The sequence below is a fragment of the Roseospira visakhapatnamensis genome (assembly GCF_014197915.1).
Lineage (GTDB): Bacteria > Pseudomonadota > Alphaproteobacteria > Rhodospirillales > Rhodospirillaceae > Rhodospira > Rhodospira visakhapatnamensis.
Map to the genome: position 1 here is coordinate 1 of NZ_JACIGK010000023.1, position 57671 is coordinate 57671.

Below are 57671 nucleotides of genomic sequence, written 5' to 3' on the forward strand. Positions count from 1 at the left end.
GATCGTCCGAGATGAAGTTCGCCATCGCCCGATCCTGATGACTTGAGCCATAGACCGATTCTACCCGAGCCCGCCCAAATCCGACAGACTGCTAGTCCACCCAGCTGATGCGCAGCATGTTGGTGGTGCCCGGGCGGCCGAAGGGCACGCCGGCGATGATCACCAGCCGCTGGCCGGCCTCGGCGAAGCCCCCGGCGCGGGCCAGGGCGCCGGCCTTGGCCACCATGTCGATGTCGTCGGTCAGCTCGGCGCAGGCGGCGCCATGCACCCCCCACACCAGGGCCATGCGCCGCGCCACCTGGGCGCTCGGCGTGAAGCACAGGATGGGCACGCCCGGCCGCTCCCGCGCCGACCGCAGGGTGGTGAAGCCCGACGACGTGAAGGTCACGATGGCCGCCGCGCCCAGGGTGCGCGCCACCTGGCGGGCGGCGGCGCAGATGGCGTCGGCGGCGCTGTTCTCCGGGTCACCGCGTCCGGCCTCGACGATGGCGCGATAGTGCTCGTCCGCCTGCACCCTGTGCAAGATGCGGTCCATGATGCTGACCGCCGCCACCGGGTGCTCCCCCACCGAGGTCTCGGCCGACAGCATCACCGCGTCGGCGCCGTCGTAGATGGCCGTGGCCACGTCCGACGCCTCGGCCCGCGTGGGCGCCGGCGCCTGGATCATGCTTTCCAGCATCTGGGTCGCCACCACCACCGGCTTGCCGGCGCTGCGGCACGCGCGGATGATGCGCTTCTGAACGATGGGCACGGTCTCCGGCGGCACCTCCACCCCCAGGTCGCCGCGCGCGACCATGATCGCGTCGGACAGGTCGATGATCTCGCCCAGGTGGTCCAATGCGCTGGGTTTCTCAAGCTTGCTGACGATGGCCGCGCGGCCCCGCACCACCTTGCGGATGTCGGCCACGTCCTCGGGCCGCTGCACGAACGACAGCGCCACCCAGTCCACGCCGATGGACAGCGCGAAGTCGAGGTCGCGGCGGTCCTTCTCGGTCAGGGCGGAGATCGGCAGCACCACGTTGGGCACGTTCAGGCCCTTGTGGTCCGACAGCACGCCCCCGGCCAGAACCTGGGTCACCGCCACGCCGTCCTGGACCTCATGCACGCGCAGCCGCAGCTTGCCGTCGTCGAGCATGAGGTCGGTGCCGGAGTCCAGCACCTGGAAGATCTCGGGATGGGGCAGGCACACGCGGCTCTCGTCCCCCAGTTCCGGCGACAGGTCGAGGCGAAAGGCGTCCCCCGCGCGCAACGTCACGCGCCCCCCCATGAAGGCGCCCACGCGAAGCTTCGGCCCTTGCAGGTCGGCCAGCGCCGCCAGGGGCCGCCGCACCCGTTCCTCGACCTCGCGCACGACCCGCAGGTGGTGTTCGTGCTCCGCGTGGGTGCCGTGGCTGAAGTTCAGGCGGAACACGTCGGCGCCGGCCCTGGCCAGGGCCTCTATGGTGCCCTCGGCGGTGGTGGCCGGTCCCAGGGTGGCGACGATCTTGGCGCAGCGGGTGTGTGTCATGTCAGCCCTACCTTAGACAGAGCGCGGGCGCGAAAGAAAGCGCCGCTGCGTGACGATTTCAAGAGCGGACCCGGGCGACCCTCGGCCGGCACCGGAGGGTCAGGATGGCGGCGCCGGAGCGGGGGCAGCGCCCCCGCCGACGGCGGGGGGGGCGTCCCCCTCGATCAGGTGCGGCCGTCCCAGGTAGTCGGCGGCGCGCATTTCCATGAGGCGGGAGACGGTGCGATCGAACTCGAACCGGCCGTCCCCGGCCTGGTACAGCGCCTCGGCCGGTCCGGCGGCGGAACACACCAGCGCCGTGCGATGCTCGTACAGGGCATCCACCAGCACCACGAAGCGGCGCGCCCGGTCGCGGTCGGCCGGCGTCAGCAACGGGATGTCGGACAGCAGCACCGTGTCGTACAGGCTGGCGATCTCCAGGTAGTCGGCGGCGCCGAGCGGCCGTCCGCACAGGCCGTCGAACGAAAACCACGCCACTCCGTTGCCGGCGCGCGGCACCGGGATGCGGCGGCCGTGCACCTCCACGGTCTCCGGCGCCTCCGGGGTGCCGTCCAGCAGCGCCCGGAAGATCGCCTCCAGCGCCGCCCGGCTGTCTGGTCCCAGCGGGTGGTGGTAGACGCGATGTCCCTCCAGCCGGTCGAGGCGATAGTCCCGCTCGGCGTCCAGTTCCAGGACCTCCAGCCGCGCCTCCAGCATGCGGATGAAGGGCACGAACTTCTCGCGTTGCAGGCCGTCCTTGTACAAGTCCGCCGGAATCCGGTTGGAGGTGGTGACCACCACCACGCCCGCGTCCATCAGCCGCTCGAACAGGCGGGCGACGATCATGGCGTCGGCGATGTCCTTGACCTCCATCTCGTCCAGGCACAACAACGTGACCTCGGCGGCGATGCCGTCGGCCAGCCGCACCAGCGGATCGCGCCCCTCGCGGCCGTCCTGGCGCCAGCGGTGCAGGGTCTCGTGCACCTCGCGCATCAGAACGTGGAAGTGCTGCCGCCGCTTGCGGGCGATGGGCACGGTGTCCACCAGCAGGTCCATGAGCATGGACTTGCCGCGCCCGACGGCCCCATGGATGTACAGGCCATGCGGCGCCTCCACCGACCGGCCGCGCGCGGGGGTCCCCGCTCCGCCCAGGCCCAGCCGCGCCAGCAGGCCCGCGCCGCCGCCCGCCGCCCGTCCCGCGCCGCGCCCGCCGCGCGTCTGGTCATGCGCCGGCAGGGCCTCGGCCAGCGCCTCCAGGCGGCGGACCACATGCTCCTGCGCCGTGTCCGCGCGCAGGGTGCCGTCGGCCAGGAGGGCGCGGTACCGCGCCAGCGGGCCGTGGTCCGCCGTCATGGGCCTGTCCTTCCTGGGTTCGGCAGCAGAGGGCATCCCTCGCAAGATAATCAAACTCGGCTTACTTGCAAGAATCGCGCCGTTTTCGCGAAGAAGTCAGGCGCCAGTCAACTCGGCCCGGTCAACTCACCCTGACCAGGGCGTGACTCTTGCGCCCGGCCGACAGCTTGATCTCGCCGTCCTTCAGGTCGGCATCGGTCACCATGCGGGTGATGTCGTCCAGGACCGTATCGTTCAGGCGCGCGCCGCCCCCCTTGATGAGGCGCTTGGCCTCACCGTTGGACACCGTCAGGCCCGCGCGGGTGAACAAGGCCGGCGCCGGGATGCCCGCCGCCAGATCGTCGGCGGAAACGGTCACGGTGGGCAGGTCCTCGCCGACCCCGCCCTGTTCGAACACCGCGCGCGCGGTCCCGGCGGCGGCCAGCGCGGCGGCCTCGCCATGGGCCAGCGTGGTCGCCTCGTGGGCCAGCACCTTCTTCGCCTCGTTGATCTCGGCGCCCTCCAGGGCCTCCAGGCGCGCGATCTCGTCCAGCGGCAGTTCGGTGAACAGGCGCAGGAAGCGGCCCACGTCCGCGTCCTCGGTGTTGCGCCAGAACTGCCAGAAGTCGTAGGGCGACAACTGTTCGGCGTTCAGCCACACCGCGCCCTGGGCGCTCTTGCCCATCTTGGCGCCCGAGGCGGAGGTGATCAGCGGCACGGTCAGCCCGAACAGCGACAGGCCGTCGCAGCGCCGCCCCAGCTCCACGCCGTTGACGATGTTCCCCCACTGGTCGGCGCCGCCCATCTGCAAGCGGATGCCGTCGCGTCGCGCCAATTCCAGGAAGTCATACGCCTGGAGGATCATGTAGTTGAACTCCAGGAACGACATGTGCGTCTCGCGCTCCAGCCGCATGCGCACCGAATCGAAGGTCAGCATGCGGTTGACCGAGAAGTGACGGCCATAGTCGCGCAGGAACGGAATGTAGGACAGCGTGCTCAGCCAGTCGGCGTTGTTGACCATGCGCGCATCCGTCGGCCCGTCGCCGAAGGTCAGGTACTTGGCGAACACGCTCTGGATGCCGGCCATGTTGGCGGTGATCTCGGCGTCCGTCATCAGCCGCCGGGCATCGTCGCGCCCGGTCGGATCGCCGATGCGCGTGGTGCCGCCGCCCATCAGGACGATCGGCCGATGCCCCGTCTTCTGCAACCAGCGCAGCAGCATGATCGACACCAGGCTGCCCACGTGCAGGCTGGGCGCCGTGCAATCGTAACCAATATAGGCGGAGACCACCTCCTCGCGCAGCAGCGCGTCCAGCGCCGTGGTGTCGGTGCAGGCGTCCACGAAGCCACGGTCGTGGATGATGCGCAGGAAATCGGAGGAAACGGTGGTCATGGCGGATCTCGATCGGAGGAAGGGGCGACGGCGCGGCGGACATCCAGAGTCATCGCGCGCCTTGTCGCGGGCGGGGACGTTTAGCACACTCCCTTCTTTCGGAAAAGCAAGGGCCGTGATCATGATCCCGTTTCCCAAGGGCCTGTCCCGCACCCCCGCCCGGCGTCCGCCGGCCCGCCGCCCCGTGGGCCGCGCGGCGGATGCGCCCCGGGATGCCCCCCCAGCCACAGCCGCGAGCGCCACGCCCGACCGGGATCCGGCGGCCACCTGGCTGGTGGTGGGGCTGATGAGCGGCACCTCCATGGACGGCATCGACGCCGCGCTGATCGAGACCGACGGCGAGATGATCGCCGGACGCGGCCCGGCGATCACCCTGCCTTACGACGACACCCTGCGGGCGCGGCTGCGCGCCATGCTGGGCCGAACCGACCTGGGGGACGACGAGGGCCGGCGGCTCGGCCGCGACCTGGCGCTGCGCCACGCCCAGGCGGTGCGAACGCTGCTGACCGGCGCGGCGGTGACGCCCGATCTGGTCGGCTTCCATGGCCATACCCTGTGGCATGATCCCCCGGCGCGGCTGACCGTGCAGGCCGGCGACGCCGCCCTTCTGGCCCGCGAGCTGGGGATCCCGGTGGTGGCCGACCTGCGTCAGGCGGACGTGGCGGCCGGCGGCGAGGGCGCGCCGCTGGCCCCGGTCTATCACGCCGCCCTGGCGGCCGGCCTGGAGCGGCCGCTGGCGGTCCTGAACGTGGGCGGCGTGGCCAATGTCACCTGGATCGGCGCGGACGGCCCCGACGACCTGCTGGCCTTCGACACCGGCCCGGGCAACGGCCCGCTGGACGACTGGGTTGCCCGGCACACCGGCGAGAGCCGGGACACCGACGGGCGCCTGGCCCTGTCGGGCAGGGTGGACGAGGCGCGCCTGATCCGCCTGATGGATCATCCCTACTTCGGCCGGGCGGCGCCCAAGTCGCTGGACCGGGGCGACTTCGACGCGCATATCGCCGGCATCGTCGCGGGCCTGTCGGTGGCCGACGGCGCCGCCACCCTGACGGCCATGGCCGCCGCCGCCGTGGTGCAGGGCGCCGCCCTGTTGCCGCGCCCGCCGCTGCGCTGGCTGGTCACGGGGGGTGGGCGCCACAACCCGGCGCTGATGGACACGCTGGCACGCTGGCTCGACGCCCCGGTCGCGCCCGTGGAGGCCGTGGGATGGGACGGCGACGCGCTGGAGGCCCAGGCCTTCGCCTTCATGGCCGCGCGCTGCCGTCGCCGCCTGCCCATCACCTTCCCGGGCACCACGGGGGCGCCGTGGCCCCTGGTGGGGGGACAGGTCTACCAGCCTTAGCGCCGACCAGGGTCCACGCCTACCACGCGGCCTCGAACACGCAGGCGGGCGCGCCCTGGGCCTGACAGGCGGTCTCGCGCACCGCGGCCCGTCGCGTCACCAGCACCTGGAACAGCCGTTCGAAGGTGGCGGCGTAGTACCCGCAGACGGGCGCCGGGGCCGGCCGGTCGGCGGGGTCCACGGCCTGCTGAATGGGGCCGTTCTCGATCACCAGGCGGGTGGGGCGCCCGGCCGTGCCCTCGAACCGGCCGCCGCCGGCGAAGGTCCAGGAGTTCTTGCCCATGGCGGTGATCAGGACACGCGCCGCCGGCACCGGGGGCAGCACCTTCAGGATGGCCTGGGCCGGCTTGGGAATGCGAACCGCCAGCAGGTAGTCGGCGGTGGCGATGCCGGCATGCCGGTTGATCGCCGCCCGGTGCTCGGCCGGCAGCCGGGCCAGCAGCGCGCGGTGCAGGGCGGTGACCTCCCCGGCGGGCACCATGGCCCCCGGGGGCGTGTCCCGGTAGCGGGCCAGGCCGGCCTGCTCGAACACCGCCCGGGTCTCGTCGGCGCCCAGCACGGCGGTCAGCGCCTCGTTGACGCGGATGATGGCGTTGGGACCGATGCGGGCGGTCTCGACGCCGGCCCCGGTCGCGGCCACTGCCCCGGCGGTGTCGGCCGTGTCGGCATGACCGGCGCAGTCGTCGCAGGAACGGCCATCGCCGGGCCGCGCGGACTCAGTGCACATCGCTGTCTCTCGGACTCATCGTTCGGGTGTGGCGTGGACCGGGACTGTAGGGTGGGACCCGGCGAAAGGGAACCATCGTTCACGCCCCGCCGGCGCCCCCGCGCGCCCGCGCCCGGGGGTCACGCGGGCGCGGCCACCGCCCCGCAGGATTCGAACGCCTGCCGCAGCCGGACGCCGTCCAGCCCCCGGCCGACGGCGACTACGCGCGGTTCGCGTGGGGGCTCGGAGGTCCCCGCCTCACCGGCGTTCAGCGGACCGATGGACGGTCGCCCGCCGGTGACCTCGAAGCGGATCCAGCCCGATCCGACGCGGGCGATGCCGCGCAGCCGATCCACCTCGCCATAGGTGCCCTGGGCCACGGCCTCCAGCACCTGGCGCAGCCCTTGCGCGTCCACCTTGCCGGTGATGTCGGCGCTCCAGGCGCGCAGGTCCAGGACGATCACCTCGCCCGGGCCGGGCGCGGCGCCGGACGCCGCCTCGGCGGAGTCCCCCGAGGCGGCGGGCAGGGTCGACCCAGGCGCCGGGTCATGATGGTAGTGGTGATGGTGATAGTGGTGATGGTGATGCACCGCCGCCCCGGCGCCGCCCGGCATCGGCGCGGGGCTCGCCGCCTGGACCGCCGCTGGCGACCCGATCACGTCGCCGGGCGCGGCGCCGCGATCCACCGCCGCCCGCGCGGCCCGCTCCTCGGGCGTCTCGCGGGGCACGCCATGGTCCGCCGGCACGATGCGCGCCGCCGGATTGAGCGCCCGCAACGTGCTGGTCACCATGGTCAGGTCGGGGTCGCTCACCAGGTCGGCCTTGTTGACGACGATCATGGTGTGCAGCGGAAGGCCGCCCTCGCCGCCGGCATGACCCCCGCCGCCGGCCTGCACCTGGGCCTTCAGGAAGGCGGGCAGGCGCGCGAGGTCGGTCATGAAGGCGCTGGCGTCGATCACCACCATCAGCCGCACCGCCTTGATGGACGGGCGGATGTCGGCGCGGTTCAGGACCCGGATCAACACGTCCACGTCGGCGATGCCGCTGGGTTCGATCAGCACCCGGTCGGGCGTCCAGGCGGCGATCGACTCCTTGAGTTGGTGCGCCAGGTCGTCGCGCAGCGCGTGGGCCGTGCGGTTGGCCCCCAGGCGGACGATTGGCGCGCCGTCGGCGTCCTCGTCGCGCTCGCCCACCACGGCCAGCGGATCAAGCTGATGGACCAGAGCCACCACCAGCGCCTCCGGGTTGGCCCGCGCCAGCCGCTGGCGCAACACGGTGGTCTTCCCGGCCCCCAGGAAGCCGGCGACGATCTCCACGTCGACCGCCGGCGCGTGCGGGGTGCGCGACCGCAGGCTCCAGTTCCACAGCGCGGCGGCCGGCAACGGCAGCACCAGGAACCAGTGTTCCAGGATGGCCAGCGTCATCATGGTGCCGACGAAGGTGTAGCCGACGGCGTCGAACGCCGAGACCCCCGGCGCCACGGCCGCCTGGACGATGAACACCGCCACCACGGTGGACACCGTCACGGAGACCGGGAACAGCAGGTTGATGGGCCGGGAGTTGTTCAGGAAGCTTTTGAGGAACGCCATGTGGTCGGGCAGGAATTCCTCGTTCAGGTTGCGCACACCCAGGAACACGTTCAGACGCGCGCTTTCGTGCATCCACCACAGCACCAGGAAGGTCCACAGCCCCACCTGGTTGGGCTGGCCCCAGGTGAGCACCACGATCACCGTCAGCGTCACGATGATGGACAGCTCGTGGTAAAGGTTGGCCTCCAGGGCGTGGACGAAATGCTTCCAGCCGTGACAACCCTCCGGGCAGGGGCGTTTGCGCGGCCCGGTCACATAGCCCATGTAGAAGCTGATTTCCTGCCACCCCCAGGCGAGCAGGGCATACGTGAACGCCGCGTAGGCGCCGGAGGAGGTGGTGTCGCCGGCATTGGACCACAGACCGTAGAGCGACAACCCGAGAACGCCCGTGGCGACCAGCATGCTCCACTTGAAGGTGCGGGTGGGCAGGCCGTCCAGCAGCAGGATCACGCCGGTCGCGAACCACCACAGGAACGCGGCGTGCAGAATGGCCGCAATGTAGGACGTCAGCAAACCGGCCTCCGTTCCGGCCCGGGCGTCGTGTCCGGGTTCCTCATACCAGCGGCGGACGAGCGTGACTCATCCGCCGAGCGGCACCGGCCCGCTCCCGAACCACCCTCCGCGCCGGCCCGGTCGATGGGGACCGGCGCGCTGGCGCTCATGGCTCGGCGGCGGGCGCCGGCGACGCCGCCCCTGGGGCCGATCCCGAGTCGTCCTCGGCGCCCGCCATCGTCAGCAGGTCATAGACGCGGGCCGTGTTGTCCACGCCGTAGGCCTGAAGGGGAATGCTGGTGTCGGTGGTCGGGTCGTCCAGGGTCAGGCGGCCATCGCTCCACAGCGTGACGTGGTAGGGGGCGCCCTCGCCGACCTGATCCACGCGGCGCTGGCGGTCCAGGCTGCGCACCATGCCTTGCAGGAAGCTGCTCAGGGTGCCGTCGACCACCGTCAGGGCGCGCCCCTCGGGCATCACGCGGACCTCAAGGCCGTCCTCGCTGCCCACCGGCACGAAGTCGAACGCCTGCGTGGACACCACCGTGACGCCGGTCTCCCCCTCCCCGGGGTCCAGCCAATAACGCCACGCCGCCGCCAGCCCGATGGTCAGGGCGACCATGGCGAACGCGGCATACAGCAGCGGGGCCGGCGGCGACATCGCCTTGTGGCGGGCGCGCCGGATGTCCTTCTCCGTCATGGGACGCGGGTCCTCGGACGACGGATTGGAACGTCGGGTGTCGCGACGGGCGGCACCACTCATGACGGTCTCCCTGTCAACTGGAGCCAGGATGCCCGGCGCAAGGGCGCCCACGCGGCGCGCCGCTCCGGGACCCCTGGCTCGGTCTCACATGGACCCGGCGGGTTGGGCAACGGACCCCCCGTCGTCCTTGGCGGTCTTGGCGGTCTTGCCGGCGGTCGTCACGGACACCCGCACCGGATCCCCGGTGCCCGACTCGCCCGTCTCCGGCTCGGCCGCCTGCCGGGCGGCATGCGCGTCCAGGGCGCCGGCCAGAACGTCGGCCGCGGCGCGGGCATCGGGCAGGCCGCGCAACGTCGGCTGCGCGCGCGTCCAGTGCCAGGGCCGCACATGCGGCCACATCAGCGGGAAGGCCACGCTGTGCCCGCGCATCAGCGACAGGGACACGTTGCCGGTGCCGTTGCGGAACATCTTCAGCCCGGCGTCGCTGATCACCTTGAACGGGAAGTTGACGGTCATCGGCAGGGCGAGGCCGTAGCGGATGGCCACGCGCTCGCTGGTGATGGTGTACACGGTCGACCGCTCGATCCACCAGGCCACCAAGCCCAGCATGACCAGCAGGACGAGGCCGACCCCCAGGGTCCCGACCACCGTGACCGCGACGTCGCCGCTGGCGGCGCCATCGGCGGACGCGCTGGCGCCGCTCCAGGCCGCCAGCAGCACGAAGTAGGCGGCGATGAGCGGGAACTGAAACAACCGCCTGGCCAGGACCCGCCACGACGGCGTGCCCTGCCACAGGATCCGCTCACCGTCCGGCGGCACCTCGGGCAGGCCCGGAATCGGCTCGACGGCGAAATCATCATGCACGGTACGGACCTCCGGGGCTGGACCCGCGAGAACGGCGGCCCCGCGCGACTCGGCCGCGCGGCGATCCCGGCCGCTCCCCGGGTCCCTGCGGACCCCTCATCCGGCGCCCTCGCGCCCTCCCCCTCTGGTGATCCCTCACGGGAGCCCCCGGGACAGGCGCGACACGGCCGGCAATACGGCGAAGACGACAAACCGGTCGACGCTGGCGCGATCATCGCCAGGCGTCCACCGGCACGGCGGCCCCGAGAGACGGTCGGGGGGCTGGCTGTGGCCCCCCGCGCGACCCCGACACACGGCCGGGGTCGCCCGCTCCCGAGGGATGGTGGTCCCCCGTCGCCTAGGCGAGCAGGAAACCGCCACCGAAGTAGGCGCTGATCTTGTCCTCTTCCAGCTTGGTGACCTGATTGGGCTGGGCCGTGGCCGGCACCTGGGCAAACCGACCGGCGGGAATGGCACTCACGGACACGGTCCGCGTCCCCTTGTCGATATGCGCGAAGTTGACCGGCAACAGCACCATCTTGCCCGCCGGGGCGGCCGGGGCCGCGCCCTTGGCGGGCGCCTTGCCGCCCTTGGTCGCCAGCGACGGCGCCGGGGCGGCGCTGCCCAACTGGACCTCGAAGTAGCGCACGAAGGTCTCGGCGGTATCCACCCAGATGTCGGTGATCGTGCCGGCGGCCTGGCCATCGCTTCCGATCACGGTCATGCCGCGCGGATCCGGACCGCTGCTTTCGACGGAGAAGTCCTTGGCCGCGCGCATGGGCACGATCTTCGGCGTGTTCTCCAGGGTCAGTTCCGGCTTGTCCTCACGCTCGGCGTAGGACGCCGGACCGATGCAGTCGGCCAGCGGGTTGGTGCCGGTCGGCTCGAACGGCGAGCCGGGCCACGGGGCGACGCGCTTGGCCTTCAGCGGACGGGTGTCGCGCTTGTAGTCGGGCGCAACGGATGTGCCACCGTGGAACAGGTTGAAGGTCTTGGCCGGCGGCATCCAGAACCAGCCGGTCTTCTCGATCTTGCCGGACACATCGTATTCGAGCGGATAACCCTCGCGACGATCCTCGCGACGAAGATAGAAAATCAGCGCCGCAAAGAAGAACCAGAAGACGTACAACGTCACCTGGGCGAAATCCATATATGCTGTGAACGCGCCAATAGGCATAGCGTATCCTCCACGAGCTAGAAGCCCTACCCAGGGAACTCGGCCATCCCGAATCTTTTCTTTGCTCGGGTGTACCGGTCCCTTGTCGAGCGAACGAGCGGACCAACCGCGACCAAGGTCAACAACAGCAGTCCGATCTCGATATGGTACACAACTCCATACCCCACGCTGGGACCCTGCGCCTGCAGGGTCTCGCCGAGCACCCCTCGCTCGGACAACGCGGAGACACCATCCCGGATCGCCCCGCCCAGGGCGATGGCGATGCCGGTTGCCGTGGCCTGCACGCCGCCCCAGGCCCCCAGGGCCAGACCGCCATGGTCCGAGTCAGCCATGTCCATGGCGGCGGTCAGGGTTCCGACGACGAACAGACCTCCTCCGAGGCCGATGAAGACCGCCCCCACGCGGAACAGCAGGGGCGACGTCAACGGCGCCGCGAAGATCACACACGAAAACGCGACCAGGCCGACCACCACACCAACGGCCGCAAGCCTGTAGGGGCTGTGGCCGCGCGACAGCCACCGCGCGGCCATGGCGAACCCCACCAGGGTACCACCCGCGAGCAAGGCCGTCAGCACCGTGGTCGCGGAGACCGACAACCCCAGCACCTCGCCGCCATAGGGCTCCAGCAGGATGTCCTGCATGGTGAAGGCGGCCGTGCCCAGGCCCACCACCACCAGCAGCCGGCCATACCGGCCGCCCGCGGTGAAGGCGGCCCAGGCCTCGCCGAAGCGCGGCCGCGGCCGGGCGGGGTCGGTCAGGGTCCGGTTGCGGGGCTCCTGTTTCCACAGGGCCACCAGGTTCAACGCCATCGTCACGGCCGCCGCGCCCTGGATCACCTGGATCAGGCGCTTCTGGCCGAAGTCCTCCAGCACCACACCGAAGGTCAGCGCGCTCCCCACCATGCCCAGCAGCAGCATGACGTACAGCAGCGCCACCACCCGGGGCCGGGCCTCCGGCGGCGCGAGATCATTGGCCAGCGCCAGACCGGCCGTCTGAGTGGTGTGCAGGCCGGCGCCCACCAGCAGGAAGGCCACGGCGGCGCCCAGTTGCCCGACGGCGCCGCCATCCCTGGCCAACACCAGCAGGGCGAAGGGCATGACCGCCAGCCCCGCGAACTGCAACAGGGTGCCGAACCAGATGTAGGGCACGCGCCGCCAGCCCAGCAGCGACTTGTGGGTATCGGAACGGTAACCGATCAGCACCCGGAAGGGCGCGAACACCAGCGGCAGCGAGACCATGACGGCCACCAGCCAGGCGGGCACCCCCATCTCGACGATCATCACCCGGTTCAAGGTGCCGGTGAGCAGCACCGTGGCCATGCCGACCGACACCTGAAACAAGGACAGCCGCAGCAGGCGCCCCAGCGGCAACTGATCCGTCGCCGCGTCGGCGAACGGCAGATACCGGGGGGCGGCCTCCATCAGGACCTTGATCAGGGGTGGAGTCGGGGCGGTCATGGAGTGGTGGTCGTCCTTTCGTCGGGTCACCGGCCTGTCGTCCGACCGGCCGGTCGTCGGGTCCCCTGGGTCAGGGAACCCTGGTCAGTTCCAGGGCCTGCGAGATGTAGAAGCCGCTGGTCACGCGCTCGGTGCGGCCCGGGCGCCAGCCCGCCATGGCCGGCTCCCGGGCCAGATGCTTGAGAAACCGGCCCGAGGCCACCGGCTGGATGGCCGGCGACCGGTCGCCGCGCGGGAACAGCTTGCCGACGGCATGCATGGTGGCCAGCGCCGGCGTGCGCGGGGCGTAGGTGAACACCATCGACCGGGTCGTGCGCTGGCCCAGGGTGGACAACACGCGGACGATGTCGGCGCGGTCGTAGTGGATGAAGGAGTCCATCGCCACCACGTGATCGAAGGTGCCCAGCGCGGGGTCGAGCATGTCGCCGACCCGGAAGTCGACACGGCCCGGTCCCAGGTCCTCGGGCAGGCGCTCCCGCGCCAGCCCCACCAGGGTCGGCGACAGGTCGATGGCGATCACATGGGCGCCGCGCCGCGCCGCCTCGGTGGCGAAGGCCCCGGTGCCGCAGCCGGCGTCCAGGATGGTCCGTCCGCCCAGGTCCTCGGGCAGCCAGCTCAACAGGATGCCGCGCATGCGGTCTCGGCCGGCGCGCACGGTGCGGCGGATGCGGCCCACCGGCGCGTCCGAGGTCAGGCGCTTCCAGGCGTCGGCGGCGGTGCGGTCGAAGTAGGTCTCGACCTCGCCCCGGCGCTCCTCGTAGGTCCCCGTGGGCATCAGTCGTACCCCAGCAAATCAAACAAATCCCGGTCCTTCATGGGCTTGGCATCCAGCGGCTCGGTGCCGGCGAACAGCCGCGCGGCCAGTTGCAGATACTCCCGCTGGACCGCCTCCACCTCCGGCGTCGCCTCCAGCTCGAACAGGGTGGCTTTCTTCAGGCGGCTGCGGCGAATCACGTCCAAGAGCGGAATGCGGGCCAGCGTCTCGGTGCCCGCCCGGGCGTTGAACCTGTCGATCTGGTCGGTGTCCTCGCTGCGGTTGGCGATCACCCCGCCGACGCGCACCGGGTAGTTCTTCGCCTTGGCCTGGATGGCGGCGATGATGCGGTTCATGGCGAAGATCGAGTCGAAGTCGTTGGCGGTGACGATCACCGCCCGCTCGGCGTGCTGCAGGGGCGCGGCGAAGCCGCCGCACACCACATCGCCGAGGACGTCGAAGATGACCACGTCGGTGTCGTCGAGCAGATGGTGTTCCTTGAGCAGCTTGACCGTCTGCCCCACCACGTAGCCGCCGCAACCGGTGCCGGCCGGCGGCCCGCCGGCCTCCACGCACATCACGCCGTTGTACCCCTCGAAGACGAAGTCCTCGATGCGCAGTTCCTCGGAGTGGAAATTGACCGACTCCAGCACGTCGATGACCGTCGGGATCAGCGACTTGGTGAGCGTGAAGGTCGAGTCGTGCTTGGGGTCGCAGCCGATCTGCAACACCCGCTTGCCCAGCTTGGAAAACGCCACGGAGAGGTTGGACGAGGTCGTGCTCTTGCCGATGCCTCCCTTGCCGTAGACGGCGAAGACCTTGGCCGTGCCGGCGGTCAGCGCGGCGTCCATATGGACCTGCGTGCTGCCCTCGCCATCGCCGTCCCTCGGGCGTCCGGGCGGATTCACTGTATCGAGCAAGGACTGTCTCCCTTTCCTCTGCCGGCGAGGGCGTGGCTCAGGCCGCCACACCCTCGGACACACCCTCCAGCCGGTCCTCCAGCTCCTCACCCGCCGTCCGCAGGGTTTCGAGCACCGCCTCGTCAGGCGTCCAGTAGCTGCGTTCATAGGCTTCCAGCAGGCGGTTCGCCACTCGCGCGGAGGCCGTCGGATTGAGGGCCGCGAGCCGCTCGCGCATCTCCTCGTCCAGCATGAAGGTCTCGGTCAACTGCTCGTACACCCAGGGCGCCACCTGGCCGGTGGTGGCCGACCAGCCCAGGGTGTTGGTGATGGCCGATTCGATCTGGCGCACGCCCTCGTAGCCATGCTCCAGCATACCCTCATACCACTTCGGGTTCAGCATGCGTGTGCGGGTTTCCAGCGCCACCTGTTCGGCCAGGGTGCGGACCTTGCCCTCGCCCATGGTCTGGTCGCCGATGTAGACCGGCACGCCCTCGCCCCCCTTGGCCCGGGTCACCGCCCGGCTGATGCCGCCCAGGGTGTCGAAGTAGTGGTCCACGGTGGTGACCCCCAGTTCCATGGACTCCAGGTTCTGGTAGGCCATGTCCACGCCGGACAGGATCTCGCCCAGCAATTCGGCCTTGGGGGCCGGCTTGCCCTCGCGGCCATAGGCGAAGCACTTGCGCCGGGTGTAGGTCTCGGCCAGTTCGTCTTCCTCGGCCCAGCCGCCGCTGTCCACCAGCATGTTGACGTTGGAGCCATAGGCCCCGTCGGCATTGGAGAACACCCGCAGCGACGCTTCCTCCAGGTCGCAGCCGTGCGCCGCCTGATAGGCCAGGGCGTGCTTGCGGATGAAGTTCTTCTCGTCCGGCTCGTCGGCGGCGCTGGCCGCCAGAAAGGCGGCCTCGGCCAGCAGCCGGGTCTGCAAGGGCAGCAGGTCGCGGAAGATGCCCGACAGCGTCATGATGACGTCCACGCGCGGCCGGCCCAGGTCGGCCAGCGGGATCAGCTCGGCGCCGGCCAGCCGGCCGTAGCTGTCGAAGCGGGGTCGCGCGCCCATCAGCGCCAGGGCCTGACCGATGGGGCCACCCTCGCTTTTCAGGTTGTCGGTGCCCCACAGCACCATGGCCACGGTCTCCGGCAGCCCGTTCCCCTCGGCCAGATGCCGGTCGAGCACCCGCTGGGCCTGCATCGCCCCGTCCTTGACGGCGAAGGCGCTGGGCAGGCGGAACGGGTCGAAGCCATGCAGGTTGCGGCCGGTGGGCAGGACGGCCGGGGTGCGCAGCAGGTCGCCGCCCGGGGCCGGATGGGTGAAGCCGCCATCCAGCGCGTGCAGGATGGCCGGGATCTCGGCGTCTTGCCGCAGCAGGCCGTCGATGCGCGCCAGATCCTCGAACAGCGCCGGATCGATGTTGGCGGCCGCCGCCGCCTCCTCGGTGGGGAAGGCGCGCCGGGCGATCGTCAGGGCGGTCTCGGCGTTGCCGTCGGCCAGAAGGGACTCGATCGCCGCGAGATCGGGCGTGGCCCCGCGCGACGCCTCGGCCAGGGCCACCAGCAGGTCGCGCCGGGCCTCCGGCGAGACCGTCCCGCCGACCACATGCAGGCCGTGGGGGATCAGGGTGTACTCCATCTCCTGCAAGGCGTTGCGCAGGGTCTCCATGCGCGCGGCCAGGGCCGTCTCGTCCAGGGTCTGGCCCCAGTCCTCGGGCGCCTCTCCCTCGGCGGGTCCCTCGGCCAACTCCAGTTCGATGGCCTGGGTCTGGATCAGCGGCACCATGCGGGCGCGCTCGGCCGCGTCATCGGGCGGCAGCGAGCGCCACCGCTCCAGCGACGCCTTCAGGTCCGACAGGCCCTTGTACAGGCCCGCCTGGGCCACCGGCGGCGTCATGTAGCTGACCAGGGTGGCCGCCGAGCGGCGCTTGGCGATGCTGCCCTCGGACGGGTTGTTGGCGGCGTACAGATAGACGTTGGGCAGGTCGCCGATCAGCCGGTCCGGCCAGCAGGCGCCGGACAGGCCGGTCTGCTTGCCGGGCATGAACTCCAGCGCGCCGTGCATGCCGAAGTGCAACACCGCGTGGGCGCCAAAGGTCTCCGACAGGTAGCGGTAGAAGGCGGCGAAGGCGTGCGTGGGGGCGAAGCCCTTCTCGAACAGCAGCCGCATGGGGTCGCCCTCGTAGCCGAAGCCCGGCTGAACGGTGACCGCGACGTTGCCCAGGCGCAGGCCCAGCACATGGATGGACTGGCCGTCGCTCTGCTGACGACCGGGCGCCGGCCCCCACTGGGCCTCGATCTCGCTCAGCCACTTCTGGCCCTGCACGTGGGCGTCGACGCCGATGCGGTCCAGCACGTTGGCCTGGGCGCCGTACTGGCCGGCATTGCCCTTCAGCAGGCGATCGCGCAGGTCATCCACCGACTCCGGCACCTCGACGGTATAGCCGGCGGCGTCCATGGCCTTGAGGGTGTTGAACAGGGATTCGAACACCGACAGATAGGCGGCGGTGCCCACCGCCCCCGCGTTGGGCGGGAAGTTGAACAACACGACGGCCACCTTGCGCTCGGCACGCGGGGTGCGGCGCAGGATGATCAACCGTTCCACCCGGTCGGCCAGGGCGTTGACGCGCTCCATCTCCGGGACCATGTCGCGGGCGGACTCGCCCTCGCCGCCATCGACGCGGCCGCCGAACAGCAACGGACCGGTGGCGCCATCCAGTTCGGGGATGGCGATCATCATGGTGGACTCCACCGGCAGCAGACCCCGGTCGGAGTCGCGCCAGCTCTCCAGAGACTGGAACTCGACGGCATGCGCGGCGACGTAGGGCATGTCCAGCTTGGCCAGAATCTCCTCGGCCGCGCGGGCGTCGTTGTAGGCCGGCCCGCCCACCAGTGAGAAGCCGGCCAGCGACACCATGGCGTCGATCTGCGGCCGCTCGCCCTTCAGGAAATACTGTTCGATGGCCGGGCGGGCATCCAGACCGCTGGAGAAGGTGGGAATGACGCGCAGGCCGCGCGCCTCCAGGGCGTCGATGACGGCGTCGTAGTGCGCGCTGTTGCCGGCCAGCACGTAGGAGCGCATGACCAGCAGGCCCACCGTGCCACGGATGGTCCCGTCGGGCATGGGCACCTGGGTCAGGTCCTCGCCGATGCGACCGGGCAGGCGCGGGTGATAGAGGCCCACCTCGGGATACTCGGCCGGCGCCTCCGGCTTGATCTGGCCGCGCAGCACCTTGCGCGGCCCCTCGGCGTAGCGGTCCACCAGGAAGCGGACCATGTTGGCGACGTTCTCCTCGGAGCCCGCCAGCCAGTACTGCAAGGTCAGGAAGTAGGCGCGCAGGTCCTGGGCCTTGCCGGGAATGAAGCGCAGGATCTGCGGGATGCGCCGCAGCATGGCCATCTGCCCGGCGCCGGACTCGGCGGCCTTGTCGTCCTTCTTCTTCATGCTGCCGCGCAGCTTCTTGAGCAACGCCATGACGCCGCCCTGCTTGGCGTCCATGCGCAGCGGACCCAACTTGGTCAGCTTGACGATCTCGCCGGAGCACATGGCGCCGATCATGGCGTCGCAGTGCTCGCGCCGCGCCTCCAGCGCCGGCAGCACGGCCTGAATGTGGTCTTCCATGAACAGCATGGTGACGACGATGATGTCGCCGCGCTCGATATCGTGCAGGCAGCGGCCCAGGGCCTCCACGTCGTCGCCCCATTCCGAGGCGGCGTGCAGACCGAGATGCAGCCCCGGGAGATCCTGGCGCAACTCGCGCATGGCCCGGTCGGTGGCCCCCGACAGGTGGCCATCCAGGGTCACGATCACGACCCGGACGGGCGTGTTCTCACCGGCTGAAGTGTGCTTTGGCATCATACAACGTCTCGATGGTGATCGTGGCGAGGCCCCGTTCGGTGGCGTACCGCTCTGTATTGCGGCGCGCCTTGCCCCGAACGAAAAACGGAATCTTGTTGAGTTCGCGCTCCGCGGCGGCGGCCCACACCGGATCCCCGGCGGGACCGTCGGACGCCCCCGGGGCGGTCGAGGACGGGGAGGCGGACCCAGGGTCGGCGGGAGAGAGGTCGGCGGGCGAGGGCGGCGGCGCCGAGGGCGGGTCGGCGGTGATCTCGGACACGGTCACGGGGGCGGGCCGGGGCGTGGCCCCGGTGGCGACACCCCCCAGATGGGAGGGGCCGGCGTCGGCATGGAACTCGAAGTCCTCGCGGAACATGCCGAGAAGGTGCTCCTCCAGGCCCATCATCAGCGGATGGACCCAGGTATCGAACAGCACGTTGGCGCCCTCCGGCCCCATCTGCGGCGCGTATCGGGCGGGGAAGTCCTGCACGTGCACGGGCGCGGAGATGACGGCGCAGGGGATGCCCAGGCGCTTGGCCACATGGCGTTCCATCTGCGTGCCCAGAACCAGGTCGGGGTGGGCCTCGGCGATGGCCGCCTCCACCTCCAGGTAGTCGTCGGTGATCAGCGGCTCGACGCCGTGGGTGGCGGCGGTGGCGCGCAGGTCGCGGGCGAACTCGCGGGCGTAGGTGCCCAGGCCGACCACCTGGAAGCCCATTTCCTCGGCCGCCACCCGGGCGGCGGCGACGGCGTGGGTGACGTCGCCGAACACGAACACCCGCTTGCCGGTCAGGTACGTGCTGTCCACCGAGCGCGAGTACCAGGGCAGGCGCGTGACCAGCCCGTCCAGCACCGGCCCGGGGTCCACGCCGGCCAGATCGGCGACCTGACGCACGAAGTCGCGGGTGGCGCCGACGCCGATGGGCACCACCGTGGTGCGCGGCTGGCGGAAAGTGCGTTCCAGCCAGCGGGCGGCGGTGTCGGCGGTCTCCGGATAGAGAACCACATTGAAGTCGGCCTCGCCCAGGCGGGCCAGGTCGGCGGGGCTGGCGCCCATGGGGGCGGTCACGTTGACGTGCACGCCCAACTGGGTCAGCAGCCGGGTGATCTCCAGCACGTCGTCGCGATGGCGGAAACCCAGCGCCACCGGCCCCAGGATGTTGCAGGAGGGCGGCGCGCCCTCCGGCCGGGCCGGACGCGCGGTTCCCGGCGCCGGCGCGCGCGGCGCCGCCATGGCCCGGGTCAGGGCGTAGAAGGTCTCGGCGGCCCCCCAGGTTTCCTTGCGCTGGTAGGACGGCAGATCCAGCGGCACCACCGGCACCGGCAGGTCCATGGTGCGCGCCAGCCCGCCGGGGTCGTCCTGCAACAACTCCGCGGTACAGGAGGCCCCCACCAGCAGCGCCTGGGGCTTGAAGCGCTCGTAGGTCTCGCGCACAGATTGCTTGAACAGCGCGGCGGTATCGGTGCCCAGGTCGCGCGCCTGGAAGGTGGTGTAGCTGACCGCCGGGCGGTGATCCCGGCGCTCGATCATGGTGAACAGCAGGTCGGCGTAGGTGTCGCCCTGCGGCGCATGCAGGACGTAGTGAACCCCCTCCATGGCCGTGGCCACGCGGATGGCGCCCACATGCGGGGGACCTTCATATGTCCAGACGGTCAACCGCATGGGTCAGACTTCCCCCCCCTAGACCTTCAACAGGGCGGCCCGCCGCAGCGGCCGCGCGAACAGGTCCGCCAGGTCGCCCGCCTGGTCGTACCCCTGGATGGGCGTGAACACCAATTCGATCGCCCATTTGGTGGTGATGCCCTGGGCCTCCAGCGGATTGGCCAGCCCCAGGCCGCAGACCACCAGATCGGGGCGGGTCTCGCGCACCCGGTCCAGCTGCGGCTCCAGGTCCTGGCCCTCCACCAGCCGGGTTCCCTCGGGCAGCAGCGCCAGGTCGGCGGCCAGCAGGCCCCGGTGCAGGTAGGGCGTGGCCACCTCCACCAACCGCATGCCCAGTTCACGGGCCAGGACCCGGGCCAGCGGCGGTTCCAGTTGAGAATCGGGAAGGAAGGTGAGGCGCTTGCCGCCCAGGACCGGCTTGTGGTGCTCCAGGGCGGCGCGGGCGCGGGCGCGCCCCGGAGCGGTCACCCGCTCGAAGTGGGCCGGGTCCACGCCGAAGGCATCGGCGGCGGCCTTGAGCCAGAGGGTGGTGCCTTCCTCGCCCAGCGGGAACGGCGCCTCCAGGCGGGCGCACCCCCGCCCTTCCAGCAGGCGCGCGGTCTCGCCCAGGAAAGGCTGGGCCAGCAGCAGGCGCGTGTTCGGCCCCACCGGCGGCATGGCCTCGGCATGGCGCGCCGGCAGGAAGCGCACCGGGCCGATCCCCAGGGACTCGAACAGGCGGACGAACTGGTCCTCGACCACGTCGGCCAGGGTGCCCACCACCAGCAGGGACGGCGCGGCCTCGGCCGGAGCCGCCGGCAGATCCGGCACCAGCGCCGCCAGACAGGCGTCCTCGCCCTGGGTGAAGGTGGTGTCCAGGCCGCTTCCCGAATAGCTCAGCACCCGGGTGTGACCGCCGTGCGCGGCGGACAGGCGCTGGGCGGCCCGCTCCAGGTCCAGCTTGATGACCTCGGACGGACAGGAGCCGACCAGGAACAGCAGGCGGATGTCGGGGCGGCGCTCCAGCAGGCGGGCCACCTCGCGGTCCAGTTCCTCGTTGGCGTCGGCCAGACCGGCCAGGTCCCGCTCTTCCAGGATGGCGGTGCCGAAGCGCGGCTCGGCGAAGATCATCACCCCGGCGGCCGACTGCATCAGATGGGCGCAGGTGCGCGAGCCGACGACAAGGAAGAAGGCATCCTGGATCTTGCGATGCAGCCAGATGATGCCGGTCAGCCCGCAGAACACCGAGCGCTGGCCGCGTTCCCGCACCACCGAGGCCGCGTCGACCCCGGCCCCGACCAGCATGTCCCCGGCATCGGGGCCGGCGCATGCCGGCGGAACGAGGGCGGCGGCGGACTCGACCATCTCAGCGGTCCACGGCGTGCGTCTGGTCTCCCCGGGCGGCGGCGTCGCTCGCGGACTGCAGGCGCGCCGCGCGCAGCTTCAGCAGAAACTGCCCGGCATTGATGACGTAGGTGACGTAGGCGGCCAGCGCCAGGACCATCAGGCCGCGATCCCCCAGCAGATCCAGGAACAGCGCCACCAGATAGGCGGTGTGCAGCGCCAGCACCAACATGCTGAAGACGTCTTCCCAATAGAAGGTGGGGGCGAACAGGTAGCGCCCGAAGACGTCCTTCTCCCAGATCGCGCCGGTGACCATGATGGTGTACAGCACCACCGTCTTGATCACCACCGAGGCGGTGGCGACCGCGTACCCCTCGCCGGTGAGCAGGTAGTCCAGCACCAGGTACAGGCTCACCAGGAACACGGCGAACTGCAGCGGCGCCAGGATGCCCTGCACCAGGGTCCAGGGCGACTCGTCACGGCGGCGGCGCTCCTCCGGGGTATACAGCGGACGCGGCGCCTGACGCAGCACGCCACCGGCGCGCGGCGCGGCCAGGCCAGCGTGCGCCGACCACGGACAACGGTCCACGGTGGCGATCATGCGATCAATGTTGAACGAGAACATCGGTCTGCCAACCCTCCATTCCTGGCCTCGCCAGAACCACGAACGACCAATGCAAAGGCCCGATCCGCGCGACGACGCGCCTTGGAAACTCCGGTCTGGTCCTATGTGTCCTGAACCCGAAGTTCGTTACGTCACTTGACTGGCGCTAGACGAACTTCGGATTCAGGACACTATTAACTATATGATTCTAGTGTGGTGGATTTGAAGTTCCTTCCAGCGCTTCCCGACGAGGTCATAGGAACTTCAAATCCACCACACTAGGGTGCGGCCCCCAGGTCGGGCGGTCCCGACCGATCCATGCCCCTCGCGGCGGTGTCCCCGGAGGATGGTCCAAAGAGACTACAAGGACCGGACACCCCGACCCGGGTTTCCGCTCCCTTCCGGCGGCGGTCCCCGCCCGGGTCCGCCGTCTTCTGGACACATGACATGAACTCGCGAAAAGGTCCGGCCGCGCCTCTCTCTTCCTTGCTGACTCTATGAGCCGACGCCCAACGTGTCAACCTGGCACGACGTCAATCGCTATTGACAAATCGCGTCTGGTCGGGTGAGGTTAATCCGTCCGATGGACCCGAGTTCGGTTGCGTCCACCCCGGATTCTTGGTGAACTGACACGGTTGGGGTTCTGGTCGAGTCACGCGCAAGTCGTGACCGAAAGAAGGCCAGGGCCGTCCTTTCGCATATGGACCCTAAGGGTCTCTTGAATAAAAAAAAGCGAGAGGATATCCCCAGACCATAAAAAGTGGTCTGTTCATCATGGAGGGAGGGGAAGCGCCATGGCTGGTCAGAGGCGCCCGGACGCGGACACCGGGTTCTGGCGACGGTCCGACGGATTGTCGACGGGAAGCTGGCAAGTCGGGAGCCCCTGGGTTCATCCACGTCGCCCCCCGGGCGGTGAGGCGGACCAGGACGGGGGTCAGGCCCGAGGACATCGCGGTTGGGGACCGCGGGAGGACGCGGAGCCGGCGCTCCCATCCCCCGATCCGTCCCGGCGTGAAACGGCGTTCGAGGCTCGGGAGGATGCTGCCTTGACCAGCGTGATCGAGGGGGAGGTCATACCAAGGCTGCTCAAGGCCTATCGCCATGTGGAGCCGCCCCCGCACGTGTCCGCGCGGGTCGGGTCCCAGGCTGACGGTCCCTGCGACCAGGACGTGGACACGTTCGCCCGCCTGTTGGTGTCGGATGGCTGCGGCGCCGCCATGGCCCTGGTGAACCGATTCCGTCGGGATGGCGTAGACGATGATGCCATCTACGCTCACCTGCTTGATCCGGGCGCCCGTCGCCTGGATGATCAAATGAATGGTCTGGGCGACGCCTTCACAGACGTGTCTCTCGCGACGGAGCGCCTGCACCGCATTCTGCACGAACTCGACCGGGAACTGTTGTGCGACACCGAACTGCGCGGCCTTGAGCGCCGCGTTCTGGTGGCCAACGCGCCGGGCGAGGATACCACCTGCGCCGACCTGATGGTCGCCGCCTTCTTCCATCGCGCCGGCTGGGACGTTGTCGAGGCCCCGCCGGTCGAAACCTATGACGCGTTAATGCACCTTGTGCGCGAGGACTGGCTGGCCGTCGCGCATCTGTCCGTGTCTCGACCGTGTCGCGTGCCTGGCCTGGCGCGTGGTCTTGAGGGCCTGCGGCGGGCATCGGACAATCAGAATTTGGGGATCATTCTCGGGGGCGCGGTGGTTCGGGGGGAACCATCTCTTGCCGCGCGGGTGGGCGCCGACGGTTCGGCGCTGACCGGCCCCGAGGCCGTGGAGCGGGCCGAGGACCTGCTGGGCGCCGCGACGGGCACCTGCTGAACATGCGGGGCGCTCGGCAGGCCCGCATGGGCGAGGGGAGACGTGAAGCACTTCAGCGCGCCAAGAACATCGTTGGGGGATCTCGACGCTGAAGCGGCTGCCCGTGTCATCGCGGCCTTCGCGGATGTGGCGCTCATCCTGGATCAGGATGGCGTTGTCTGTGACGTGTCCGTCAGTAAGGTTGATCTGACTCTGAACGGAAGCGCCGGATGGTTGGGGCGGCCCTGGGCCGACACCGTGGCCGCCGACAGTCGACCCATGGTCGAAACCATGATGCGCGACGCCCTGGCCCACACTCCCACCGGATGGCGGCGCGTGCACTATCGGCTCGCCGACGGTAGCGACGTTCCCATCCTCTATTCCGCCCTTCGCGTCGGCCAGCCAGGCACGGCCGGGCGCGTGGTGGCCGTGGGCCGCGATCTGCGGGCCCAGCAACGGCTGATCAGCGCCCAGCAGGCCGCGGAGCGGGACTATGCCCGGCTGCGCCACCTGGAAACCCGCTATCGGTTGCTGTTCAAGCTGTCGTTCGAGGGCGTGGTGGTCCTGGACTCGGCCTCCCGCCGCATCGTCGAGGCCAATCCCGCCGCCCTGACCCTGTTCGGCGAGGACTCCCGGACCCTGGTGGGCGGCGTGTTCCCGCGCGGCGTCGACTCGGAGGACGCCGACGCCATCGAACGCCTGCTGGCCAGCGTGCGCGCGGTGGGCCGGGGCGACGACGTGGTGGTGCGCCTGGGTCCGGCCACCGACCGCCGCGACGTGGTGGTCTCGGCCGCCCTGTTCCGGTTCGAGAAGGCCGTCCACTTCCTGGTGCGGCTGATGCCGCGCACCAACGGCGCGTCCGAGGGCACCCTGATCAGCCGCCCGCGCGCGCGCCTGCTGGAGGTCGTCGACAACGCCCCGGACGGTATCGTGCTGACCGACATGGATGGCCTGATCCTGACCGCCAACACCGCCTTCCTGGACTTCGTGCAGGTGGCCACCGAGGCCCAGGTGCGCGGCCGGCCGCTGGGCCGCTTCATCGGCCGGGGCGGCGCGGACATGACGCCGCTGATCGGCAACCTGCGGGACCTGGAGACGGTGCGCGGCTTCGCCACCACCATCCACGGCGACGTCGGCACCAGCACCGAGGTCAGCATCTCCGGCGTGGCCATCCCCCATGGGGAGCCCCCCTGCCTGGGCTTCCTGATCCGCGACGTGGGGGGCCGTCTCCACGGCGAGACGCGCGATTCCTCCCTGGGTCCCGGAGTCCCGCGCTCGGTGGAGCAACTCACCGAACTGGTCGGCCGGGTTCCGCTCAAGGACATCATCCGCGACACCAACGACGTCATCGAGAGGCTGTGCATCCAGGCGGCCCTGGAACTGACGGGCGACAACCGCGCCTCGGCCGCCGAGATGCTCGGCCTCAGCCGCCAGAGCCTGTACGTCAAGCTGCGCCGCTACAACCTCGGCGACCTGACACCGGTCGAGAACAATGCGTGACCTCCGCGCGTGCTCCGGGCCACCCGGTGGCCGGGTCACGGGTCATGTGTCATGGGGCATCGACGCCGGAGGTCATGACCGGCCCGCCACGCGGGTCGAGGCGATCGATGGAAAGGCCGCGGCTCGCGCCGCCCGCTCGGCAGGGCGCCCCGAAACGCGTAATACCAACGGTCATGGAGAATGACCGTTGCCGTCCGTGGCCGGCCCGCTCCCCCACCCGGATCGCCCCATGAGGTCGGCGCCCCGCCGAGTGTCAGTTTCAATTGACGTACCCCAACCTCGACTTTAGTTTCCGCCCATGCAACGCATCCAGCCTGCCGCCCTTCTCCAGGTGATGCACCCCATCACCTGGTTCGCCCCCATGTGGGCCTTCGCCTGTGGCATCGTCTCGACGGGCGAGTCCGTGTTGTCCCACGGGCTGGTTCTCGTCGGCGGCATCGTTCTCGCCGGTCCGCTGGTGTGCGGCACCAGCCAGGTGGTCAACGACTGGTTCGACCGCCACGTGGACGCCATCAACGAGCCGGACCGCCCCATTCCCTCGGGCCGCATCCCCGGCCGCTGGGGGCTGTACATCGCTCTGATCATGACCGTGGCGTCGCTGGTGCTGGCCTGGGTGCTGGGCATCTGGGTGTTCTGGGCCGCCGTCGTCGGCCTGGCGCTGGCCTGGGCCTACAGCATGCCGCCCTTCCGGCTGAAGCTGAACGGCTGGTGGGGCAACGGCGCCGTCGGCCTCAGCTACGAGACCCTGCCCTGGTTCACCGCCGCCGCCCTGATGACCGGCGACCTGCCGAGCCTCCCCATCATCGCCCTGGCCCTGCTGTACGGCATCGGCGCGCACGGCATCATGACCCTCAACGACTTCAAGGCCATCGAGGGCGACAGCCAGATGGGCGTGCGCACCCTGCCGGTCCAGCTGGGCGCGCCGCGCGCCGCCCGCCTGGCCTGCTGGGTGATGGCCGTGCCGCAGGCGGGGGCGGCCCTGCTGCTGCTGGCCTGGGGCTTTCCCTGGCATGCGCTGATCGTCGCCGGCCTGCTGGTGGCCCAGTTGGGCCTGATGGCCCGTTTCCTGCGCGACCCGCGACAGTATGCCCCGTGGTACAATGCCACCGGCACCACCTTGTCGGTGCTGGGCATGATGGTGGGCGCCAGCGCCCTTGGATACGGGGCGTGACCCGCCACGGCAACCGGACGGACCGGCCATGACCTCCACCGCCTCCTCCCTTGGCTGGATCGCCGTCGCCCGGCTGGGCCTGGTGCAGGCGTCGCTGGGCGCCATGATCGTGCTGACCACCTCCACCTTCAACCGCGTCATGGCGGTGGAACTGGCGATGGCGGCCTCGGTGCCCGGCGCCCTGGTGGCGCTGCGCGAGGTGTTGCAGTTCCTGCGCCCGCGCTGGGGGCACGGGTCGGACGTGGGGGGCCGGCGAACCCCCTGGATCATCGGCGGCATGGGGGTGCTGGCGCTCGGCGTGTTCGGCGCCGGCCTGTCCACCGCCTGGATGAGCACCAACATGACCGCCGGCCTGACCGCCGCCGCGCTCTCCTATGTGGTGATCGGCATCGGCGTGGGCGCGGGGGGAACCAACCTGCTCGCCCTGCTGGCCAAGCAGGTGGCCCCGGCCCGCCGCGCGCCGGCGGCGACCATCGTCTGGCTGATGATGTTCGTCGGCTTCATCGTGTCGACGATCACCGCCGGCGCGGTCCTGGACGTGCCCGAGGCCGTGGCCGGGGCGACCACCGCGGCCGGCGACAGCTACTCGCCCGAGCGCCTGGTGTGGGTGACGGGCGGTGTCTGCCTCGTCGCCTTCCTGGTGTCGGTGCTGGCCGTCTGGGGTGTGGAGACCAGCCCCGGCCCAGCCGCCGCCACGGCCCGGCAGGCCACCCCTAAGCCCAGCTTCCTGGAGACCCTGCGCGACGTCTGGCGCGAGGACAACGCGCGGCGCTTCGCCCTGTTCGTCTTCCTGTCCATGTTCGCCTACACCATGCAGGACCTGATCCTGGAGCCCTTCGCCGGCGTCGCCTTCGGCTTCACGGTGGGTGAGTCCACGCGCCTGACGGCCACGCAGCAGATGGGCGCGGTGGCCGGCATGGTGTTGGTCGGCATCCTGGCCAGCCGCTCCTGGCTGGGCGGCGGGCATCCGTCGGCCCTCAAGCTGTGGACCATCGGCGGCTGCGTCGCCTCGGCCCTGACGCTGGGCGGACTGGCCGTGGGCAGCCAGATCCCCGGAACGTGGTCGCTCACCGTCAACGTGGCGCTCATGGGCCTGGCCACGGGCGGCTTCACGGTAGCGGCCGTCAGTTCCATGATGGGCCTCGCCGGCGCCGGTACGCGCAACCGCGAAGGCATCCGCATGGGCGTGTGGGGCCTGGCCCAGGCGATGGCCTTCGCCACCGGCGGCTTCGTCGGCACCGTGGCGGTGGATGCCTCGCGGCTGGTGCTGACCGACCCGGCGAGCGCCTATGGCGCGGTCTTCGCCGTGGAAGGCGTGCTGTTCCTGGTCGCGGCCGTGCTGGCCGCGCGGGTGGGCGCGCCCCGGGAGGCCGAGGCGCCGGCGGGCGCGCCCGTGCTGTCGGCCGTCGCCGAACGGGAACTGCACGCCGGATAACCGGCGGCGGAGACATCAACACGAATGGGGGAGTCGGTCTTGGTGGAACCCATGGAAACGGTGGACGTGATCGTCGTGGGCGGTGGGCCGGCGGGCGCCACCGCCGCCCGGGATCTGGCCCTCAAGGGCCGCTCGGTCGTGCTGCTGGACCGCGAGGGGCGGCCCAAGCCCTGTGGCGGCGCCATCCCGCCGCGCGCCATGCGCGATTTCGATATCCCCGAGTCGCGCCTGGTGACCACGGTCAAGGGCGCGCGCATCATCTCGCCGACCGGGCGCCGGGTGGACATGCCCATCCAGAGCGGCTACGTCGGCATGGTGGACCGCAAGGACTTCGATCCGTGGCTGCGCGAGCGCGCCGCCGAGGCCGGCGCCGACCGCCGCGCGGGCACCTATCAGCGCATCACGCGCGAGGCCGACGGCCGGCCCATCGTCGTCTACAGGCCGGCGGACGGCGATGGCGATCGACGCATCACGGGACGCGTGGTGATCGGCGCCGACGGCGCCCGCTCGCTGGTGGGCAAGCAGGAGATCCCCGAGTCCGAGTCCAAGCGGCTGGTGCATGCCTACCACGAGATCATCCGCCGCCCGGATCCGGACAGCGGCGCCGACTACCGGCCCGACCGCTGCGACGTGGTCTACGACGGCGTCATCTCGCCCGACTTCTACGGCTGGGTGTTCCCCCACGGCGACACCGTCAGCGTCGGCATGGGCACGGCCATCAAGGGCTTCGACCTGCGCGCCGCCACCACCGAACTGCGCCGCCGCGCCGGCCTGGCCGACATGGAGACCCTGAGATACGAGGGCGCGCCCATCCCGCTCAAGCCGCTCAAGCGCTGGGACAACGGCAAGGACGTGCTGCTGGCCGGCGACGCCGCTGGCTGCGTGGCGCCGTCCTCCGGCGAGGGCATCTACTACGCGCTCGCCTGCGGCCGCATGGCCGCCGAGGCCGTGGAGGAGATGCTGAGCACCGGCAAGGCCAGCGCGCTCGCCGGCGCCCGCAAGCGCTTCCTGAAGGAGCACGGACGCGTCTTCTGGATTCTCGGCATCATGCAGGATATCTGGTACAAGACCGACACGCGTCGCGAGCGGTTCGTCACCATCTGCGCCGATGCCGACGTCCAGCGGCTGACGTGGGAAGCCTACATGGAAAAGGCGTTGAAGCGGAAAAGCCCGCTCGCGCACCTGCGTATCTTCCTCAAGGACACCGCCCACATGCTGGGCCTGGTGAAGCCGACCTGACCCGAGGGTAATGAACCGATGACGACCACCACCACGCCAACCGACATGTCCGGCATGGCACCGGACGCCAACCGGGGCCTGGGCGGCCCCCTGTGGAAGCCGATCATGGTCACCCTTCTGGTGATCCTGGTGGTCGGCGGCGTGGGCGACCAGCTCACCGTGCTGGATGACTGGTACGACGCCCTGAAGCAGCCCTGGTTCAAGCCGCCGGACTGGGCCTTCCCCATCGGCTGGACCATCATCTATCTGTTCACGGGCACCTCGGCGGTGCTGGCGTGGCAGCGCGCGCCCTCCCCCGGGTTGCGGTCCTGGCTGCTCTGGACCCATCTGGTCAGCGCCGTCATCAACATCGGCTGGAGCTTCCTGTTCTTCACCCTGCAACGCCCGGACTGGTCGCTCTACGAGGTGGCGGTGCTGTGGGTGTCGGTGGCCATGCTGGCGGTGATCAGCTTCCGCTGTGATCGCACGGCCGGCTGGCTGATGATGGTCTACCTGGCCTGGGTCACCTTCGCGGGCACCATGAACTGGGCCGTGGTGGACCTGAACGGACCGTTCCCCATGGTCGCGGGCGGGTGATCGCGGCCCTGTACGAGTCGGGGCGGGTCGCCGACCTGCTGATCGCGCTGGTGGCGCTGGAGGCCCTGGGTCTGGTCTGGCTGCACCGTCGCACCGGGCGGCCCGGCCTGCCCTGGGGGATCCTGCTGAACCTGCTGACCGGTGTCGCGCTGGTGGCCGCCCTGGGGGCGGCCCTGCGCGGTCTGGACTGGCCCTGGATCGCCACCGGCCTGCTGGTCGCCCTGGCCGGACACCTGGGGGATCTGGTGGTGCGCTGGCGCGCGACCGCGCCCCACCAAACGCCCCACCAGACATCCTCGGGACGCCCGTCATGAGCGCCCCCATGCCCGACGACCCCGCGCCCGACCCCGCCGTCCGCGCCTTGCACCGCCGCCTGTTCCGAAGCGGCCACGGCCAGGTTTCCGAGGACGAGGCGGCGGCCCTGGCCGCCCTGATCCGGCGCCGCCGGCCACGCCGGGTGCTGGAGGTGGGCGTGGCCAGCGGCCTGTCCACCCTGGTCCTGCACACGGCCCTGGAGGCCACGCCGGCGCCCCCCTCGACCGCGCCGCCGCGCCTGCTGGCGCTCGACCTGGACGACCGCTTCTACGCCGACGAAAGCCGGCCCACGGGCTGGATGCTGCTCGACGCCCATGACGGCGCGGTGCCGCCCGGTGTCCGCCTGCGGACCGGCGTCACCACCGTGGACCTGACCGACCTGCCGGAGGCATCGGGCGCCCCCTTCGACCTGGCGTTCGTGGACGCCGACCACAAGCATCCCTGGCCGGCCCTGGACGCCCTCATGGTCTGGCCGCGCCTCGCCGACGGCGGCCTGCTGCTGTGCCATGACCTGAGCCTGTACCGCAAGCCGCGCTCCGCGCGCGGGGTGGGCCCGAAGCTGCTGTGCGACCAGATCCCGGCGGAGTTGCGCGTGCATCCGGCCGAGGCCGGCGACAACCTGTTCGGCCTCGTCAAGGCCATGACCGACGGCGCCTTCGCCGCCCGCCTGGCCGACGCCCTGCTACTGCCCTGGACGGTGCGCCGCCTGCCCGAGGGCCCCCTGGCGGCGCGGATCACCGCGCGGCTGGCGGAGGACTACCCCGGCACGCCGGTCGCCGACGCCTTCACCGAGGGCCTGCGACGGACCCGGGCGATGCGCGAGGGGACGGCGTAGCTCAGCACTCGGTCCCCTCGGCGCGCGGACGCAGCACGTGATGGTGATGGGCGGCGTACAGGGCGCTATCGGGAAACGCGCTCGGATCCAGCACCCGCCCCACCAGGATCAGCGCCGTGCGCGTGAAGCCGGCGGCCTTCACCTGGTCGCGGATGCTCGCCAGGGTCCCGCGCACCACCTGCTCGTCGGGCCAACTGGCGCGAAACACCACGGCCACCGGACAGTCGGCGCCGTACAGGGGCTCCAGGTCGCGCACCACCTTGGCCAGGTTGGCCACCGACAGATGAATGGCTAGCGTCGCCCCGGAGCGCCCGAGGGTCGCCAAATCCTCTCCCGCCGGCATGGCCGAGGCGCGCGTCGACGTGCGGGTCAGGATCACCGTCTGCGCCACGGCGGGCAAGGTCAGTTCCCGTCCCAGGGTGGCGGCGGCGGCGGCGAAGGCCGGCACCCCGGGCACGATCGCCCAGGGAATGCCGAGCGCGTCCAGGCGGCGGATCTGCTCGCCGATGGCGCCGTACAGGCTGGGGTCGCCGGAGTGCACCCGGGCGACCTCGTGGCCGGCGGCATGGGCGGCCTGGATATGGTCGACGATCTGGTCCAGATGCAGCGGCGCGGTATCGATGACCGTGGCCTTCGGATCGGCCTCGTCCAGCACCGCCCGGGGCACCAGCGATCCGGCGTAGAGGATCACCGGACAGCGCCGGATCAGCCGCACCCCGCGCAGGGTGATCAGGTCGGGCGCGCCGGGGCCGGCCCCGATGAAATGCACGGTCACGATCCGGGGTCCTCCCGGCCATCGGCGGATCCGGACAGGGCCGGCATCGCGTCGTCGACAGCACCGCTCCCGTAGCCCCGGGGGGTGTAGACCCAGTCCTCGAAGCGCCGGGTCTCCGACGCGCCCACCAGCACCAGCGTCAGCATGTCCACGGCCTCCGGGTCCAGGTCGGTGAGCGTCGTAACGCACACCGACTCGCCCGCCCGGCCCAGATCGCGGGCGACGATCACCGGGGTGTCCGCCGGACGATGCGCCAGCAGATGCGCCCGCGCCCAAGGCAGCAGATCCCGCCGCCGCTTCGACATGGGGTTGTAAAGGGCGATGACGAAGTCCCCCTCGGCGGCGGCGCGCACCCGGCGTTCGATCACCGCGCGGGGCGTCAGCAGGTCGGACAGCGAAATGGCGCAGAAGTCATGCCCCAGCGGCGCTCCGACCCGGGCGGCGGCGGCTTGCATGGCGGACACACCAGGGCAGACCCCGATCTCGACCCGGCGCCAGTCGGCCCGGTCGGGCATCCGCTCCAGGGTCTCGAACACCAGCGAGGCCAGGGCATAGATGCCGGCATCCCCCGACGACACCAGCACCACGTCGCGCCCGCGCGCGGCCAGGTTCAGGGCGATGGTCACCCGCTCGGACTCGGCGCCCAGTTCGGTCGCGTGACGCGCCTTGCCCACCCGCGCCTCGCCCAGCAGATCCAGGTACAGGCGGTAGCCCACCAGATCGGTGGCGGCGGCCACGGCGGCGCTGGCCTCGGGCGTGCGCCAGCCGGCGGCGCCGGGACCGATGCCCACCACCCACAGGCGGCCGCGCGCCTGACCGACGCGGTCGGCCCGGATGCCGGTGACACTGCGGGCGATGGCGCAGGTGGCCCGCAGGCTCTTGCGCTTGGGCTGCACCAGCACGCCGTCGGGTCCGGCGGCGGCCAGCGCCGCGCCTTCGGCCACGCCGTGGCATCCCACCTCACGGAACACGGCCTCGGAGGGCGTGGCGAGGCGCGGCGTTTCCCGCTCCAGGGTGGCCGCATCCAGGAAGCGGACCGGTGTTTCCAGGGCCTCGCCCAGCGCCAGCACCGCCGGCTCGTCGGCCTTCAGGTCCAGGGACACCACGCAGGCCACCGACTGCGGCGACAGGCCGGCATGGGCCAGGGACTCGCGCACCAGGTTCTCCACCTCGCCCGGCGCGCAGCCGCGTTCGCATCCGACGCCGACGGCCAGGGTGGGGGGCCGCAGCACCACGGTTTCCCCCCGCGTGTCGATGTCGGCCCGGTCGCTGACGCGGACCCGGGGACCGGTTCCCGGATCGCCCTCCTGCCCGGCCGCGTCCGGCGACGGGACCTGGAAGCCGTCGTTGTCCTCGGTCAGCCAGTCCGACAGGGCGGGGTCCAGGTCGCCGATGTCCAGCGTGACGGGGTGACCGTCGATCAGCGCCGCCATCACCCCGCGCACCGCGTCGGGGGTGGCCAGCCGCCAGCCGTCGGGCAGGGCGTCCAGCGCCGTCCCCCCGGCCACGTCGCCGGCGGTGGTGATGCTGGCGCGAAGCCCCAGGGCCTGGGCGATGCGCGCCGCCAGTTCGTTGGCGCCGTGGTGCCCCCCCAGCAGGGGCACCACCGCCGAGCCGTCGGCGGCCAGCGCCAGCACCGGCGGCTCCGCCCACTTGTCGGCCAGGAACGGCGCCAGGGCGCGGATGATGATGCCCGTCGCGCAGACGCCGACAACCGCCCGGCCGGAGCGGAACACCGACCGAAGATGGCTGCTGGTGCCCGTGAACACGGCGTCGGCGCCGCGCACGCGGCCCGTGAGGCCGTGCACCTCGGCGCCCGGCAACGCCTCCGCGACACGGCGCGCGGTGTTCAGTCCCGTCTGATTCAGGACCACGAACACCGGAGATGCCTTGCGGGTCATGATGACTCCGTTTCCTGGAGGACGCGTGCAGCCTACGACGGCCGATCCGCATTCGCAACGTGACGCGCGGCCCGGGCGCCGTCAGCGGGCTCGGATCCTAAGGCCGGGAATGCCCGTGGTCGTGACCGTGATCATGCCCGTGGTGCCCGTGATCACCGTCGGTGCCGACGCCGCGCACATGATGATGGTGCCCGGCCTGGGCCGCGCCCACGGCGCCCTCGAACCCGATCACCTGCTCGCGGTACTTGCAGAGCTGGCAGTTCATGGCCGTCTCGCCGGCCAGGATGTCGGCGACCCGGTCCACGACGCTGTCGATGACCAGGGGATGGTCGTTGAGATAGGGGGCCTTGAGGATCTCCACCTCGGGGTGGGCGGCGGCGGCCGCGTCGGCCCAGTCGTAGATGCGGCGTACCAGGACGCCGGTGAACAGGAAATAGGGGAACACGATGATCCGGCGATAGCCCAGCCTGACCGCGTGCCGCAGCCCGGCGTCCACCAGCGGCGCGGCGACCCCGGAGAAGGACACCTCGGCCCAGCCGAAGCCCATGCCCTCCCACAGCATGCGCGCGACCTTGCTGATGTTGCCGTTGGCGTCGGGGTCGTTGGTGCCGCGCCCGACGACCATCAGCAGGGTGTCGGCCCGATCCACGGCGGCGGCGGCGGCCTCCGCCTCCTCGATGCGCGCGCGGGCGGCCTTCAGAAGCTTGGGATCGATCCCCAGTTCGCGCCCGAAGTCGACCGTCAGGTCCGGGTTGGCGGCGGCGAAGCTGTTGACCTCCCAGGGCAGGTCGTTCTTCACGTGCCCGGCGGCGAACAGCATGCCGGGTACCGCCAGGATCCGGGTCACCCCGGCGGCTTTCAGGGCATCCAGGCCGTCGCGGATGATCGGCCGGGCGAACTCCAGGAAGCCGCTTTCGACCGCGTGTTCCGGCAGGCGCGCCCGCAGGTGCGCGGCCAGGCGGTTGAACTCGGTCACCGCCGCCTCGTCGCGGCTGCCGTGGCCACAGATCATCACCCCCAGACGCTCCTCCCCGGGCGCCACCACGGGCGAGATGGCGAGGGGCGCGGGCTCGTCGGTCGGCGCGTGTGTCACGGGTCCGGGTGTCCGGGGGGAGGAAGCGGTCATGAGGGCACGTCCTTGATCACGGGCGGACACCGATCGTCCGCCCCGGAAAGGCCGCGACGCGGGACCCCCGCGCCGCCAGGGCCGCCGGGCCGCCCGCGCGGCTCAGGGCTCTTCGGTCTCCGCACCGGCGGGCGCGTCGGCGCGCGGCAGGGCGTCGCGCTGCTGGCGCACCGAGGCATGGGCCGGCTCGTCGGGCGGAATCAGCGCCAGCAGGCGGCTCCACAGCTCCCGCGCCCGGTCGAACGCCCCCGACTCGGCGGCGGCCCGGCCGACGAAGTACAGCGCGTTCGGGTTGTCCGGCTGCTGCTTCAGGACCGCCTCGAACACATCGTAGACGGCCTCCGGCGGCTCGGTGGCGCCCTTGGCCCGGGCGGCCGCGATCAGCGCGTCGGCGTGAGCCAGCAGCACCGCCACGTCATCCGGACGCAAGGCGGCGGCGCGGCCCATGGCCTCGGCCGCCTCGTCCAGGCGCCCCATCACCCGATAGGAGCGCGCCAGTCGCTGCCAGCCCTCGGCATCGTCCGGGTCATCCTCCAGGCGGGCCGCCAGCCCCTCCACCATGCCCTCGATCATGGCCCGGTCGTCGGCGCTGAGTCCCTGCCCCGGCGCGCGGGCGGCGTCGGCCCCGGCGCGCGGGCGGTCGCTGGCGGGGGCGGCCGCGCCCTCCTCCTCCTCCTCCCCGGGGGCCGGCACATCGCGCCGGGTGACGGCCTCGCCGGCCTCGATGCGCAAGGGGTGCAACGGGGTCACGCTGGCCGGCGCGATGCCGTTCTCCTCGGCCACCATGCCCATGTTCTGGCGCAGCATGGGCATCCACGACGCGTCGGCGGCCGAGGTCATCGCCAGATCGCGCCAGATGGCGATGGCCTTGACCGGATCGCCGGCCTGCACGGCGGCGACCCCCAGGTAGAAGCGCGCGCGCGGATCGCCCGGTGCGGCCCGCAGGGTCTCCACGAACAACGCGCGGATCCGTTCGGTGATGGCCCCGTCGTGGGTCATGATCAGCGATTCGGCCAGTTCGGCCAGCACGGCGGCCTTCTCGGCCCCCACCGGACCCAACGCCCGCGCCCGCTCCAGGGCCTCCACGGCCTTGTCGTGCTGCTCGGCGACGCGGTGGACGCGCCCCAGTTGCAGCCACAGGCCGACATCGTCCGGATCGGCCTCGACGGCCTCGCTCAGGCTGGCGATCCTGTCGCGGACGGCCGCCGGCAGGCTGGCCATGAGACGCTGTTCCTCGCGGGCGATGCGCTCGGCGTGGGGCTGACCCGGCAAGCCGGGCGAGCCCAGCATCAGGTAGACCGCGAGGGCGCCCAGGGGCAGCAGGATCCCGATGCCGATCAGCGAGGCCGGCCGCGACAGGGTCAACGCCGGGACGGTGGTCGGCGCCACCGACGGCGCGACATCCCCGGCAGCGCCCGAACCGGCCGCCCCCAGCATGCGCCGCTGGATTTCCAAGCGCGCCGACTCGGCCTGATCGGGGCTCAGCAGGCCCCGGGCGACATCGCGGTCGATCTCCCCCAGTTGGTCGCGATAGACGGTCAGGTCGTAGCTGGCGCGGTCGGGCGCCGCCTGCCCGCCATGACGCAGCAACGGCCAGACCAGCAGGGCCAACACCATCAGGGTCAGCAGGATGACAAGAAGCCACAGCAGGATCATGCGCGGCCTCCCGGGCCGGCGCGGTCCATGTCGCCGGCTCCGTCGGCGCGGTCCGTGTCGCCGGTCCCGCCGTCGGCGTCGTCCAGCAACGCCCGCAGGCGCGCCTGTTCCCGGTCGCTCAGGGCAGCGGGGACGGCCGGCGCCTCGGCGGCGCGGCGGCGATAGAACGACCACGCGGCGATGCCGCCGCCGGCCAGGATCAGGGCGGGGCCGAGCCACAGCAGCCAGGTGGTGGGCTTGAACGGCGGCCGCAGCAGAACGAAGTCGCCGTAGCGGTCCACGAGGTACTGCTTGACGTCCTCGTTGCTGTCGCCGGCCAGCAAGCGGTCGCGCACCAGGATCCGCATGTCGCGCGCCATGTCGGCGTTCGATTCGTCGATGCTCTCGTTCTGGCAGACCACGCACCGCAGGTCGGCGCTGACCTCGCGCGCGCGCTCTTCCAGCGCCGGGTCGTCGAGCATCTCGTCCGGCTCGACGGCGCCGGCGCCGGGCGCGCCGCCGATCAGCGCTCCCAACAGCAGCGCCGCCACGGCCCCGGCCTGGAGCGCGGTTCTCCGGAGCGCGGCCCCGCGGCCCCGTCTCATCGGTCCTGCCCGTCTCATGGTTTCTGAAGGTCCTCGATCAGGGGCCGCAGGGTGTTCGCCCAGACGTCCTCGGTGATCGGCCCGACGTGCTTGTGACGGATCACCCCGGCCTTGTCGATGACAAAGGTCTCGGGCGCCCCCGTGACGCCGAACTCGATGGCGATTCGATTGGTGGTGTCGTAGCCCACCCGATCATAGGGATCCCCATGACGGGCAAGGAAGCGGGTGGTGGCCGCCGGCTCGTCCTTGAACGCGATCCCGTGCAGCGGCGCCACGTCCTCGGCCTGGATGCGGTTCAGCATGGGGTGTTCCTGCACGCAGGCCACGCACCAGGATCCGAAGAAGTTCACCAGCGCCACCTCGCCCGTAAGCTGGTCCGGACCGGTCAGCGGCTGTGGGCGGTCGGGCAGCCCGGCCAGGGTGAAGGCCGGCAGCGGCCGGTCCAGCAGCGCCGAGGGCAGGTTGCGCGGGTCCATGCGCAGGCCGACGGCGAAGAAGACCAGCAGCACGACCACCACCAGCAGGGGCAGCAGGAAGACGATCTTGCGGCTCATGACGTCGTGGCCTCCGGCACAGACAGCATGGGGACGACGGGGGACCGGGTGACGGCCGGTCCGGGTTCAGGCCCGCGCCGGGGCCTCGGCCGCCGGGCGGGATGCCGCGCCGGCGGCGGCGCGGGCGCGCCGGGGCGCGCCGACCCTGTGGCGCCGGTCGCTCAGCGACACCAGGCCCCCCAGCCCCATCAGCAGCGCGCCGTACCACAGGAACGGCACGAACGGCTCGTAATAGAACCGGGTGACGAAGGCGCCCACGCCCTCCTCGGGCGACGGATCGCCGATCACGGCATAGTAGTCGTGCGCCCCGGTGGTGCGGATGGCCGCCTCGGTGGTGGCCATGGGCGGGCTGGTATACTGGCGCTTTTCGGGCGTCAGGATGGCGATCGTATGGCCGTCGTCGTCCACCATGCGAAAGCGGCCGCGAATGGCATCGTAGTTGGGACCCGCCAGGCTCTCGGCTCCCTCGAACACCATGGCGTACGCGCCCACGGCCAGGGTCTCGCCGGGGCGCATGACCTGGATGCTCTCCGCCTTCCAGGCGGCGTTGCCGACCACCCCCATGACCAGCAACGCCGTGCCGATGTGGGCCACGGTCATGCCGTAGGCCGCGCGCGGCAGGGTCGCCGCGCGCCGCAGGCTGCCGCGCGGGGAGTCCCGGAACAGCCGCACGCGCTCCGCCCATTCCACCAGGGTCGCCAGCAGCAGCCAGGCGCCGACCCCCATGCCCAGCGCGGCCATCGCCGATACCGACGAGCCGCCGGCCATCACCCAGGTCGCCACGATCACCACCGCCGTCCCCAACAGGGCCGCCCACAGCCGACGCACCGCCCCCAGGGCATCGCCGCGCTTCCAGGCCAGCAGCGGACCGATGCCCATGAGGATCAGCATCGGCGTCATCAGCGGCACGAACACGGCGTTGAAGAACGGCGGCCCCACGGACACCTTGCCCAGGTTCAGGGCGTCGGCGAACAGCGGGTAGAGCGTGCCCAGCAGCACGGTCGCCGAGGCGGTGCTCAAGAGCACGTTGTTCAGCAGCAGGGTCCCCTCGCGCGAGACCGGCGCGAACACCCCGCCGGACTTCATCTGCGGCGCCCGCCAGGCGAACAGGCCGAGGGAGCCGACCACGGTGATGGCCAGCAGCACCAGGATGAACACGCCGCGCGTGGGGTCGGTGGCGAAGGCATGCACCGAGGTGATCACCCCCGAGCGCACCAGGAAGGTCCCCAGCAGCGACAGCGAGAAGGTGATGATGGCCAGCAGGATGGTCCAGCTTTTCAGGGTGTCGCGCTTCTCGGCGACGATGGCCGAGTGCAGCAGCGCCGTCCCCGCCAGCCAGGGAATGAACGAGGCGTTCTCCACCGGATCCCAGTACCAGTATCCGCCCCAGCCCAGTTCGTAGTAGGCCCACCAGCTTCCCAGCGCGATCCCGAAGGTCAGGAACACCCAGGCCACCAGCGTCCAGGGCCGCACCCAGCGCGCCCAGGCGGCGTCCACCCGGCCCTCGATCAGGGCGGCGATGGCGAACGAGAAGGCCATGGAGAAGCCCACGTACCCCAGGTACAGCATGGGCGGATGGAAGGCGAGCCCCGGGTCCTGGAGCAGCGGATTCAGGCCGCGCCCGTCCAGGGGCGCCGGATCGAAGCGCTCGAACGGATTGGACGTGAACAGGATGAACAGCAGGAAGCCCGTGGTGATCATGGCCTGCACGGACAGCGCCCGGGCGCGCAGCGCCGGCGGCAGATTGCCCCCGAGCAGGGAGACCGCCACGCTGAATATCGCCAGGATCAGGATCCACAGCAGCAACGAGCCCTCGTGGTTCCCCCAGACGCCGCTGATCTTGTAGAGCATCGGCTTGTCGGTGTGGGAGTTCAGGGCCACGTTCACGACCGAGAAGTCCGAGACGATGTAGCTGTGCGTCAGGGCGGCGAAGGCCACGCCGATGCACAGGATCAGCGCCACCGAGGCCGGCCGCGCCAGGTTCATCCAGGCCAGGTCGCCGCGCTGGGCGCCGACCATCGGCACCACGGCCTGGATCAGCGCCACGCCCAGGGCCAGCACCAGGGCAAAGTGCCCGATTTCGGGGATCATGCCGGACTCCTCCCGCTCAGGATCTCGGGTAAGCGTCCCCGGCCCGCGCGGCGTCCCACCGCCCCGCGCGCCCGCTCGCGTCCGTCCAAGCCCCTGCCAACCTCACCCGGTCGCCGGACCGCTCGCGCCCATCCCCCGGACCGGGCGGCGACGTCGTGACGCCGCGGGGTCACTGATACGCCCTCACCGCGCCCTGGGCCGCCGCCGGCGCGCCCGCCGGCGGGCCATCGGCGCCCTCCTGCCAGTAGCCGCTATCCTTCAGGGAGTCGGCGACTTCCTTGGGCATGTAGGTCTCGTCGTGCTTGGCCAGCACGTTCGCGGCGGAGAAGGTGCCGCCGGCATCCAGATGTCCCTCGGTCACCACGCCCTGCCCCTCGCGAAACAGGTCGGGCAGGATGCCGGTGTAGACGACAGGCACGGTGTTGACCATGTCGGTCACCACGAAGCGCACGGTGTCACCGGCCTTGTCCACGCTGCCCTCCTCCACCAGGCCGCCCAGACGGAAGCGCTGGCCCTCGGCCACCGGTCGCTCGGCCAGGTCGGACGGGCTGTAGAAGTAGAGCAGGCTGTCGCCCATCGCGCCCAGCATCAGGGCGGTGGCGGCGCCCAGGGCCAGCAGGCCCAGGCTGACGAAGTACAGACGCCTCTTCTTGCGGGTCACGCCGGTTCTCCGTTGTCGGCCGTCCTGGGAGTGATCCCGGCCGGGCCGGGCCGGGCCGAGGCCGAGTGTGGGGCGGGGCTCGGGTCGGCGCCCTCAGCCTGCTCGGCGCGACCGCGCCGGCGCCCGCCAAGGGCCGCCTGCAGGCGCGCGAGCGTGCGCTCGTCGCGGCGCAGCCCCAGCCAGACGCTCACGAACAGGCCGCCCAGCACCACGGCGGTGACCCCGTAGGACGACCACACGAAGCCCGCGTAGCCGCCCATGTCCAGAAACGCGATCAGCTGATCCACGGGATATCCCCTTGCTCACCCTTGCACCTCGGCCAGCCGCAAGGTCCGTGCCTTGGCGGCGGCGATCTCGCGGCGGATGCCCATCAGCATGGTGGTCACGTAGTACGCCTTGAAGGCGAGCGCCATGGCGAACAGGGGCACCAGCATCGACCCGTCGATGGCGATGCCGCTGTCCCCCACCGGATTGACGCTGGCCGGCTGATGGAGGGTGTTCCACCAGTCCACCGAGAACTTGATGATGGGGATGTTCACCCATCCCACCAGGGCCAGCAGCGCCGCCGCCTTGGACCCCCGCTGGCGGTCGTCGAAGGCGCCGGCCAGCGCCATGTAGCCCAGATACAGGAACAGCAGGATCAGCATCGAGGTCAGGCGCGCGTCCCACACCCACCAGGCCCCCCACATGGGCTTGCCCCACAGGGCGCCGGTGGTCAGGGAAATGACCGTGAAGGCCGCGCCCACGGGCGCCGAGGCCCGCGCCGCCAGATCGGCCACCGGGTGCTTCCACACCAGATAGACGAAGCTGGCGACGGCCATGGCGGTGTAGACGAACAAGGCCATCCAGGAGGCGGGCACGTGCACATACATGATGCGCACGGTCTCGCCCTGCTGGTAGTCGGGCGGCGACAGCACCAGCCCGTGGACCAGGCCAACCGCCAGGGACAGCACCATGACGGCCACGCTCCACGGCAGGATGGCGTTGGCGATGCGCAGGAAGCGGGTGGGATTGGCGAAGCGATGCATGGGCGTGCGGACGTCCTGGGGCCTGTTGACACTCGGGGCGCGGCCACGCGCGTGTGACGGAACCGTACCGTGACACCGGCCCGATTTCCAGTCGAACCGGTCGAGTGATACACCGTTATCGGTCGTTCGCCTTCTCGTCCAGCGCCGCGCGCAGGCCGGCGGTGATCGCCTCCGGCGCGTCGCCGTGGCGGAAGAAGGCCGCCAGGGTCCCGTCGGGGCGCATCAGGTAGAGAAAGGCGCTGTGGTCGATCAGGTAGCCCACCGCGCTGTCGGGCATGTCCACCCGCTCGACATGGACCTGATAGGCGCGCACGGCGGCGGCCACCTGCTCGGGCGTGCCGGTCAGGCCGATCAGCTTTGGGTGAAAGGCACCGGCGTAGTCGGCCACGATCTCGGGCGTGTCGCGCTCGGGATCCACGGTGATGAACAGCGGCTGAACGGCATTCAGAAGGGCCGGGTCCAGGTCCCGCAGCGCCAGGTCCATCGCCGACAGGCTGCTTGGGCAGACATCGGGGCAATAGGTGTAGCCGAAGTACAGCAACAGGTACTGGCCGGGGAAGGAGGACTCGGTGATCGTCTCGCCGTCGCCGGTGACCAGGGTGAAGGGACCGCCGATCCCGGTGGCGTCCGCCAGGGTCCCGGTGACGCCATGGCCCGAGTCCTCGCCCTGGGTCCCGATCAGGTGCTCCAGGCGCGGCAGCAGGCCGATGGCCAGCACCAGCGCGACCACCGCCACGACCGCCAGAAGGGTTGGCAGGGTCCGGGTCATGACATCTCTCCCTCTTCCTCGCTGTCCTCGTCCTCGTCCTTTCCGGGCGCGCGTCACACCACCAGCGTGGCCGCCAGGAAGGCCAGCACGCCCGCGTTCAGCACCATCAGCGCCGGGGCGACCCAGGTCATCACCTGGCGAAACCGCGCCGCCGCCAGATGCCCCGCCACGCCCACCGCGATCAGGCTGGGCACGGTGCCGGCGGCGAACACCAGCATGGCCAGCGCCCCGGCCAGCGCCGACCCGCTGGAGGCCGCCGCCGCCACGGCCCCATACAGAAGGCCGCAGGGAATGAACCCCAGCAGCACCCCCAGGGCGTAGCCGCGCCATCCCGTGGGCGCGCGAAACAAAGGCCCGGCCACCCGGCCCACATGGGCGGACCACCAGGCCTCGACACGGGACCCGCCGGGCAGCGCCACCTTGAGGCGCGGCAGGGCGTAGCCCACGAACAGCACGGCGGCCAGCGCCAGCAGGGCCGCCGACAGCCAGCGCAGCCCGCCGAAGCCTCCCAGCACGCCGGCCAGCGCCGCGCCGAAGCCCCCCAGCAGCACGTAGGTGGTGGCCCGCCCCAGGTGATAGGGCACCAGCGCCGCCCCGGCCAGGCGATGCCACTCGCGCATCTGGTCGGCCGGCAGGGACTCCATGCGGGTGGTCACCTGCGTCAGGACGAACGGCCCGCACATGCCAGCGCAATGGGTGAACCCGCCGACCAGCCCGGCCAGGGCCAGGCTGGCCATCAGGCCGCCCTCGTCCGAGATGACGACATGGCACCGCGCCGCGCCGGCCCAGAGCAGCGTCAGCAGTTGGGACTCCGCATCCACGGCCTATTGCCCTCGCTGTCCACGGTCGCCCCGATCGGGGCCGGTCGGCGATCGTCTCCACCCCACCGGGGCGGGTCCATGATAAAAATCAAAGATAAGAACGACTCAAGGCTTTTGCCCCGTCACTCCGCCGCCGACTCGGAGAGCGCCGGCAGCAACTCGGCCGGATCCCACCAGGCGCCGAGGGTCTCGCGCAGCCGCACCACCTCGCCGACGACCACGATGGCCGGCGCCTCCACCCCCTGGGCGTCCCGGTCGGCGACCGCCCGGCCCAGGGTGGAGGTCACCACCCGCTGGCGGGTGGTGGTCGCCGAGCAGATGAAGGCCAGCGGCTCCTCCGGGGAGCGACCGCCGGCCATCAGGCGGCCGACGATGGTTTCCAGGTGCTTGACCGCCATGTAGATGACCAGCACCGAGGCGCTTTGCGCCAGCGCCGACCAGTCCACGTTGTCGGGCACGGTCCCGCTGGCCGCGTGGCCGGTGACGAAGGCGATGGCGGCGTTGGTCTCGCGGGTGGTCGCCGGAATGCCGGCGTAGGCCAGCCCGCCGATGCCCGCCGTGATCCCGGGGACCACGCGAAAGGGCACGCCGGCGGCCACCAGGGCGCGGGCTTCCTCGCCGCCGCGCCCGAAGATGAAGGGATCGCCGCCCTTGAGGCGCAGCACCCGCTTGTTGGCGCGCGCCAGCGCGATCAATCGGTTGCTGATGTCCGGCTGACTGGCCGAGGGCTTGCCGCCGCGCTTGCCGGCGTGGATCACCTCGGCGTCCGGGCGGGCCAGGCACAGCACGTCGGTGTTCACCAGGGCGTCGTGCACCACCACGTCGGCCCGGGACAGGGCATGGGCGGCGTGCAACGTGAGCAGCCCCGGATCGCCCGGCCCCGCGCCCACCAGCCACACCCAGCCGGGCAGGAACGGGGGCTGCGGAAACGGAAACGGCAAGACACGAGAAGCGGTCGTCATGGCGTGTGTTGTACCTCGACCCCGGTTCCGGCGCCAAGCGGAGCCGGACCCATGACCAATGTTTAACGACAGGTCCCCCGGTCCTTCGGCACCAGAAGGAATCCGAAGGGAACGGTCCGGCGCGCACCGCCGGACAGCGGCGCCCGGGTCAGCGGCAGGTCCGCCACCCGCGCCCGCGCCAGGGGCAGGGGCAGGGCGTCGGGGGCCCCGTCCACCAGCGGCGCCACCGCCTCGGCCAGGGCCGCGCCGTCCAGCCCCGCGCCCGTCGCCAGGGCCTCGGCCTCCGCCCGCGACAGCAGGATCAGACAGGCGCCATCACCCGGGTCATCCGCCGGCGGCCGCCAGTCCGGAAAGGACCGGGCCAGCAGCCGCGCGTCGGGAAAGGCCCGGCGCAGGTTGGCGCCCCAGTCCAGCGACGCGGCGATGATCGTGCCGCGCCCGTCGAAGCCCGCCGCCCGCACCCTGGCCGCCGCCGCCTCCACCGGCAACAGCGACAGGCAGCGCCCGCAGGACACCGGCTCGCGGATCAGGCGGTCCGCCGCCACGCCGCCGGCGGCCAGCACGGCCAGGCCCGCCAGGCTCCACCCCAGAGCACGGGCGCGCCACGGCGCCAGGGACACGGTCCACGCCCGCGCCCCCAGCAGCGCCGCCGCCGGCAGCACCAGCGCCGCCGGCATCATGTAGTGATAGCGCAGCCGATGCCCACCCGTGGCCAGCACCACCGCGAGCGTCAGCGCCATGGAGGCCAGCACGAACACCAGCAGGACCCGGGGCCAGCGCGGCGTCCCTGTTTCCGGGGTCGCCCCCCGGGATGCGCGTGCCCGTGGCGCCACGCCGACCAGAAGCGCGATCAGCACCAAGGGCGGCGCCATGCCCATGACGGGATCGACGATCACGTCGGTGGCGAGCCCCGGCAGCCGCTCCCACAGCGGCAAGGGGACCTCGCGGCCCTGGCTGGTGATGCTGGCCACGCGGTCGCTCAGCACCATGTCCTGGCCCATGCGCCACCACAGGTGCCCGGGCAGCAGCGGCAGGGACGGCAGCGCGGCCCAGAGAACGCGCCGGTCCAGCACCCGCGCCCGCAACAGGGGGTCCGTCAGCGCCGCCGCCACCAGCGCCAGCCCGAAGACGGCGAAGGTGTACTTGCTCAGGCAGGCGACGGCCAGCGCGGCCCCGAGGGCCAGATAGCGCGCCGACGTCGGCCGCTCGGCGATCCGCGCGATGGCCCACAGCACGGCGGCGGTGGCGCTGATCAGCAGGGTCGTATGGGTGAAGTGCAGCGCGCCTTCGTACCCGAACAGCGCGGTCCCGGCGGCCCCGGCCACGGCGCCCGCCGCCAGCGCCCGGTCGCCGCCGGCCATGCGGCGCACGGCGTCGAACAGCGCCACGAGGCCCGCCGCGATGATCGCCCACCGCAGCCCCACGGCGGCGCCCAGGGACGGCCCGACCAGGTCGGTGAGGGCCTGGGTCAGCCAGTTGTAAAGGGGCGGTTGCTCGGGGTCGTATCCCCAGGCCCAGCCCTGGGCGAAAAACACCGTCTCCAGGTCGTCGCGGGCCAGGCCGCTGGCCGCGCCCAGCGCCACCGCCAGGTGCAGCGTCAGCAGCGCCAGCGCCAGGCCCCAACGCCCGGCCGGATGGGCCAGCGGGCCGGCGACGATGGACATGGCCGCGCTCACGCCCTGGCGGACAGCCGCGCGGTGATATCGGCGAAGCGGTTGAAGGGGCACTCACCACGCCCGAGCGTCAGGACGCCGGCCCGGCGCGCGCCGTCGCGGCCGAAGCGTTCGCGCACGAATTCCAGAAGCCAGCCCTCGGCCTGGGCCTGACGGAGGTCGGTCCGGCGGTCCTCCGTATCCAGCCACGCGGCGTGGGCGTCGACGGCCCCCATCATCTCCTCCAGGCCCTGCTGGCGGCTGGCCGAGACCGTCAGCACCGGAATGTCCCAGTCGCTCCAGGCCACCGCCAGGCTCAGCGCCCCGGTCACGTCGCCCCGGGCGCGCTCGGCGGCGGGTCCCATGTCGGCCTTGGTGACCACCACGATGTGCGGAATCTCCGAGATGCCGGCCTTCATGAACTGCAGGCTGTCGCCGGACCCGGGCTGGACGCAGAACACCACGGTGTCCGCCACGCCCACGATCTCGGTTTCCGACTGGCCGACGCCCACCGACTCGATCAGCACCACGTCGTAGAGCGCCCGCATGAGCACCATGGCCGCCGTGGTCAGGCCGGCCAGCCCGCCCAGATGGTCGCGCGCCGCCATGGAGCGCACGAACACCCCCTGGTCGTCGGGGTCGTTGCGCAGCCGCGTGCGGTCGCCCAGTAGCGCGCCGCCGGTGCGCCGCGACGAGGGATCGACGGCGATCACCCCCACGGTCTGCCCGCGCCCGCGCCAGGCGGCGATCAGGCTGTTGACCAGGGTGGACTTGCCCACCCCCGGCGGACCGGTGATGCCCACCACATGGGCGCGGGGCGCGGCGTGCGCGGCGCTCAGCAGGTCGGCGGTGGGGGCGCTGTCCGGCTGACTCTCCAGGGTCGCCAGGGCGCGGGCCAGGGCCACCTTGCCGCCGGCCTTGACATCGTCCAGCGCAAGCCCGTCCAGGGCGGCGGTCGGGGTCTCAGGTTCGGCCATATTGGGGAAACTCCCGAAAAAAAGGGGCACGGATGAAACGACCGGCAGCAGGGCATGATCGATGGTCGTGTTTAGGGTCTCTCACGAGCCTCAGTCAACGCATGCGCCGATGATCGCCAGGGCTATCGCGATTGAGCAACCTGAAGGATGGAAATTCGGCCTGAGGTCCCTCAGTCATCCCGGTTTTCCATGTTGATGTAGACGCGGTCGGTGGTGGCCCAGTCCTCGTCGATCTCGGCCAGGACGGCGGTGACGAGGCGCAGCAGTGAGGCCTCGTTTGGGAAGACGCGGACCTTCTTGGTCCGGCGCTTGATCTCCTGCTGCACGGCCCGCTCGATTGGGTTCGATGTCCGCATGCGGCGGCGGTGCGGCTTCGGCAGGGTGAAGACGGCGAGGCCCTCGGGGACGTTCGCCTCCAGCCACTCGGCGAGCTTCGGCGCGGCCTTGCGGACCTCGACGTGACCATGATGGGCGTCCGTGGTCTCGGCCCCCGGCAGATCCGTGGTCTCGGCCCCCGGCAGATCGGCCGCCACGTCGGGCGCGGCGAAGGACCCGGCGACCATCTCGTGCAGGGCGGGCCGGTTGGACTTCAGCCGGACCAGATAGTCGCCACCGCGCTCCAGGACGATCCGGGCCGTCTCGCCCTGGCAGTGGAGGGCGTCGGCCGTCACCAGTTGCCCGCTGAGATCAAGACACTCCGGCACCGCCCGCGCCGCCACGATCTCGCTGGCGCCGCCCGCCCCAAGATCGTCCAAGAACCGGGCGAACGCCGCCGAGAAGGCCCGCGGGTCCAGACGTCGGAAGACCCGCGAGAAGGTGTCGTGGCTCGGCACCCCGTGCTTCAACGTCAGAACCTCGCCAAACAGAGCCTCGCGATCGATCGCGAAATCCTCGAAATCCGAGCAGTCCTCGGCGCCGCAGATCGAGGCCACCAGCGCCATCGTCAGAATCTCAAGAAGATCGTGCCGGGCATCGGGCGCCCGTGGGTCGGGGACGTCGCCCAACGCTTCAAGGAACCAGGACATGGGGCCTCCCGCCTGAGGCAAGGGCGTCCCCTACAGACTCCATGTCACGCTCGACCGCCACCCCGATTTCTCAAATGCGAGTCCCCTGGCGCGCCGGGACGGCACGGCCGGTCGGCCGGTCCGGGGCGTCGGGAGCATGCGAAACGGGGCGCCCGAAGGGACGCCCCGCCGCATGGGACAGACCATGCCCGCCGGTTCGCGCGTTACCGCGCGCCGGACTGGGTCTCCGAGGCCGGCGTGATATCGATCCCCGACATGTCGCCGAAGAAGCGGAAGAAGTCGCTGTCCGGGGACAGCACCATGGTGGTGCTGCCGTCCGCCAGGGACTTCCGGTAGGCTTCCATGGACCGGTAGAAGGCGAAGAACTGCGGATCACGGCCGAACGACTCGGCATAGATGCGGATGGCCTCGGCGTCGCCCTGACCCCGAATGGTCTGGGCGCGGTTCTCGGCCTCGGCGATGATCACCGTTCTTTCGCGCTCCGCGCGGGCGCGGATCTGCTGCGCCAGTTCTCCACCCTGGGCGCGGGCCTCGCGGGCCTCGCGCTCGCGTTCGGAGCGGATGCGCTCGTAAATCGCCTGGCTGGTCTGGGTGGGCAGGTCGGCGCGCCGGATGCGGACGTCGGTCACGGCGATGCCCAGGGACGCTGCCTCCCCGTCCACCTGGGCGCGGATCTGGGCCATCAACTCGGTGCGCTGCTCGGACAGCAACTGCGTCAGGGTGTAGTTGCCGAGCACCCGGCGCAGCGCCGAGATGATGATGTCGGACAGGCGTTGCTGGGCGTTCACCTCCCTATTGACCGCCTGATAGAAGCGCACCGGATCGCTGATGCGCCAGCGGGTATAGGTGTCCACCACCACGCGCTTCTGGTCGGCCAGGATGACCTCCTCACCCGGGGGGTCGGAGCCCAGGACGCGCTTTTCGTACACCACCACGTTCTGGATGAACGGCAGCTTCCAGCTCAGGCCCGGCGTGTCGACGACCCGCTGCGGATTGCCGAACTGCATGACGATGACCTGTTCGGTCTCGCGGACCACGAACAGCGCACTGGCGGCGACGATGGCCAGGAGGAAGACGGCGACGGCCACGCCGATGAGAATGATCTTGTTCATTGGCTGGCCCTCCCCTGGGCGTTCGTCGACACGCCGGGCGTGGACGTCCGCCCCTGCGCGCCGTCACGACCGGCGGTCGATCCCTCGGTCAGGCGCCGCTGCACCTCCGGCAACGGCAGGTAGGGCACCACGCCGGGGCCGCCCTCGGTGCCCAGGATCACCTTGTTCACGTTGCCCAGGACCTCTTCCATGGTCTCCAGATAGATCCGCTGCGTCGTCACGTCCTTGGCGGCGCTGTAGGCCTGATAGACGGCGTCGAAGCGGGACGCGTCACCCTCGGCGCGGTTGACGATCTCCTCGCGATACGCCTCGGCCTCCTGAAGAAGCTGTTCGCCCTGGCCGCGTGCTTCCGGAATGATGGCGTTGCGGTAGGCTTCGGCGTTGTTGCGCAGGCGCTCGCGGTCGGCGCGGGCCCGCTGCACATCGTTGAAGGCGTCCACCACCTCGGCGGGCGGGTCGGCCTTCAGCAACTGCACGCGGCGGACGGCGATGCCGGCCTTGTACTCGTCGAGCAGGGACTGGAGCATATCCTTGGTGCGGATCTCGATCTCCTGACGGCCTTCGGTCAGCGCCACCTGGATGGGCGTCTGGCCGATGACCTCGCGCATGGCGCTCTCGGCGGCCATCTGCACGGCGAGTTGCGGGTCGCGCAGGTTGAACAGGAAGTCGGGCGCGTCATTGATCACCCAGACCACCGAGAAGTCGATGTCGATGATGTTCTCGTCGCCCGTCAGCATCAGGCTTTCGGCGGCCACGTCGCGTCGCGCGTCGCTGGTGCCACCGACCTGACGGAAACCGAGGACGATGCGGTTCTCTCGCGTGACCTTGGGCTTGATCACGGTTTCGATCGGATAGGGCAGGTGGTAGTGCAGACCGGGGCCGGTATCGTATACGTACTGACCGAACCGGAGCACCACGCCCTGTTCATCCACCTGGACCCGGTAAAACCCGGTCAGGCCCCACAACATCAAAAGCACCACGGCGATCAAGCCGAGCGCCTTGGGGCCCAGGTTCTTGGGCATGATGTGGCGCATGCGCTCCTGGCCGCGCCGGAGCATATCCTCCAGGTCGGGGGGTGGGGGGCGCGGACCACCGCCAGTGGGGCCGGTCCCACGGCCCCAGGGGCCGCCGCCCCCATTGCCGCCGCCACCACCCCAGGGACCTCCGCCTCCGCCTCCGCCTTGCGGGTTCCATGCCATTGAAGACCGTCCTTCCGCTTCTAAGTGCCTTGGCAAGGGAGCCGCCGGACGCCTACCCTCTGCGCCCCGCCCGCCGCCTCGCGCCGAGGACGCCGTTGGGCCGACCGGCTCTCCCGCTGATGTCCAGAAGATCGTTGGCCCTTATACGGCAAGCGCCAGACCGGAGCAACGTGGGGGGGAGGCGCGCGGACGGGACCTTCGCGAGCGTCGATCCCCCCGGGCGCTCCGCGCGATCGGCGGACCCCCGGCATATCGGAACACCACAGGAGTTTTGCAAGCATGGCCCCCCCTTCCAAGGATGACCTGTCCAAGGACAGCGTGACCCAGGAGTCCGTTCTGGAGACGCTGCGTGGTCTACGCGACCCCAAGACCGGGGGGGATCCCGTCTCCCAGGGGTGGGTCGCGGGGCTGTCGCTGGCCGACGGCGCCGTCACCGTCGCCCTGGACGTGCCGCCGGACCTCGGACCGCAACTGGAGCCGCTGCGGCGCGAGGCCGAGGCCCGGTTGAGCGCCCTGCCGGGCGTGAACGCCTGCACGGTGGTGTTGACCGCCCAGCGTCCGGCGGCGGCCCCGGCCGGGCGCGGCGGTCACGGCCCCAATCACGGTCAAGGTCAGGGCCACGGCGGCGGCGGCAAGGGCACCGGCATCGCCCCCCCGGGGGTGCGGCACATCATCGCCGTGGCCTCGGGCAAGGGCGGCGTGGGCAAGTCCACCACCGCCGTCAACCTGGCCCTGGGCCTGGCCGGCCAGGGCTTGCGCGTGGGGCTGTTCGACGCCGATATCTTTGGACCCTCCATCCCGCGCATGCTCGGTCTGGCGGGCGAGCGGCCGGAGGTCGTCAAGGATCGCCTGCAGCCGTTGCGGGCGCACGGCCTGGCGGTGATGTCCATCGGCTTCCTGGTGGAGGAAGACGAGCCCGTGGTCTGGCGCGGCCCCATGGTCATGGGGGCGCTGGAGCAGTTGTTGCGGGACGTCGACTGGGGGGACCTGGATGTGATGGTCGTGGACATGCCGCCCGGCACGGGCGACACCCAGTTGACCATGAGCCAGCGGGTGACCCTGGCTGGCGCCGTCATCGTCTCGACCCCGCAGGACATCGCGCTGCTGGACGCCCGCAAGGGGCTGGCCATGTTCCGGCGGGTGAACGTGCCGATCCTCGGGCTGATCGAGAACATGAGCTATTACGTCTGTCCCAACTGCGGCCACCGGGAGGAGGTGTTCGCCCACGGCGGGGCGCGGCGCACCGCCGAGGAGATGGACTGTCCCTTCCTGGGCGACATCCCCCTGGACATGCGGATTCGCGTACAGTCCGACGCCGGGCGCCCCATCGTCGTCGCCGAGCCCGACGGGCCGCACGCGGCCGCCTATCGCGCCATCGCCGCGCGCGTGGCCGAGGCGCTGGAGGCGCCGGCCGCGGCGGCCGACCAGGGGCCGACCATCCGATTTACCTGAGCGGTCGCCGGGCTGGAGAGGAGCAGTCGGTCTCGGGCGGCCTCTGTGTCCCGGCAGGCTGCGATCGGCGCCCGGAACCAGACGGGATCGTCACACAAGAGCGATGCTCGCCAAAGTGGCGAACCGGGCTTTCTTGACTTTAATACGGGAGGGAGTCCGGACGGCACCGTGGACGATGGGTCACGCCACCCCACCCCACCCCATCGTCCGAGCCCGCGGCGGCCGCCATGAGAACCGCTGGGAGGGGATCGGGTCGGTTGCTCGCTTTTGACGATGGCGCTACCATCGACCCTTCGGTCGCTCCGGACCGTTTGCACCCCATAGGGTGGCTCACGATCCCGGAATGTTGGAGCCAGCGCCCGTGTGCGCCTCATCATCCCAGCCCGTCCGGTCGAGTGGTCCGGCGGGCCTCCGGGCCGGTTCGCCGGCGACACGGGGGCGCGTCGGCCGGCGCGCCGGTTCGGGCGAGCCGCTGGCGTGGTTCGTGAGGAAACGGGCGCCGCTGGCCGTGATGGGCGCGGTCGCGGCCTTCATGGTGTGCGAACCGGTCCCGGGGACGGACCAGGGGGCCGCCCTCGCGGCCGCGGCCGAACCGCTGCGGGTCGGCATCGCGCCCGACTATCCCCCGTTCACCGTCCTGGACGGCCACGACCAGCCGGCCGGGTTCGCGATGGATCTGGTGGACGCGGTGTCCGGCGTGATGGACCGGGAGGTCGCGATCCGGACCCGTCCCTGGCATGCCCTGCTGCGCGACATGCGGGCCGGGCGCCTGGACGTGCTGCCGGTCGTCGGCATCTCTCCGACCCGCGCGACCTACCTGGACTTCACCATCCCCGTGGCCACCGGCCAGGGCGCGGTGTTCGTGGCCGATGGTGGCCCGGCGCTGCGCGGCGAGGCGGATCTGGCCGGCCTGCGCATCGGCGTGATGCGCGAGGAGATCGTGCACGATCGCGCGCGGGGCCGCGCCTGGAGCACGGCCCTGGTGCCCTTTCCGGGCCTGGAGGGGGCCTTCCGGTGCCTGGCCGAGCGCCGCTGCGACGCGGTGGTGGCGCCCCGGCTGCAAGGCGTGATGCTGGCGCGCCGGCTGGGCCTGTCCGAGGTCATCCGGCCGGCCGATCTGGTGCTGGAGGACTTCGCGCTCGACTACGCGATGGCGGTGCGCAAGGGCGATTACGCCCTGCTGGCGCGCCTCAACGACGGCCTGGCGGTGGTGCTGGCCGACGGTACCCTGCGGCGCTTGAACGCGCGCTGGCTGCCGCCGGTGCACGCGGATCCGGGCGTGCCGCTTCTGCCGGTGCTGCTCGCCGGCGGGGCCGGCCTGCTGCTGTTCGGGACCGTGGTCGCGGTCCTGGTCCGCCGGCAGCGAAATCTGCACCGCGTGGCGACCCGGCGTCACCAGGACCTGCGGCGGGAACGCGAGCGGCGGCGCAGCGCCGACGCCGAGGCCGCCGCCATCCTGCGCGTGCTGCCGGACATGGTGCTGCGGCTGGACGCCGATGGCCGCTACGTGAGCGGCCACGACCCCGGCGGTCTGGCCGGAATGCCGGTCGAGGACATGCTCGGCCAGGTGATCGAGGAGGTGTTGCCGGAAGACATCGCCGTGCGCCTGCGGGTCTCCCTGGCGCTGGTGGCGGACACCGGCGACATCCAGACCCTGGACTACGACCTGACGCTGCCCGAGGTGGGCCATCGCTGGTTCCAGGCCCGGCTGGCGCCATTCTCGACCGGAGGGGCCGTGATGGTGGTCCGCGACGTTACGGCGGCCCGCCGGCGCGCCGACCAACTTGCCCGCGCGGCGGCGGCCATCGCCAGCGCCAGCGCCGCCAAGTCCCGCTTCCTGGCGACCATGAGTCACGAACTGCGAACACCGCTGAACGCGATCATCGGCTTTTCGCAGATGATGGACGAAGAGGTGTTCGGCCCGCTGGGGGCATCCCAGTACCAGGGCTACGCCCGTGACATCCAGAGCGCCGGGCAGTCGCTGCTGACCCTGATCTCGGGTGTCATGGACATGGCCCAGGTGGAATCCGGGCGCATGATCCTGACCGAGACGGAGGTGGACCTGGGCGCCGTCGCGGCCCACCGCGTGGCGCTGGCCCGTCCCGGCGCGGTGGCGATCGACGCCCGCGTGGACATGGAGCCGCCGGCCGCGCCGGTGATCGTGCGCGCCGACGCGGGGCTGGTGCAGCGCATGGTGGAGAGCCTGGTCTCCAACGCCGTTCGGTTCTCGCCGGGCGGATCGGTGCGGGTCGCTGTGGGTCGGCTGGAGAGCGGCGCCAGCGAGGTCGTGGTGGCCGACACCGGCATGGGCATGACCGAGGACCAACTGGCCCACCTCGGCGAGCCCTTCTACCAGGCCAGTCCTCTCGTCGCCCGTGACTCCGGCGGCTTCGGTCTGGGGGTAACCCTGGTGCGCGAGATGATCGCCCTGCATGGGGGGGAACTGCGCTACGACAGCCGCCCCGGCGCCGGCACCATGGCTCGTCTGCTGTTTCCGCCCGAGCGGTCGGTCACGGTCGCCCCCGACGGCCGGCACCTGCGCGTGGTGCACTGAGCTCCGCCGCGATGCCGGGATCCCGGCGTCGGCGACCGGTGCGAAGGATGGCGCGGTTTTCATATCGTTTCGGTGCGCGGAGGTCTTGGTGGAGTCGCCAAGTCGGGTTAGCATGATCGCGTGCACCCGGCCTCGCCGCTGGCACCCGCCCCGGACGCCCCCCATGGACGCCCCGAAACGGACGCGTCTCCATGGCAGCCTCAAGGATCGCCGCCGCCATGAGTTCGCCGCCGGTGCTTGACCTGGAGACCCTGCTGGCCCCGATCGCCGAGGACCAGCCCACGGGGACGGACATTCGCGAGGATGCCTCGCCGACGTCGCCCTACTATGCCCTCAAGGACGCCCGCAACGCCGCCCGCGCCGCCGAACGTCAGGTGGTCGACGCGGGTGAGGACGAGTCCTCCAGTCTGGCGCGGGAGTGGCGCGACATCCTGACGCTGGCGCCCGAGGTGCTGACCACCCGCACCAAGGATCTGGAGGTCTGCGCCTGGCTGATCGAGGCCCTGGTGCGCGGCCAGGGGTTCGCCGGGCTGCGCGACGGTTGCGCGCTGGTGACCGGCCTGGTGGACCGCTACTGGGACGACCTGCACCCCATGCCCGACGAGGACGGCCTGGAAATGCGCCTCGCGGCCCTGGCCGGCCTGAACGGCGAGGGGGCCGACGGGACCCTCGTCATGCCGCTGCGCAAGGTTCCGCTGGTGGCCGGCAACGGCGAGATCCTGGCGCACTGGCACTTCGAACAGGCGAGCGAACTGGCCAAGGTCGCCGACGAGGAACGCCGCCAGCGCCGGATCGAGGACGGCGCGGTCACCATGGACCGCATCGAGGCGGCGGCCGCCGATACGCCCGCCGACCTGATCGTCACCACCATGGCCGATCTGAACGAGGCCCAGGACGCCTACGCCGCCATGATCGCCGCCCTGGACGACAAGGCCGGGGCCGAGGCGCCGCCCGGGGGCACCATCCGGTCCGTCCTGGAGACCGTCAAGGATACGCTGTCCTACCTGGGGCGCGACGCGATGGCGGCGTCCGGGGAGGGCACGCCGGCCTCGGACGCGGTCGCCACCCCCGCCGAGGACGGCGCCGTGACGGAGGCGACGGCCGGCACCATCACGGTGTCGCGGCCGGCGGTGCAGTCGGGGGCCATCGCCTCCCGCGACGACGCGTTCCGCGAACTGCTGAAGATCGCCAAGTTCTTCCGGGAGACCGAACCCCATTCGCCGCTGTCCTACACGCTGGAGGAACTGGTGCGGCGGGGGCGCATGCCGTTGCCGGAGTTGCTGGAGGAACTGATCAAGGACGAGGAGGCGCGCAAGCTGTTCTACGTCACCGCCGGCCTGAAGCCGCCGGAGCAGGCGTCCGATTCGTCGTCGGGCTGGTAGGGGCGTTCCGGGGACACACGCCGCGTTGGGATGGTCGCTCTCGGCGAGACCGTGGGCCAGCCTCGGACGCCGCAACGGTCGGTCGCCCTGGCCGGTGGCACAAGGGGCCGGACCGGGGCGCGCGCCGGCGTGGTCCGGCACGGGGGGCCAAAGACAAGACTCTAACCAAGATGGGGAGTGCCAAGGATGGCCAGTGTCCATGACAAGCTGAACCGGGTTCGCAAACCCCGGGTCCACATCTCCTACGAGGTGGAGACCGAGGGGGCCATGGTGCAGAAGGAACTGCCCTTTGTGGTGGGCGTTCTGGGAGACTTCTCCGGAGATCCCACGGAACCGCTGAAACCCATGAAGGATCGCAAGTTCATCCAGATCGACCGCGACAACTTCAACGACGTGATGACACGCATGACGCCGGGCCTGAAGTTCAAGGTCGAGAATACCCTGGCCGACGACGGCAGCGAAATGGCCATGGACCTGAAGTTCAACCGCATCGAGGACTTCGAGCCCGGCGCCGTGGTCAACCAGGTGGACCCGTTGCGCAAGATGCTGGAGACGCGCAACCAGCTCCGCGATCTGCTGAGCAAGGTGGACCGCTCCGAGGACCTGGAGGCGCTGCTGGAGCGGGTGCTCCAGAACAGCGAGGATCTCGACAAGCTGAAGGCCGACCTGGGCCTTGAGGCCGGCGGCGGCGACGCGGCGAAGAAGGAGGACTGATCTTGGCAGCGGATACAGAGACCCAAGCCGCCGGCGCCGCCGGGGCCACCGAAACCGCCGAGGCGGACAGCCTCTCCCTGCTGGACCAGGCCATCGCCGCCACGCGCCAGACCGAACCCGATCGCGCCCAGGAGCTGCTCAAGACCCTGACCGAACAGGCCCTGGCCGGCACGGTGACCTTCGACAAGAATCTGGCGCAGACCATCAACAAGGCCATCGCCGCCATCGACCAGAAGATGTCGCGGCAACTGGCGGCGGTCATGCAGCATCCCAAGTTCGCCAAGCTGGAAGGCACCTGGCGCGGGCTGCATTACCTGGTCATGAACTCGGAAACCAGCGCGCAGCTCAAGCTCCGCGTGATGAACGCGCCCAAGAAGGATCTGGCCAAGGATCTGTCGCGGGCCGTCGAGTTCGACCAAAGCCAGTTGTTCAAGAAGATCTACGAAAACGAGTTCGGGACCCCGGGCGGCGAACCCTATGGCGCGCTCATCGGTGACTACGAATTCACCAACCACCCCGAGGACCTGGAGATGCTCACCAACATCTCCAACGTGTCGGCGGCGGCCTTCGCGCCGTTCATCTCCGCCGCCGCCCCGGGCATGTTCGGCTTCGAGTCCTACGAGGACATGTCGAAGCCGCGCGACATGGAAAAGATCTTCGAGAGCATCGAATACGCCAAGTGGCGCAGCTTCCGCGAAAGCGAGGACAGCCGCTTCGTGACCATGACCCTGCCGCGTACGCTCGCGCGCCTGCCCTACGGCGGGGCCACCAAGGCGATCGAGGAATTCGGCTACGAGGAAGCGCCCCTGGATCCGAACTCCCTGAAGACCCTGCCCATGAAGAACGATCAGTTCTGCTGGATGAACTCGGCCTACGTCATGGGCGCCCGTCTGACCGACGCCTTCGCCCAGTACGGCTGGTGCACCGCCATTCGCGGCGCCGAGGGCGGCGGCAAGGTCACCAACCTGCCCAGCTACACCTTCGTCTCCGACGACGGCGACGTGGACCAGCAATGCCCGACCGAGATCGGCATCACCGACCGGCGCGAGGCGGAGCTGTCCAAGCTGGGCTTCCTGCCGTTGTGCCACTACAAGAGCACGGACTATGCCGTCTTCTTCGGCGCCCAGACCACCCAGAAGCCGAAGAAGTACGACCGGCCGGAGGCCACGGCCAACGCCGCCATCTCGGCCCGCCTGCCCTACATCATGGCCACCTCGCGCTTCGCCCATTACCTGAAGGTGATGGCGCGCGACAAGATCGGGTCCTTCATGGAGGCGTCGGACTGCGAGGCCTGGCTGAACCGCTGGATCTCCAACTACGTCAACGGCGACGCGACGGCCGGGCAGGACATGAAGGCCCGCTATCCGCTCGCCGAGGCCAAGGTTCAGGTGCGCGAGATCCCGGGCGCGCCGGGCAGCTACAACGCCGTGGCCTGGATGCGGCCATGGTTGCAGATGGAGGAACTGACCACCTCCATGCGCATGGTGGCCCGCATTCCGCAGATGGGGTGATGATGGGCCTTGAGGGGGCCTTGATCGGCGGCGGGCCGGCCCATGGGGGTCGGCCCGTCCCGGAGGCGCCGGGATGGGCCGGAGCGCGTCACCCCGCACCATGGGATCCGGCCGGATGAGTGAGCAGACACCCGATCCGGACGACACCCGCTTCACCACCCGGGGCGACGAGGACACCGTGGTGGTCACGCGGCGTCCCCCGGACACGCCGCAGCCCTCCGCCTTTGACCTGACCGCGCCGCCGGATCCGGATACGGCCGCGCCGCCCGATGACCCCGACGCCATCGTGCCGGCCACCGCCGCCCGGGCGCGGGCCACGCCGGCCGTGACCGACCCGGACCGGCCGGCCCCGCCGCGTCCGCGCCTGCCGGCCCTGGACGCGCTGCTCGACGGCCCCCCCGTGGGCGGCCTGGAGCCGCTGCGCCGCACGGTGGTGGACCAGGCCCTCGGACGCGCCGACCCCGACCCGCTGGACCGGTTCCTGGCCGCCGACGACGTCGGCATGGGCCTGCTGCGCTGGTTCGGGGGGGCGCTCTTCCATGCCGTGCGGGCCGGGGGCGCCGCCGCCATCCGCTCGGCCCTGGATCGCGACATCGCCGCCCTGGACGGCCTGTTGAGCGACCAGGTGGACGCCATCCTGCATCATCCCCGGGTCCAGTCCCTGGAGGCGGCGTGGCGCGGCCTGCGCTACCTGGCCGAA

The 57671-nt window shown here is 71.1% G+C and carries 48 protein-coding genes (1 of these 48 running past the window's edge); 15 read left to right on the forward strand and 33 right to left on the reverse strand.

The features are described from left to right. Window positions 1–91 precede the first annotated feature (91 nt). The 3 genes from pyk to tyrS all read right to left on the reverse strand — a co-directional run bounded on the left by pyk (window position 92) and on the right by tyrS (window position 4211). Window positions 92–1507: a pyruvate kinase gene (pyk, locus tag GGD89_RS14000; protein WP_184046341.1), complete on the reverse strand. Its 1416-nt coding sequence runs from the start codon at window positions 1505–1507 to the stop codon at window positions 92–94. Between the two features lie 99 nt (window positions 1508–1606). Next, window positions 1607–2839, reverse strand: a complete 1233-nt coding sequence (gene zapE / locus GGD89_RS14005; protein ID WP_184046343.1) for a cell division protein ZapE — start codon at window positions 2837–2839, stop codon at window positions 1607–1609. A 121-nt stretch (window positions 2840–2960) separates the two neighbouring features. Then, window positions 2961–4211 carry a tyrosine--tRNA ligase gene (gene tyrS, locus GGD89_RS14010; RefSeq protein WP_184046346.1) on the reverse strand — a complete coding sequence of 417 codons (1251 nt, stop codon included), beginning with the start codon at window positions 4209–4211 and terminating at the stop codon, window positions 2961–2963. 115 nt (window positions 4212–4326) lie between these two features. Between tyrS and GGD89_RS14015 the strand changes: the two genes are divergently transcribed. Continuing rightward, window positions 4327–5556, forward strand: coding sequence for an anhydro-N-acetylmuramic acid kinase (locus GGD89_RS14015; protein WP_343058611.1), 1230 nt, complete (start codon window positions 4327–4329; stop codon window positions 5554–5556). Between the two features lie 19 nt (window positions 5557–5575). Here GGD89_RS14015 and bchJ read toward each other — a convergent pair whose 3' ends face one another. The 12 genes from bchJ to bchF form a co-directional block, all read right to left on the reverse strand. Next, on the reverse strand, window positions 5576–6283 hold the full coding sequence (gene bchJ / locus GGD89_RS14020) for a bacteriochlorophyll 4-vinyl reductase (RefSeq protein ID WP_184046348.1): 708 nt from the start codon (window positions 6281–6283) through the stop codon (window positions 5576–5578). 119 nt (window positions 6284–6402) lie between these two features. After that, on the reverse strand, window positions 6403–8364 hold the full coding sequence (puhE, locus tag GGD89_RS14025; protein ID WP_184046350.1) for a putative photosynthetic complex assembly protein PuhE: 1962 nt from the start codon (window positions 8362–8364) through the stop codon (window positions 6403–6405). A 145-nt stretch (window positions 8365–8509) separates the two neighbouring features. Further along, a complete protein-coding gene (puhC, locus tag GGD89_RS14030) occupies window positions 8510–9040 on the reverse strand; it encodes a photosynthetic complex assembly protein PuhC (protein WP_184046352.1) in 531 nt (176 codons plus the stop codon). A gap of 147 nt (window positions 9041–9187) precedes the next feature. Continuing rightward, window positions 9188–9907 carry a photosynthetic complex putative assembly protein PuhB gene (puhB, locus tag GGD89_RS20175; RefSeq protein ID WP_184046354.1) on the reverse strand — a complete coding sequence of 240 codons (720 nt, stop codon included), beginning with the start codon at window positions 9905–9907 and terminating at the stop codon, window positions 9188–9190. Between the two features lie 337 nt (window positions 9908–10244). Continuing rightward, window positions 10245–11063, reverse strand: a complete 819-nt coding sequence (puhA, locus tag GGD89_RS14040) for a photosynthetic reaction center subunit H (protein WP_184046356.1) — start codon at window positions 11061–11063, stop codon at window positions 10245–10247. A 26-nt stretch (window positions 11064–11089) separates the two neighbouring features. Further along, window positions 11090–12520 carry a BCD family MFS transporter gene (locus tag GGD89_RS14045; RefSeq protein ID WP_184046358.1) on the reverse strand — a complete coding sequence of 477 codons (1431 nt, stop codon included), beginning with the start codon at window positions 12518–12520 and terminating at the stop codon, window positions 11090–11092. 70 nt (window positions 12521–12590) lie between these two features. After that, window positions 12591–13295 (reverse strand): magnesium protoporphyrin IX methyltransferase, encoded by a 705-nt coding sequence (gene bchM / locus GGD89_RS14050; RefSeq protein ID WP_184046361.1) that lies wholly within the window; start codon window positions 13293–13295, stop codon window positions 12591–12593. Beyond that, the gene (gene bchL, locus GGD89_RS14055; RefSeq protein ID WP_221238480.1) at window positions 13295–14125 is read right to left on the reverse strand and encodes a ferredoxin:protochlorophyllide reductase (ATP-dependent) iron-sulfur ATP-binding protein; all 831 of its coding nucleotides are present in this window, start codon (window positions 14123–14125) and stop codon (window positions 13295–13297) included. The genes bchM and bchL overlap by 1 nt, the downstream gene beginning before the upstream one ends. A 106-nt stretch (window positions 14126–14231) precedes the next feature. Beyond that, window positions 14232–18020, reverse strand: coding sequence for a magnesium chelatase subunit H (locus tag GGD89_RS14060; RefSeq protein ID WP_184046365.1), 3789 nt, complete (start codon window positions 18018–18020; stop codon window positions 14232–14234). Continuing rightward, a complete protein-coding gene (gene bchB, locus GGD89_RS14065) occupies window positions 17995–19665 on the reverse strand; it encodes a ferredoxin:protochlorophyllide reductase (ATP-dependent) subunit B (protein WP_184046367.1) in 1671 nt (556 codons plus the stop codon). Before bchB ends, GGD89_RS14060 begins: the two co-directional genes overlap by 26 nt. Before the next feature lie 18 nt (window positions 19666–19683). Further along, complete coding sequence (locus GGD89_RS14070) at window positions 19684–20949, reverse strand: ferredoxin:protochlorophyllide reductase (ATP-dependent) subunit N (RefSeq protein WP_184046458.1); 1266 nt, start codon at window positions 20947–20949, stop codon at window positions 19684–19686. Between the two features lie 61 nt (window positions 20950–21010). Beyond that, on the reverse strand, window positions 21011–21613 hold the full coding sequence (gene bchF, locus GGD89_RS14075; RefSeq protein WP_246423119.1) for a 2-vinyl bacteriochlorophyllide hydratase: 603 nt from the start codon (window positions 21611–21613) through the stop codon (window positions 21011–21013). Window positions 21614–22638: 1025 nt separating this feature from the next. On the opposite strand from bchF, the gene GGD89_RS14080 reads away from it, so the two are divergent. The 8 genes from GGD89_RS14080 to GGD89_RS14115 all read left to right on the forward strand — a co-directional run bounded on the left by GGD89_RS14080 (window position 22639) and on the right by GGD89_RS14115 (window position 30465). Further along, window positions 22639–23415 carry a cobalamin B12-binding domain-containing protein gene (locus GGD89_RS14080; protein WP_184046369.1) on the forward strand — a complete coding sequence of 259 codons (777 nt, stop codon included), beginning with the start codon at window positions 22639–22641 and terminating at the stop codon, window positions 23413–23415. Window positions 23416–23457: 42 nt separating this feature from the next. Then, complete coding sequence (gene ppsR / locus GGD89_RS14085) at window positions 23458–24894, forward strand: transcriptional regulator PpsR (RefSeq protein ID WP_184046371.1); 1437 nt, start codon at window positions 23458–23460, stop codon at window positions 24892–24894. Between the two features lie 298 nt (window positions 24895–25192). Further along, the gene (gene chlG / locus GGD89_RS14090) at window positions 25193–26065 is read left to right on the forward strand and encodes a chlorophyll synthase ChlG (RefSeq protein ID WP_184046373.1); all 873 of its coding nucleotides are present in this window, start codon (window positions 25193–25195) and stop codon (window positions 26063–26065) included. 28 nt (window positions 26066–26093) lie between these two features. Then, on the forward strand, window positions 26094–27500 hold the full coding sequence (locus tag GGD89_RS14095; protein WP_184046375.1) for a BCD family MFS transporter: 1407 nt from the start codon (window positions 26094–26096) through the stop codon (window positions 27498–27500). Window positions 27501–27524: 24 nt separating this feature from the next. Further along, window positions 27525–28739, forward strand: coding sequence for a geranylgeranyl diphosphate reductase (locus GGD89_RS14100; protein ID WP_246423120.1), 1215 nt, complete (start codon window positions 27525–27527; stop codon window positions 28737–28739). An 18-nt stretch (window positions 28740–28757) separates the two neighbouring features. Beyond that, window positions 28758–29315, forward strand: coding sequence for a TspO/MBR family protein (locus GGD89_RS14105; RefSeq protein ID WP_184046377.1), 558 nt, complete (start codon window positions 28758–28760; stop codon window positions 29313–29315). Then, complete coding sequence (locus GGD89_RS14110; protein WP_246423121.1) at window positions 29312–29629, forward strand: hypothetical protein; 318 nt, start codon at window positions 29312–29314, stop codon at window positions 29627–29629. The genes GGD89_RS14105 and GGD89_RS14110 overlap by 4 nt, the downstream gene beginning before the upstream one ends. 8 nt (window positions 29630–29637) lie before the next feature. Next, a complete protein-coding gene (locus GGD89_RS14115) occupies window positions 29638–30465 on the forward strand; it encodes a class I SAM-dependent methyltransferase (protein ID WP_221238476.1) in 828 nt (275 codons plus the stop codon). Window position 30466: 1 nt separating this feature from the next. Here the strand turns inward: GGD89_RS14115 and cobM are convergent, their stop codons facing one another. From cobM to hflK, 18 genes are all read right to left on the reverse strand, one after another. Beyond that, the gene (gene cobM / locus GGD89_RS14120) at window positions 30467–31240 is read right to left on the reverse strand and encodes a precorrin-4 C(11)-methyltransferase (protein ID WP_184046381.1); all 774 of its coding nucleotides are present in this window, start codon (window positions 31238–31240) and stop codon (window positions 30467–30469) included. Further along, entirely contained in the window at window positions 31237–33141 is a 1905-nt protein-coding gene (gene cobJ / locus GGD89_RS14125) for a precorrin-3B C(17)-methyltransferase (protein ID WP_184046383.1), read from the reverse strand. The genes cobM and cobJ overlap by 4 nt, the downstream gene beginning before the upstream one ends. A gap of 97 nt (window positions 33142–33238) precedes the next feature. Further along, a complete protein-coding gene (locus GGD89_RS14130) occupies window positions 33239–34234 on the reverse strand; it encodes a sirohydrochlorin chelatase (RefSeq protein WP_343058612.1) in 996 nt (331 codons plus the stop codon). Window positions 34235–34369: 135 nt separating this feature from the next. Beyond that, window positions 34370–35923, reverse strand: a complete 1554-nt coding sequence (ccmI, locus tag GGD89_RS14135) for a c-type cytochrome biogenesis protein CcmI (RefSeq protein ID WP_184046385.1) — start codon at window positions 35921–35923, stop codon at window positions 34370–34372. Beyond that, window positions 35920–36507 (reverse strand): cytochrome c-type biogenesis protein, encoded by a 588-nt coding sequence (locus GGD89_RS14140; protein ID WP_184046387.1) that lies wholly within the window; start codon window positions 36505–36507, stop codon window positions 35920–35922. The genes ccmI and GGD89_RS14140 overlap by 4 nt, the downstream gene beginning before the upstream one ends. Before the next feature lie 14 nt (window positions 36508–36521). Continuing rightward, complete coding sequence (locus GGD89_RS14145) at window positions 36522–37061, reverse strand: DsbE family thiol:disulfide interchange protein (protein WP_184046389.1); 540 nt, start codon at window positions 37059–37061, stop codon at window positions 36522–36524. A 66-nt stretch (window positions 37062–37127) separates the two neighbouring features. After that, window positions 37128–39152 (reverse strand): heme lyase CcmF/NrfE family subunit, encoded by a 2025-nt coding sequence (locus GGD89_RS14150; protein ID WP_184046391.1) that lies wholly within the window; start codon window positions 39150–39152, stop codon window positions 37128–37130. A gap of 169 nt (window positions 39153–39321) precedes the next feature. Beyond that, complete coding sequence (ccmE, locus tag GGD89_RS14155; protein ID WP_184046393.1) at window positions 39322–39813, reverse strand: cytochrome c maturation protein CcmE; 492 nt, start codon at window positions 39811–39813, stop codon at window positions 39322–39324. Beyond that, complete coding sequence (gene ccmD / locus GGD89_RS14160; RefSeq protein WP_343058613.1) at window positions 39810–40100, reverse strand: heme exporter protein CcmD; 291 nt, start codon at window positions 40098–40100, stop codon at window positions 39810–39812. The genes ccmE and ccmD overlap by 4 nt, the downstream gene beginning before the upstream one ends. A 15-nt stretch (window positions 40101–40115) precedes the next feature. Beyond that, complete coding sequence (locus GGD89_RS14165) at window positions 40116–40841, reverse strand: heme ABC transporter permease (RefSeq protein ID WP_184046395.1); 726 nt, start codon at window positions 40839–40841, stop codon at window positions 40116–40118. Between the two features lie 115 nt (window positions 40842–40956). After that, entirely contained in the window at window positions 40957–41610 is a 654-nt protein-coding gene (locus tag GGD89_RS14170; protein ID WP_184046397.1) for an SCO family protein, read from the reverse strand. Between the two features lie 53 nt (window positions 41611–41663). Then, complete coding sequence (locus GGD89_RS14175) at window positions 41664–42431, reverse strand: urease accessory protein UreH domain-containing protein (RefSeq protein WP_184046399.1); 768 nt, start codon at window positions 42429–42431, stop codon at window positions 41664–41666. A gap of 122 nt (window positions 42432–42553) precedes the next feature. Further along, on the reverse strand, window positions 42554–43393 hold the full coding sequence (gene cobA, locus GGD89_RS14180; protein ID WP_184046401.1) for a uroporphyrinogen-III C-methyltransferase: 840 nt from the start codon (window positions 43391–43393) through the stop codon (window positions 42554–42556). A gap of 62 nt (window positions 43394–43455) precedes the next feature. Then, window positions 43456–45057: a glycosyltransferase family 39 protein gene (locus tag GGD89_RS14185; protein WP_184046403.1), complete on the reverse strand. Its 1602-nt coding sequence runs from the start codon at window positions 45055–45057 to the stop codon at window positions 43456–43458. An 8-nt stretch (window positions 45058–45065) separates the two neighbouring features. Further along, window positions 45066–46022: a methylmalonyl Co-A mutase-associated GTPase MeaB gene (gene meaB, locus GGD89_RS14190; protein WP_184046405.1), complete on the reverse strand. Its 957-nt coding sequence runs from the start codon at window positions 46020–46022 to the stop codon at window positions 45066–45068. A 170-nt stretch (window positions 46023–46192) separates the two neighbouring features. Then, the gene (locus GGD89_RS14195; RefSeq protein WP_184046408.1) at window positions 46193–47047 is read right to left on the reverse strand and encodes a transposase family protein; all 855 of its coding nucleotides are present in this window, start codon (window positions 47045–47047) and stop codon (window positions 46193–46195) included. 203 nt (window positions 47048–47250) lie between these two features. Further along, window positions 47251–48159, reverse strand: a complete 909-nt coding sequence (gene hflC / locus GGD89_RS14200; protein ID WP_184046410.1) for a protease modulator HflC — start codon at window positions 48157–48159, stop codon at window positions 47251–47253. Next, the gene (gene hflK, locus GGD89_RS14205) at window positions 48156–49358 is read right to left on the reverse strand and encodes an FtsH protease activity modulator HflK (protein WP_184046412.1); all 1203 of its coding nucleotides are present in this window, start codon (window positions 49356–49358) and stop codon (window positions 48156–48158) included. The genes hflC and hflK overlap by 4 nt, the downstream gene beginning before the upstream one ends. Before the next feature lie 279 nt (window positions 49359–49637). Between hflK and GGD89_RS14210 the strand changes: the two genes are divergently transcribed. The 6 genes from GGD89_RS14210 to tssC (GGD89_RS14235) all read left to right on the forward strand — a co-directional run. Then, entirely contained in the window at window positions 49638–50810 is a 1173-nt protein-coding gene (locus GGD89_RS14210; RefSeq protein WP_184046414.1) for an Mrp/NBP35 family ATP-binding protein, read from the forward strand. A gap of 484 nt (window positions 50811–51294) precedes the next feature. Continuing rightward, entirely contained in the window at window positions 51295–53364 is a 2070-nt protein-coding gene (locus GGD89_RS14215; RefSeq protein ID WP_184046416.1) for a transporter substrate-binding domain-containing protein, read from the forward strand. Window positions 53365–53582: 218 nt separating this feature from the next. Then, window positions 53583–54746: a type VI secretion system protein TssA gene (gene tssA, locus GGD89_RS14220; protein WP_184046470.1), complete on the forward strand. Its 1164-nt coding sequence runs from the start codon at window positions 53583–53585 to the stop codon at window positions 54744–54746. A 186-nt stretch (window positions 54747–54932) separates the two neighbouring features. Beyond that, window positions 54933–55460 carry a type VI secretion system contractile sheath small subunit gene (gene tssB / locus GGD89_RS14225; RefSeq protein WP_184046418.1) on the forward strand — a complete coding sequence of 176 codons (528 nt, stop codon included), beginning with the start codon at window positions 54933–54935 and terminating at the stop codon, window positions 55458–55460. A 2-nt stretch (window positions 55461–55462) separates the two neighbouring features. Further along, window positions 55463–56971 carry a type VI secretion system contractile sheath large subunit gene (tssC, locus tag GGD89_RS14230; protein WP_221238477.1) on the forward strand — a complete coding sequence of 503 codons (1509 nt, stop codon included), beginning with the start codon at window positions 55463–55465 and terminating at the stop codon, window positions 56969–56971. 115 nt (window positions 56972–57086) lie between these two features. Then, a protein-coding gene (gene tssC, locus GGD89_RS14235; RefSeq protein WP_184046420.1) for a type VI secretion system contractile sheath large subunit crosses the window boundary here: on the forward strand, window positions 57087–57671 show its beginning. 1200 nt of this gene lie beyond the right edge of the window; 585 of the gene's 1785 nt are visible here — the first part of the coding sequence; the start codon lies at window positions 57087–57089; its stop codon lies off the right edge, out of view.

Excerpts from the sequence above, each read along its gene's own strand:
- pyk (WP_184046341.1), bottom strand. The coding sequence starts at position 1,507 with ATGACACACACCCGCTGCGCCAAGATCGTCGCCACCCTGGGACCGGCC.
- zapE (WP_184046343.1), bottom strand. The coding sequence starts at position 2,839 with ATGACGGCGGACCACGGCCCGCTGGCGCGGTACCGCGCCCTCCTGGCC.
- tyrS (WP_184046346.1), bottom strand. The coding sequence starts at position 4,211 with ATGACCACCGTTTCCTCCGATTTCCTGCGCATCATCCACGACCGTGGC.
- bchJ (WP_184046348.1), bottom strand. The coding sequence starts at position 6,283 with ATGTGCACTGAGTCCGCGCGGCCCGGCGATGGCCGTTCCTGCGACGAC.
- puhC (WP_184046352.1), bottom strand. The coding sequence starts at position 9,040 with ATGACGGAGAAGGACATCCGGCGCGCCCGCCACAAGGCGATGTCGCCG.
- puhA (WP_184046356.1), bottom strand. The coding sequence starts at position 11,063 with ATGCCTATTGGCGCGTTCACAGCATATATGGATTTCGCCCAGGTGACG.
- GGD89_RS14045 (WP_184046358.1), bottom strand. The coding sequence starts at position 12,520 with ATGACCGCCCCGACTCCACCCCTGATCAAGGTCCTGATGGAGGCCGCC.
- bchM (WP_184046361.1), bottom strand. The coding sequence starts at position 13,295 with ATGCCCACGGGGACCTACGAGGAGCGCCGGGGCGAGGTCGAGACCTAC.
- bchL (WP_221238480.1), bottom strand. The coding sequence starts at position 14,125 with ATGGACGCCGCGCTGACCGCCGGCACGGCCAAGGTCTTCGCCGTCTAC.
- GGD89_RS14060 (WP_184046365.1), bottom strand. The coding sequence starts at position 18,020 with ATGCCAAAGCACACTTCAGCCGGTGAGAACACGCCCGTCCGGGTCGTG.
- bchB (WP_184046367.1), bottom strand. The coding sequence starts at position 19,665 with ATGCGGTTGACCGTCTGGACATATGAAGGTCCCCCGCATGTGGGCGCC.
- GGD89_RS14070 (WP_184046458.1), bottom strand. The coding sequence starts at position 20,949 with ATGCTGGTCGGGGCCGGGGTCGACGCGGCCTCGGTGGTGCGGGAACGC.
- bchF (WP_246423119.1), bottom strand. The coding sequence starts at position 21,613 with ATGTTCTCGTTCAACATTGATCGCATGATCGCCACCGTGGACCGTTGT.
- chlG (WP_184046373.1), top strand. The coding sequence starts at position 25,193 with ATGCAACGCATCCAGCCTGCCGCCCTTCTCCAGGTGATGCACCCCATC.
- GGD89_RS14095 (WP_184046375.1), top strand. The coding sequence starts at position 26,094 with ATGACCTCCACCGCCTCCTCCCTTGGCTGGATCGCCGTCGCCCGGCTG.
- GGD89_RS14100 (WP_246423120.1), top strand. The coding sequence starts at position 27,525 with ATGGGGGAGTCGGTCTTGGTGGAACCCATGGAAACGGTGGACGTGATC.
- GGD89_RS14105 (WP_184046377.1), top strand. The coding sequence starts at position 28,758 with ATGACGACCACCACCACGCCAACCGACATGTCCGGCATGGCACCGGAC.
- GGD89_RS14115 (WP_221238476.1), top strand. The coding sequence starts at position 29,638 with ATGCCCGACGACCCCGCGCCCGACCCCGCCGTCCGCGCCTTGCACCGC.
- cobJ (WP_184046383.1), bottom strand. The coding sequence starts at position 33,141 with ATGACCCGCAAGGCATCTCCGGTGTTCGTGGTCCTGAATCAGACGGGA.
- ccmI (WP_184046385.1), bottom strand. The coding sequence starts at position 35,923 with ATGATCCTGCTGTGGCTTCTTGTCATCCTGCTGACCCTGATGGTGTTG.
- GGD89_RS14140 (WP_184046387.1), bottom strand. The coding sequence starts at position 36,507 with ATGAGACGGGGCCGCGGGGCCGCGCTCCGGAGAACCGCGCTCCAGGCC.
- GGD89_RS14145 (WP_184046389.1), bottom strand. The coding sequence starts at position 37,061 with ATGAGCCGCAAGATCGTCTTCCTGCTGCCCCTGCTGGTGGTGGTCGTG.
- GGD89_RS14150 (WP_184046391.1), bottom strand. The coding sequence starts at position 39,152 with ATGATCCCCGAAATCGGGCACTTTGCCCTGGTGCTGGCCCTGGGCGTG.
- GGD89_RS14165 (WP_184046395.1), bottom strand. The coding sequence starts at position 40,841 with ATGCATCGCTTCGCCAATCCCACCCGCTTCCTGCGCATCGCCAACGCC.
- GGD89_RS14170 (WP_184046397.1), bottom strand. The coding sequence starts at position 41,610 with ATGACCCGGACCCTGCCAACCCTTCTGGCGGTCGTGGCGGTGGTCGCG.
- cobA (WP_184046401.1), bottom strand. The coding sequence starts at position 43,393 with ATGACGACCGCTTCTCGTGTCTTGCCGTTTCCGTTTCCGCAGCCCCCG.
- GGD89_RS14185 (WP_184046403.1), bottom strand. The coding sequence starts at position 45,057 with ATGTCCATCGTCGCCGGCCCGCTGGCCCATCCGGCCGGGCGTTGGGGC.
- meaB (WP_184046405.1), bottom strand. The coding sequence starts at position 46,022 with ATGGCCGAACCTGAGACCCCGACCGCCGCCCTGGACGGGCTTGCGCTG.
- GGD89_RS14195 (WP_184046408.1), bottom strand. The coding sequence starts at position 47,047 with ATGTCCTGGTTCCTTGAAGCGTTGGGCGACGTCCCCGACCCACGGGCG.
- hflC (WP_184046410.1), bottom strand. The coding sequence starts at position 48,159 with ATGAACAAGATCATTCTCATCGGCGTGGCCGTCGCCGTCTTCCTCCTG.
- hflK (WP_184046412.1), bottom strand. The coding sequence starts at position 49,358 with ATGGCATGGAACCCGCAAGGCGGAGGCGGAGGCGGAGGTCCCTGGGGT.
- GGD89_RS14210 (WP_184046414.1), top strand. The coding sequence starts at position 49,638 with ATGGCCCCCCCTTCCAAGGATGACCTGTCCAAGGACAGCGTGACCCAG.
- tssA (WP_184046470.1), top strand. The coding sequence starts at position 53,583 with ATGAGTTCGCCGCCGGTGCTTGACCTGGAGACCCTGCTGGCCCCGATC.
- tssB (WP_184046418.1), top strand. The coding sequence starts at position 54,933 with ATGGCCAGTGTCCATGACAAGCTGAACCGGGTTCGCAAACCCCGGGTC.